Origin of the sequence: Olsenella uli (genome assembly GCF_901212675.1) — a bacterium.
Classification (GTDB): domain Bacteria; phylum Actinomycetota; class Coriobacteriia; order Coriobacteriales; family Atopobiaceae; genus Parolsenella; species Parolsenella uli_B.
The window spans coordinates 54,646-102,868 of record NZ_CAAKOQ010000042.1 but is presented as its reverse complement, the minus strand read 5'-3'; the positions used below and the strand labels follow the sequence as shown (position 1 = coordinate 102,868).

45 protein-coding genes are annotated in these 48,223 nt (G+C 67.2%); 17 read left to right on the top strand and 28 right to left on the bottom strand.

What is annotated here, in order from left to right:
• Positions 1 to 103 precede the first annotated feature (103 nt).
• Positions 104 to 247 carry a hypothetical protein gene (locus EFAMC1_RS06990; RefSeq protein WP_187324602.1) on the top strand — a complete coding sequence of 48 codons (144 nt, stop codon included), beginning with the start codon at positions 104 to 106 and terminating at the stop codon, positions 245 to 247.
• Between the two features lie 156 nt (positions 248 to 403).
• Here the strand turns inward: EFAMC1_RS06990 and bsh are convergent, their stop codons facing one another.
• Positions 404 to 1,354 carry a choloylglycine hydrolase gene (gene bsh / locus EFAMC1_RS06985; protein WP_154053584.1) on the bottom strand — a complete coding sequence of 317 codons (951 nt, stop codon included), beginning with the start codon at positions 1,352 to 1,354 and terminating at the stop codon, positions 404 to 406.
• Between the two features lie 311 nt (positions 1,355 to 1,665).
• Between bsh and EFAMC1_RS06980 the strand changes: the two genes are divergently transcribed.
• Positions 1,666 to 2,286, top strand: coding sequence for a hypothetical protein (locus EFAMC1_RS06980; protein ID WP_154053583.1), 621 nt, complete (start codon positions 1,666 to 1,668; stop codon positions 2,284 to 2,286).
• 663 nt (positions 2,287 to 2,949) lie between these two features.
• Here EFAMC1_RS06980 and EFAMC1_RS06975 read toward each other — a convergent pair.
• On the bottom strand, positions 2,950 to 3,291 hold the full coding sequence (locus EFAMC1_RS06975) for an arsenate reductase family protein (protein ID WP_154053582.1): 342 nt from the start codon (positions 3,289 to 3,291) through the stop codon (positions 2,950 to 2,952).
• Positions 3,292 to 3,390: 99 nt separating this feature from the next.
• Between EFAMC1_RS06975 and EFAMC1_RS06970 the strand changes: the two genes are divergently transcribed.
• Positions 3,391 to 5,004: a peptide chain release factor 3 gene (locus EFAMC1_RS06970; protein ID WP_154053581.1), complete on the top strand. Its 1,614-nt coding sequence runs from the start codon at positions 3,391 to 3,393 to the stop codon at positions 5,002 to 5,004.
• 56 nt (positions 5,005 to 5,060) lie between these two features.
• Here the strand turns inward: EFAMC1_RS06970 and EFAMC1_RS06965 are convergent, their stop codons facing one another.
• Genes EFAMC1_RS06965 through budA form a run of 3 tightly spaced genes read right to left on the bottom strand, consistent with a single transcriptional unit; the run spans position 5,061 to position 6,807 of the window.
• On the bottom strand, positions 5,061 to 5,354 hold the full coding sequence (locus tag EFAMC1_RS06965) for a hypothetical protein (RefSeq protein ID WP_154053580.1): 294 nt from the start codon (positions 5,352 to 5,354) through the stop codon (positions 5,061 to 5,063).
• A gap of 23 nt (positions 5,355 to 5,377) precedes the next feature.
• Positions 5,378 to 5,986 (bottom strand): beta-class carbonic anhydrase, encoded by a 609-nt coding sequence (locus EFAMC1_RS06960; protein WP_154053579.1) that lies wholly within the window; start codon positions 5,984 to 5,986, stop codon positions 5,378 to 5,380.
• A gap of 35 nt (positions 5,987 to 6,021) precedes the next feature.
• A complete protein-coding gene (budA, locus tag EFAMC1_RS06955) occupies positions 6,022 to 6,807 on the bottom strand; it encodes an acetolactate decarboxylase (protein ID WP_154053578.1) in 786 nt (261 codons plus the stop codon).
• 196 nt (positions 6,808 to 7,003) lie between these two features.
• Between budA and EFAMC1_RS06950 the strand changes: the two genes are divergently transcribed.
• The 3 genes from EFAMC1_RS06950 (at position 7,004) to EFAMC1_RS06940 (ending at position 9,277) form a co-directional block, all read left to right on the top strand.
• Complete coding sequence (locus tag EFAMC1_RS06950; RefSeq protein ID WP_261981815.1) at positions 7,004 to 7,678, top strand: class I SAM-dependent methyltransferase; 675 nt, start codon at positions 7,004 to 7,006, stop codon at positions 7,676 to 7,678.
• Between the two features lie 318 nt (positions 7,679 to 7,996).
• A complete protein-coding gene (locus tag EFAMC1_RS06945; RefSeq protein WP_154053577.1) occupies positions 7,997 to 8,701 on the top strand; it encodes a hypothetical protein in 705 nt (234 codons plus the stop codon).
• 159 nt (positions 8,702 to 8,860) lie between these two features.
• Positions 8,861 to 9,277 carry a peptide deformylase gene (locus tag EFAMC1_RS06940; RefSeq protein WP_154053576.1) on the top strand — a complete coding sequence of 139 codons (417 nt, stop codon included), beginning with the start codon at positions 8,861 to 8,863 and terminating at the stop codon, positions 9,275 to 9,277.
• 117 nt (positions 9,278 to 9,394) lie between these two features.
• Here the strand turns inward: EFAMC1_RS06940 and EFAMC1_RS06935 are convergent, their stop codons facing one another.
• On the bottom strand, positions 9,395 to 10,306 hold the full coding sequence (locus tag EFAMC1_RS06935) for a hypothetical protein (protein WP_154053575.1): 912 nt from the start codon (positions 10,304 to 10,306) through the stop codon (positions 9,395 to 9,397).
• Between the two features lie 254 nt (positions 10,307 to 10,560).
• Between EFAMC1_RS06935 and EFAMC1_RS06930 the strand changes: the two genes are divergently transcribed.
• From EFAMC1_RS06930 to EFAMC1_RS06920, 3 genes are all read left to right on the top strand, one after another.
• Positions 10,561 to 12,246, top strand: a complete 1,686-nt coding sequence (locus EFAMC1_RS06930; protein ID WP_154053574.1) for an aminotransferase class I/II-fold pyridoxal phosphate-dependent enzyme — start codon at positions 10,561 to 10,563, stop codon at positions 12,244 to 12,246.
• 230 nt (positions 12,247 to 12,476) lie between these two features.
• A complete protein-coding gene (locus EFAMC1_RS06925) occupies positions 12,477 to 13,583 on the top strand; it encodes a hypothetical protein (protein WP_154053573.1) in 1,107 nt (368 codons plus the stop codon).
• A gap of 366 nt (positions 13,584 to 13,949) precedes the next feature.
• The gene (locus EFAMC1_RS06920; RefSeq protein ID WP_154053572.1) at positions 13,950 to 14,948 is read left to right on the top strand and encodes a cation diffusion facilitator family transporter; all 999 of its coding nucleotides are present in this window, start codon (positions 13,950 to 13,952) and stop codon (positions 14,946 to 14,948) included.
• 84 nt (positions 14,949 to 15,032) lie between these two features.
• Here EFAMC1_RS06920 and yihA read toward each other — a convergent pair whose 3' ends face one another.
• The 4 genes from yihA to EFAMC1_RS11225 form a co-directional block, all read right to left on the bottom strand.
• On the bottom strand, positions 15,033 to 15,626 hold the full coding sequence (gene yihA, locus EFAMC1_RS06915) for a ribosome biogenesis GTP-binding protein YihA/YsxC (protein WP_154053571.1): 594 nt from the start codon (positions 15,624 to 15,626) through the stop codon (positions 15,033 to 15,035).
• A 283-nt stretch (positions 15,627 to 15,909) separates the two neighbouring features.
• Positions 15,910 to 18,657 (bottom strand): DEAD/DEAH box helicase, encoded by a 2,748-nt coding sequence (locus tag EFAMC1_RS06910; RefSeq protein ID WP_154053570.1) that lies wholly within the window; start codon positions 18,655 to 18,657, stop codon positions 15,910 to 15,912.
• Between the two features lie 271 nt (positions 18,658 to 18,928).
• Positions 18,929 to 21,541: an excinuclease ABC subunit UvrA gene (locus EFAMC1_RS06905; RefSeq protein WP_187324595.1), complete on the bottom strand. Its 2,613-nt coding sequence runs from the start codon at positions 21,539 to 21,541 to the stop codon at positions 18,929 to 18,931.
• A gap of 33 nt (positions 21,542 to 21,574) precedes the next feature.
• On the bottom strand, positions 21,575 to 22,192 hold the full coding sequence (locus EFAMC1_RS11225; RefSeq protein ID WP_261981813.1) for a Fic family protein: 618 nt from the start codon (positions 22,190 to 22,192) through the stop codon (positions 21,575 to 21,577).
• Between the two features lie 534 nt (positions 22,193 to 22,726).
• Here EFAMC1_RS11225 and EFAMC1_RS06895 point away from each other — a divergent pair.
• Complete coding sequence (locus EFAMC1_RS06895; RefSeq protein ID WP_154053569.1) at positions 22,727 to 24,364, top strand: beta-glucuronidase; 1,638 nt, start codon at positions 22,727 to 22,729, stop codon at positions 24,362 to 24,364.
• Positions 24,365 to 24,454: 90 nt separating this feature from the next.
• Here EFAMC1_RS06895 and EFAMC1_RS06890 read toward each other — a convergent pair whose 3' ends face one another.
• Positions 24,455 to 24,733 carry a hypothetical protein gene (locus tag EFAMC1_RS06890; protein ID WP_154053568.1) on the bottom strand — a complete coding sequence of 93 codons (279 nt, stop codon included), beginning with the start codon at positions 24,731 to 24,733 and terminating at the stop codon, positions 24,455 to 24,457.
• Positions 24,734 to 24,750: 17 nt separating this feature from the next.
• Here EFAMC1_RS06890 and EFAMC1_RS06885 point away from each other — a divergent pair, with 17 nt between their 5' ends.
• The gene (locus EFAMC1_RS06885) at positions 24,751 to 25,032 is read left to right on the top strand and encodes a type II toxin-antitoxin system Phd/YefM family antitoxin (RefSeq protein ID WP_154053567.1); all 282 of its coding nucleotides are present in this window, start codon (positions 24,751 to 24,753) and stop codon (positions 25,030 to 25,032) included.
• A gap of 1 nt (position 25,033) precedes the next feature.
• A complete protein-coding gene (locus tag EFAMC1_RS06880; RefSeq protein WP_261981823.1) occupies positions 25,034 to 25,441 on the top strand; it encodes a type II toxin-antitoxin system VapC family toxin in 408 nt (135 codons plus the stop codon).
• 84 nt (positions 25,442 to 25,525) lie between these two features.
• Here the strand turns inward: EFAMC1_RS06880 and EFAMC1_RS06875 are convergent, their stop codons facing one another.
• The 3 genes from EFAMC1_RS06875 to EFAMC1_RS06865 form a co-directional block, all read right to left on the bottom strand.
• Positions 25,526 to 26,893: an MFS transporter gene (locus EFAMC1_RS06875; protein ID WP_261981812.1), complete on the bottom strand. Its 1,368-nt coding sequence runs from the start codon at positions 26,891 to 26,893 to the stop codon at positions 25,526 to 25,528.
• A gap of 118 nt (positions 26,894 to 27,011) precedes the next feature.
• On the bottom strand, positions 27,012 to 27,665 hold the full coding sequence (locus tag EFAMC1_RS06870) for an amino acid ABC transporter permease (protein ID WP_154053565.1): 654 nt from the start codon (positions 27,663 to 27,665) through the stop codon (positions 27,012 to 27,014).
• An 87-nt stretch (positions 27,666 to 27,752) separates the two neighbouring features.
• Complete coding sequence (locus EFAMC1_RS06865; RefSeq protein ID WP_154053564.1) at positions 27,753 to 28,667, bottom strand: substrate-binding periplasmic protein; 915 nt, start codon at positions 28,665 to 28,667, stop codon at positions 27,753 to 27,755.
• Between the two features lie 404 nt (positions 28,668 to 29,071).
• On the opposite strand from EFAMC1_RS06865, the gene EFAMC1_RS06860 reads away from it, so the two are divergent.
• Positions 29,072 to 30,202 carry a 5-methyltetrahydropteroyltriglutamate--homocysteine S-methyltransferase gene (locus tag EFAMC1_RS06860; protein ID WP_154053563.1) on the top strand — a complete coding sequence of 377 codons (1,131 nt, stop codon included), beginning with the start codon at positions 29,072 to 29,074 and terminating at the stop codon, positions 30,200 to 30,202.
• Positions 30,203 to 30,354: 152 nt separating this feature from the next.
• Here the strand turns inward: EFAMC1_RS06860 and EFAMC1_RS06855 are convergent, their stop codons facing one another.
• The 3 genes from EFAMC1_RS06855 to EFAMC1_RS06845 are packed head-to-tail and all read right to left on the bottom strand — an operon-like array spanning position 30,355 to position 31,740.
• On the bottom strand, positions 30,355 to 31,032 hold the full coding sequence (locus EFAMC1_RS06855) for an MATE family efflux transporter (RefSeq protein ID WP_154053562.1): 678 nt from the start codon (positions 31,030 to 31,032) through the stop codon (positions 30,355 to 30,357).
• A 15-nt stretch (positions 31,033 to 31,047) separates the two neighbouring features.
• Positions 31,048 to 31,386, bottom strand: a complete 339-nt coding sequence (locus tag EFAMC1_RS06850) for a hypothetical protein (protein WP_154053561.1) — start codon at positions 31,384 to 31,386, stop codon at positions 31,048 to 31,050.
• 60 nt (positions 31,387 to 31,446) lie between these two features.
• Positions 31,447 to 31,740, bottom strand: coding sequence for an AEC family transporter (locus tag EFAMC1_RS06845; RefSeq protein ID WP_154053560.1), 294 nt, complete (start codon positions 31,738 to 31,740; stop codon positions 31,447 to 31,449).
• A gap of 471 nt (positions 31,741 to 32,211) precedes the next feature.
• Between EFAMC1_RS06845 and EFAMC1_RS06840 the strand changes: the two genes are divergently transcribed.
• The gene (locus tag EFAMC1_RS06840; protein ID WP_154053640.1) at positions 32,212 to 32,925 is read left to right on the top strand and encodes a glutamine amidotransferase-related protein; all 714 of its coding nucleotides are present in this window, start codon (positions 32,212 to 32,214) and stop codon (positions 32,923 to 32,925) included.
• A gap of 188 nt (positions 32,926 to 33,113) precedes the next feature.
• Here the strand turns inward: EFAMC1_RS06840 and EFAMC1_RS06835 are convergent, their stop codons facing one another.
• Both EFAMC1_RS06835 and EFAMC1_RS06830 read right to left on the bottom strand, forming a co-directional pair.
• A complete protein-coding gene (locus EFAMC1_RS06835) occupies positions 33,114 to 33,296 on the bottom strand; it encodes an Arc family DNA binding domain-containing protein (protein ID WP_154053559.1) in 183 nt (60 codons plus the stop codon).
• 75 nt (positions 33,297 to 33,371) lie between these two features.
• Positions 33,372 to 34,394, bottom strand: a complete 1,023-nt coding sequence (locus EFAMC1_RS06830) for an SPFH domain-containing protein (RefSeq protein ID WP_154053558.1) — start codon at positions 34,392 to 34,394, stop codon at positions 33,372 to 33,374.
• 325 nt (positions 34,395 to 34,719) lie between these two features.
• Here EFAMC1_RS06830 and EFAMC1_RS06825 point away from each other — a divergent pair, with 325 nt between their 5' ends.
• Together EFAMC1_RS06825 and EFAMC1_RS06820 are read left to right on the top strand one after the other, a co-directional pair.
• Positions 34,720 to 35,082, top strand: a complete 363-nt coding sequence (locus EFAMC1_RS06825; protein ID WP_154053557.1) for a LysR family transcriptional regulator substrate-binding protein — start codon at positions 34,720 to 34,722, stop codon at positions 35,080 to 35,082.
• Positions 35,083 to 35,209: 127 nt separating this feature from the next.
• Complete coding sequence (locus EFAMC1_RS06820) at positions 35,210 to 35,902, top strand: phosphatase PAP2 family protein (RefSeq protein ID WP_154053556.1); 693 nt, start codon at positions 35,210 to 35,212, stop codon at positions 35,900 to 35,902.
• Positions 35,903 to 35,980: 78 nt separating this feature from the next.
• Here EFAMC1_RS06820 and EFAMC1_RS06815 read toward each other — a convergent pair whose 3' ends face one another.
• The 7 genes from EFAMC1_RS06815 to EFAMC1_RS06785 form a co-directional block, all read right to left on the bottom strand.
• Positions 35,981 to 36,727 carry a helix-turn-helix domain-containing protein gene (locus tag EFAMC1_RS06815; protein WP_187324594.1) on the bottom strand — a complete coding sequence of 249 codons (747 nt, stop codon included), beginning with the start codon at positions 36,725 to 36,727 and terminating at the stop codon, positions 35,981 to 35,983.
• A gap of 80 nt (positions 36,728 to 36,807) precedes the next feature.
• Positions 36,808 to 37,434, bottom strand: coding sequence for a hypothetical protein (locus EFAMC1_RS06810; protein WP_154053554.1), 627 nt, complete (start codon positions 37,432 to 37,434; stop codon positions 36,808 to 36,810).
• Positions 37,435 to 37,729: 295 nt separating this feature from the next.
• Complete coding sequence (locus tag EFAMC1_RS06805; protein WP_154053553.1) at positions 37,730 to 38,530, bottom strand: ABC transporter ATP-binding protein; 801 nt, start codon at positions 38,528 to 38,530, stop codon at positions 37,730 to 37,732.
• Positions 38,530 to 39,444 (bottom strand): ABC transporter permease, encoded by a 915-nt coding sequence (locus tag EFAMC1_RS06800; RefSeq protein WP_154053552.1) that lies wholly within the window; start codon positions 39,442 to 39,444, stop codon positions 38,530 to 38,532. Before EFAMC1_RS06800 ends, EFAMC1_RS06805 begins: the two co-directional genes overlap by 1 nt.
• An 80-nt stretch (positions 39,445 to 39,524) precedes the next feature.
• Complete coding sequence (locus tag EFAMC1_RS06795; protein WP_154053551.1) at positions 39,525 to 40,499, bottom strand: ABC transporter substrate-binding protein; 975 nt, start codon at positions 40,497 to 40,499, stop codon at positions 39,525 to 39,527.
• A gap of 337 nt (positions 40,500 to 40,836) precedes the next feature.
• On the bottom strand, positions 40,837 to 41,865 hold the full coding sequence (locus tag EFAMC1_RS06790) for an asparaginase (protein ID WP_154053550.1): 1,029 nt from the start codon (positions 41,863 to 41,865) through the stop codon (positions 40,837 to 40,839).
• Positions 41,862 to 42,692 (bottom strand): HD domain-containing protein, encoded by an 831-nt coding sequence (locus tag EFAMC1_RS06785; protein ID WP_154053549.1) that lies wholly within the window; start codon positions 42,690 to 42,692, stop codon positions 41,862 to 41,864. The genes EFAMC1_RS06790 and EFAMC1_RS06785 overlap by 4 nt, the downstream gene beginning before the upstream one ends.
• A gap of 120 nt (positions 42,693 to 42,812) precedes the next feature.
• Between EFAMC1_RS06785 and EFAMC1_RS06780 the strand changes: the two genes are divergently transcribed.
• On the top strand, positions 42,813 to 43,562 hold the full coding sequence (locus EFAMC1_RS06780; protein ID WP_154053548.1) for a spermidine synthase: 750 nt from the start codon (positions 42,813 to 42,815) through the stop codon (positions 43,560 to 43,562).
• Positions 43,563 to 43,789: 227 nt separating this feature from the next.
• Here EFAMC1_RS06780 and EFAMC1_RS06775 read toward each other — a convergent pair whose 3' ends face one another.
• A complete protein-coding gene (locus tag EFAMC1_RS06775) occupies positions 43,790 to 46,150 on the bottom strand; it encodes a DEAD/DEAH box helicase (protein ID WP_154053547.1) in 2,361 nt (786 codons plus the stop codon).
• Positions 46,151 to 46,738: 588 nt separating this feature from the next.
• Entirely contained in the window at positions 46,739 to 48,151 is a 1,413-nt protein-coding gene (locus EFAMC1_RS06770; RefSeq protein ID WP_154053546.1) for an ATP-binding protein, read from the bottom strand.
• Positions 48,152 to 48,223: the final 72 nt, after the last annotated feature.

The following is a 48,223-nucleotide window of genomic DNA, read 5'->3' as shown; positions in this document are numbered from 1 at the left end:
GAGGCCGTGCCCGTCTGGGCGATATAGGAATCAGGCGACCGCACCTTCGCCCTGATTTGCCGCCATCGCAAGGCGGGACGACGAGGGAGAGATGGCTTGCCTCATGAGCGAGGCGCTTCAGCACGCCAAAGACCCGAATGGTGTGACGTCGATGAAGGGGGTTGGTAGGTTCCTCGTGTCGGTGCCGAAGGTCACGCCGGGCTTTTTCGTCTGGCTATTCCGTGCCGTGTTCACGTGGGTGATGTGAGAAGAGGCGGGCAATTGCCCGCCTCTTCTTCTCACTTTTTATCTTCCTAATCGTCGATGAGCCAACAGTCGGTTCCGTCCGTGAGCAGCGTCCTGGCTGTCCGGGATGTCTCCGCGATGCGTTCGATCCCGCCCTTTCGATCGTCGGCCTCGGACTTTACGCCACGAAGAGCTTAGTCGCGTCGCCCGTGTCGCAGTCGGCGAGCGCGACGCTTCTGATGGAGGGGTCATCGTCGGTCGAGTAGTAGTACGTCTTCGTGCGCGCAGAGAAGCATCCCGTGTAGAGCGTGCGCTCGAAGGCGCCATCGGCCATCGCTGCCGAGCCCTCGACCATCGCCACGTTGCTAAGCGTATGGAACGCGCGCAGGACGTTTTCCCGCTCGGTCGACTTCTGCGGGTAGTTCGCGTTCAAAAATGCCGCTTTCACGAAGCGCGAAGGGGAGTAGGAATCGCCCGGGATGCCTCGCGCGCCCGCGCCCGCACCGAAGGGGGCAAGCTCGGCGCGGCCCCACCTCGCGGCAGTGGGGAAATCGCCCGTCGCGGTGATATAGGTGCGCAGGTTCGTCATATGCCAGGCGAACTCGGGCTGGTTTGCCAGCGTATCGACCGGGTTGTCCATCACATGCAGTCCGTCGGCCATCTGCTCGATCACGATCGAGCGCGCGCCATCGCCGACAATCCAGTGCAGCATCGACACGCCGAGCCGGTCGTCTACCGGCTTCGCGACGATGTTCGCGTCGGCGAGGGCTGCCTCCACCTCGTCAACCGTCGAGAAGTTGGCCGCGACCCACACGGGGAACTCGTAGGCGGCGATGTTCGTCTTCCCGTCAACGGGGCCATTGGAGTATTCGGCGAATCCGGGGAAATTCAGGCCGGCAACGCCCAAGCCCGCGTCGTTTCCGCAATCGAAATAAAGCGGATAGTTGTCGAGGGCCACCGCCATGCCGATCACAGCGTGCTCCGCCCTCGCATCGGCGAGGAAGGAATAGGGGAGCGGGAAACCCTTCGGAGTCACCACCACGCGCTCGCCGTAGCGCGTGCTCCAATCGAGGTTGCGCGCCAGATACATGTTGCCCTCATCGTCGCTGAACCTGATTCCCGTGCACATATCGCGTCCTTCCGTCGTATTCGTCCGTTCGCGCCCGCCCGTATCAAGCGAGCCTCTCTCCTATACCATCGTGCGCCCGCGTCATTCGAAAGGCAACCGGGGGCTCCCCATCGTTGCCGTTCGGTCACCAAAACGCCGCGCGGTCAACAAATTGCGGGGGGGGGTGAATTGGCGTTCTGAGTGCAACGTGCCGCGCCCGAGACGGGGGCACGGCACAATCCCGAGCGGTACGATGCGGATTGCCCAGACCCACGTCGTGCGGAGGGGACGTGTGCCGCTACGCGCATCTTGGCGCCGCAGGGCGCGACGGTATGGCGGAGCCCTACCACGAGGGGGCGGGCGCCGGCGAGATTGTCCGCAGGGCCGGCTGCGACAAGCCCGCGGCCGGCCGCGAGCCCTCCCGCAACGGGCGGCGGGGCGGGAGATGCGGCGCCGCGACGGCCCAGAGGCGGGCTGACGCCCTCCGGGAGGTCGACGTGGCGCAGTCGAGCTACTCCGCCGTGAGGTGGGGTGAAAAGTGCGGGCTGCTGCCGCTGTTCTCGTCGGTCCTCAACCTCGACGTGCCGCAGGGAAGCCCCCTGGCCCGCCGAACGCAGGTGACCTTTGCCGACCTCGCGGGCCGGAGGATCCGCGTGCTGCGGCATGGCAACGACGCGATGGACCGCCTGCGCGATGCCCTCGAGCTCGAGGCTCACGCGAAGGTCATCGACGTCGACAGCTTCGACTATGCCCTCTTCAATGAGGCGGAGGAGCAGGGCGGCACTGTGGTGACGAGTGGCAGTTGGGCGGGGCTGCATCCGGGCTTCGTCACGGTTCCCATCGCCTGCGAACATCGCGTGCCGTGCTTTCTGGTGTACCAGGCGCATCCCGCGCCGCAGGTGGGGCGCTTCGTGAGCGCCCCGATACCCAGGGCTACCAGGGCTCCTCGATGATGCCCGCCGCGTGTCCGCGAGGCAAAGCGGGCGCCAGCGGCCTTGGCCGGGCGCGCGTCTTCGATGGTGTTGCGGCTTGGGGTGGGGGCGCTTCTGTTAGACGGTTGCTAACGCAGGACTTACTGTCCGCGGGTGCGTGCGCATGGCGGTGTGGCGGGGGTTGGCGATCCGATTTTGCGTTCCGCGCCACGAAAACGCGGTTTGTGGGAAACGGGGTGGCCCGACGGCTGTCTCATAGCCGGCCAATTGCCAATGAATGTGCGTGGTCCAACCTGGTCGGTGTGGGCCGCAGCTTTTGCTTCTGACAAAACCACAGGTAACCTGCCGTCTAGGCACGCGCGTCAGGAAACGATGGCTTTCGGCTTGTTAGTGTTTGCTGATAAACCGCCTGATGACGGCGGGGGTGTTTCCCACAAACCGCGTTTTCGTGGCATGAATCGCGAAATCTCATCGCGAGGGCCACGGGTGCCCATGCGTGGGACGGAAATCAGGGACAGGGCAGGCCCTCGTGGGCACGACGCGGAACGACCGGGCGCCCGGTATGGACGGCACGGGCGGCATTTCCCTGCCGGCTGAAGCCTCCTGGCGACTTATATGGTCCCGGTGTGTGAGCGAAGTCCGACGGGATGACGGTAGTCATTGCTCCGCGGACCCAACCCCTATCTACTCCCAGCCCTCCCACACCTCGGGCCTGTAGCCCACGGTGGCGGCACGGCCGTTGCGGACGATGGGCTCGGCCAGGATCTGCTGGTTCTCGAGGAGCGTGTCGAAGCGCTGTGACTCCGCGAGGTGCTGGACGAGCGCCACGGTGTCCTCGTCCTTCGCCTTGGGATTCACGAGGGCGTCGATGTCGCCCGTCGCCTGCGTCACGCTGCGCAGCTCGCCCTTGCTCATCTCCTTCTCCTTGAGGTCGATGAACTGGAACTTGATGCGACGCTCCTTGAACCAGCGCTGGGCCTTCTTAGTGTCGAAGCTCTTCTTCGTGCCGAAGATCTGGATGTTCATAGGGTTTCCCAATCGGACGGATTCGCGAGTATCCTTATAGAGTTTGACTGTAACGCGACGGCCGCGCCAAGGGACCGTCGCTCTCAAGAAAGGCCCCACATGCTGTCCCTGCCCGAGGAAATCCGTCGTCATCGCACGTTTGCCATCATCTCGCACCCGGACGCGGGCAAGACCACGCTGACCGAGAAGCTGCTACTCTACAGCGGCACCATCCAGTCTGCCGGCTCGGTCAAGGGCAAGAGCAGCTCCAAGCATGCCGTCTCCGACTGGATGGACATCGAGAAGCAGCGCGGCATCTCCGTCACGTCCTCGGTGCTGCAGTTCGAGTACGACGGCAAGTGCGTCAACATTCTCGACACCCCGGGCCACCAGGACTTCTCCGAGGACACCTACCGCACGCTCATGGCCGCCGACGCGGCGGTCATGGTCATCGACGGCGCCAAGGGCGTCGAGGCCCAGACCAAGAAGCTCTTCAAGGTCTGCACGCTGCGCCACATCCCCATCTTCACCTTCGTGAACAAACTCGACCACGACGCGCGCGACCCCTTTGACCTCATGGAAGAAATCGAGAACGTGCTGGGCATCGGCACATACCCCATGAACTGGCCCATCGGAAGCGGCCGCAGCTTCAAGGGCGTGTTCGACCGCGCGAGCCGCCACGTGCTTGCGTTCCAGGGCGACGGCCACGCAAACGCGGCCAAGAAGGTGGCCGAGGTTGAGGCCGAGCTCGGCGCGCCCGAGATGAACGATCTCATCGGCGAGGAGAACCACCAGACCCTCATGGACGACATCGAGCTGCTCGATGGCGCCGCCGACGAGTTTGACGCCGAGGCCGTGGCCACGGGCAAGTTGTCGCCGGTGTTCTTTGGCTCGGCGCTCACCAACTTTGGCGTGGAGCCGTTCCTCAAGGACTTCCTGCGCCTGGCCCCAAGCCCCTCGCCCCACAAGGATGCCGAGACGGGCGAGGAGGTCGAGGCGACCGACCCGGATTTCTCGGGCTTCGTGTTCAAGATTCAGGCCAACATGGACAAGAACCACCGCGACCGCATCGCCTTCCTGCGCATCTGCTCGGGCGAGTTCGTGCGCGGCATGGACGCGTTCCACGTGCAGGGCGGCAAGAAGATCAAGCTGGCCACCGGCACGTCGATGATGGCCGACGACCGCTCGACCGTCGACGAGGCCGTGGCCGGCGACATCGTGGGCCTGTTCGACCCGGGCATCTTCTCCATCGGTGACACGCTCTGCGCGGGCAGGCGCCACGTGCGCTACGCCGGCATCCCCACGTTTGCGCCGGAGCGCTTTGCGCGCATCACGCAGATGGACACGCTACGCCGCAAGCAGTTCGTGAAGGGCATGGAGGAGCTGGCCCAGGAGGGTGCCATCCAGATCTTCCGCGAGGTTGGCACGGGCATGGAGAGCGTCATCGTGGGTGTGGTGGGCGTGCTGCAGTTCGAGGTGCTCGAGCAGCGCCTCAAGAGCGAGTATAAGGTCGAGGTCGACCGTCACGCCCTGCCCTTCGAGATCATCCGCTGGGTCGAAAACGACCCCGAGGAGCTCGACCTGGCCACGCTCGACCTTACGCGAGACACCTGCAAGGTGGAGGATATGCGCGGGCACCGGCTGCTGCTCTTCACGCGGCCGTGGAGCCTGGAGTGGGCCGAGGAGCACAACCCCGACCTCAAGCTCTCGGAGTTTGGCAACGTGACGCTGTAGGCGCCGTGGAGGCGTGTGCCGGCTGCCTGGTGGGAGGGCCTGCCGGGTGGCCACTGCTAGCGGCTGGGGCGCTTGTGCGTGAGGTGCCACCCGCCGCAGTAGGGGCATTTGTAGAGGTAGAGCGCGGGAGAGCCGTGGCGCTCACAGGTGGCTATCGTGGCCCTGGCGTCGGCGCGGGTGGCGTAGCGCTGCTTTGACTCGCACGCCTTGGCGCGCAGGGCCTGCTCGTGGCGCTCGTCGTCGGCGGCCTTGCGGGCCGACTCCTGCGCGAACAGGTCTCCCATGTCGCCGAGCTGGGAGCGAAACGCCTCCCGCTCGCGCCTGCGCGCCGATTGCTTCCTGCTGCCCATGGCCTGTCCCCGTCCCGCGTCGGCTAATGCTCGGGCGCGGGGCCCGCCGCGGGGCCTGCCGCTGGGGTCACGGCCGTGAGCTCGCCGGTCTCGATGTCGATGGTGAAGCCCCAGACGCGGACGCTCTCTGGCATAAGTGGGTGCTTCCGGATCTTGCTCACGCTTGCGCGCACCTCGTCCTCGAGGCTGGAGAAGCCGTCGAGGAAGCGTGCGGCCCGCGAATCCTGCCCGGTCGCGGCCTCGATGCGCTCGCGGGGGACGCCGGCGCGCTCGAGCTCGCCCAGCATGTGGGTGGCCTCCATGTCGCAGGTGCCGCAGTTGGTATGGCCCACCACCATGATGTCGGTGACGCCCAGCTCGGCCACGGCCACGAGCAGCGACCGCATGACCTCGCCGTAGGGCTCCACGATGGTGGCACCTGCAACCTTGATGATCTTGGCGTCGCCGTTCTGGAGCCCCAGGGCGTCGGGCAGAAGGCGCGTGAGCCGCGTGTCCATGCAGGTCACCACGGCAAGCTGCTTGGCCGGGCGCCCCGGGGCGGCGTGGTCGCGCCAGTCCCCGCGCGCCACGAAGGCCCTGTTGTGCTCGAGGACGCCCTCGATGACGGGCGGGTAGGGTTGCTGCTGGGTCATGGGGCCTCCTCGGGCGGGCGTGCGATGCTTGGAGTCTACCCCTCCACCGAGGCGGTGGCGCTGGCGAGGTCCTCGCCCAGGTCGAGCTTGTCGAACTCGCGGTTCACCGGCAGGTCCATCTCGAAGCGCGCATAGCTCTCGAGCTTGCCGGATGCCGTGCCCACGGCCAGCTCGAGCAGGTGCCCGCCGCGCTTCTTGTCGTCGGAAAGGAAGTGGATGTGCCAGCCGGGCAGGTTGATGCCCTCGAGGTAGGCCGGCACCCACACGCCGATGACCCAACCGCTCTCGTTCTCGTAGCTGTGCTCGTGCTGGCTGCTGGCCACCTCGGAGAGGGTGGGATAGGGCTTGGTGAGCTTCTTCTCGCAGCTGCGGACGCGCAGGCTGGGGAAGGTGCCGTGCATGGCCATCATCACCCAGGCGTTGTCGTTGTCGTCGGAGGCCTTGCGGGCGTCGTCGAGCGCGTCCTTGACCCGGGCGATCGTGGTCGCGCCGGAGATCTCGAACTGCGCGGCGCGGTTGGTGAAGTTGGCCACCGTGGCAAACGCCAGGCGGGCGTCGTCGGAGTACTCGCAGGTGGTGCCGTCGGCGTGCGCGTCGTAGGCATGGCCGTCGCAGACGATGGCCTCGCCGTCGAGTCCCTCGTAGGTGCCGATGCCCCAGCTTCCGTGGCGCTTGAGCTCGCCCACCGTGACCACGCCGTCAAAGTTGCCCAGCATGAGCGCGTTGAGCGTGCTCACCTGGTAGAAGACAGGCTTCTGCGCATACCCGTCTGCTGCCGTCGCGCCCTCCGTGCCGTTCTCCGTCGTTATCGTCTCTGCCATGATTGCCCCCTTGTTGTCTCCCCTGCGTGGGACGGTGTACCCCTTTGCGCGACGAGGGGCGATGCCGCCCGCGGGTTTTTACGAAACCGTCGCAATGGGGGCGACGGGCTGCGTGCCTGGCTTGGGCTATGCTTTCGGCGACGGGTGGGCCGGGCTGCGGTCGCAGGGCCTGACGATGAATCTGGGCGGAGGATGCATGCGGGAGAGTCGCGAGGAGGGGGCGGGGGCCATGCCGGTCCCGGAGCTGCGCGAGACGGACGAGGGGCTTGCGCTCGTGGCGGACGGCATGGAGCTTCGCGGCGACTTTTCGCGCATGCTGCCGCGCCTGCGTGCGGACCGCCTGGGCAGGGAGCTTCTCGTGCGGGCAGCGCGGGTCAAGGGGGCCGACGCCCCGACCGTCTTTGACGCCACGGCAGGTCTGGGCGAGGACTCGCTGCTCCTGGCGGCGGCCGGCTTTGAGGTGACGCTCTGCGAGCACGATGCCACGATTGCGGCGTTGCTTAGGGACGCGATGGCGCGCGCGGCGGAGATTCCCAAGCTTGCGGGTGCCGTCGGGCGCATGCGGGTGCTCGAGGCCGACAGCTTGGAGGTGCTGCCGAGCCTGGCGCAGGTGCCCGACGTGGTCTACCTCGACCCGATGTTTCCCGCCCGCACCAAGAGCGCCGCGGTGAAGAAGAAGTTTCAGCTCCTGCACCGGCTCGAGCCGCCGTGCGAAGACGCCGAGGCGCTGCTGAGGGCGGCGGTGGGGGCGGGGCCGCGCAAGGTGGTCATCAAGCGCCCGGTCAAGGGGCCCCTGCTCGCTGGCATCAAGCCCAGCTACTCGCTTGCCGGCAAGGCCGTTCGCTACGACGTGATCGTGCCGGTTCGGTAGGGGCTATTGGCGGGACGCTCGCTTGTGGCGAGGCTGCTGCCCGATGCTGGCTTGGTGGGGCGTCTGGGTGGGCGCCATGGCGCGCCCGCGGATGAATAACCAACAATTCTGCGAGGGCTTCCTCTTACCTCGCGTACCTGTGGTGATATGAGTTTTGAACATTCGCCGAGCCGTCGGGCGGCATAGTCTCCCCGATTCTTGTCGGCGGCTTGTCGGGTCTGTGTCGGCGGGTGCCGGGGTTTCTTCCCTTTCTTGCCCGGACCGCTTCTGGCTCCCCCTATGCTCGACCTCCCAATGGTCCGAGGAAGGGGTGGGGAGATGGTTGCCGACAAGATCTGGGAGGACCTCTATGCCGTCTACCGGCGATGGGAGGATCGGAGTGCCGAGTACTTCGACCGCTCTCGCGAGACGTTCGAGGACGCCGTGAGGCCCGCTGCCTACTACGAGAAGTCGGCAAGCTCGCCTCTCGTGGTCCAGGCCAACATGGCCTACACGGAGTGGTTCCTCTTCGAGTTTGACCTGGCGGGCGGTAGGACCCCGCTCGAACTGTTCATCGGGGCCCCTCCGCAGGGGACCGCCTCCGCTTGCGTGGAGAGGCTGGCCCAGATTGCCGAGACCCAGAGGTTTTCGCGCTTTGCCATTCGCGACAAGAGTCCCGAGACGAGCGAGCTGCGTGTCGTGGATCTGCGCACGGCCGAGGAGCACGCGGTTGTCAACAGGATTGCCTGCGAGAGGTCCACGTGGAGGGGCGGCACGCTTGCGCAGCGCATCGCGCGGGTGGGCGGCAGTTGGTACTTTGTGGGCCAAACGCTGCTGTACGACCGCGCGAGCTACGAGCCATGCTCTGGTGAGGGTCCTGGGGAGCTCGAGGGCACCGTGACACTCGCCTGCAGGCCCGGGGGCTTTGGCTTCATCCACCGAGAGCCAAGCGGCAGCTACTTTCTTGACGTGCTGCGAGACGTCATCGGCATCGACGGGCCCTATCGCGACACGCTTCGTGTGGTGAGGGAGGGCGAGCCATGATGTGGTCAAGGGCCAGCTCGTGGCCAACGCCGCCTGTGGACAGGATATGGTCGCCGCCGCTCGTGGTGCCAATCCCGTATCATCGTGGCTCGTTAGATGCCGACGAGTCCCTCGTGTGGGAGGCCGTCGGCAGGTGCGAGTCGAGCGAAGGGTGCTGCCGTGATCAAGGACATCGTTAAGGACGAAGAGTTTCTGAGCCAGCCGGCGGAGGCGGCCACTGCCGAGGATGCCGGAGTCGTGCAGGACCTGTTCGACACGCTGGGTTCGCTCGACGACTGCGCCTGCCTTGCGGCAAACCAGATTGGCGTGAACAAGGCCATCATCGCATTCGAGGGCTCCAAGGGCATGCAGGTCATGCTCAACCCCAAGATCGTGGCGTCGATGGCCCCCTACACCGCCAGCGAGGGCTGCCTGTCGCTCGACCGTGCCACGGAGGTCCGCCGCTTTCAGATGATCCGCGTGAAGTTCGACGCCCTCGTGAACGGCAAGCTCGAGTCCAGGGCCCGCAAGTACTCCGGCTGGGTTGCCGAGGCCGTGCAGCACGGCATCGACCACTGCTCCGGCAAGCTGGTGTAGGGGCGCGGCCTGCGGCGGCATGCTGACGTAGGCGCGGCCCGTGGACGCGGTCCGCGGAGGCGGTGGCCACACACGTGATGGCGGGCCGTGGGCGGCGGGCCCACGCTCGCGCGGACGCTAGTCTAGGAACCCGAACACGAGGCCGAGCGTGATGTAGGCGGCCACCCAGACGATGAACGCGGCGAAGCAGTACGCGAACAGGCGCAGGTGCGAGATCGAGGCGCTCTGGGCAATCTCCGCCATGGCGTCGGCGCGGGGGTTGCCCGTGGCGCTCGCCCCCTGGTGCTTGCGACGGCGCTTGGCGCTCTTGCTCTTGCTGGCGTTCCCCTCGAGGTTAAGCGCCTCGTCCCAGGTGAAGCTGAACGTGAGCCGGGCGTCCCTGCACACGCGCGTGCGCAGGGCAGCGACCTGCTCGGGCAGGTACGCGTCCGTCTGGCTCGCCTTGAGCTCTATTCCCTCGGGAACGGTGCGGGGAACGAGGGGGCGGATGTGGCGCAGCGCCGAGGTCGACACGCCGTAGCCGGCCGCGCCCACCGCGACGGAGATGATGAAGCCGAGGCCGAGCGCGATTTCGACCGCGAGGCAGACCGCGTTGATGGCGTCGCCCACGATTGCCTCGGGGTAGGAGGTCAGGATGCGCGACCTCACGAAGGGAACCGCCACGGGCAGCGCCACGAGCACCCAGATCACGACGACGCCGAACCGCCAGGCGCGCAGGCGGTGAACCCAGGAGAGCAGGGTGACGTCATCGTCGAGGTCCGCGAGGGTGGAGCGCCAGATGAGGCGGGCGTAGAGGCACAGGTAGGGGATGACGAGCGCCCCGCCGACGCCGGCGACGAGCATGCCCTGCGCTGACACCTCACCCAGCGAAACGAACCCCGCCATGTACATGGCCCCGCCCGCGAGGGCGAGCGTAGCGATGACAAGGAACACCTTGAAGCCCAGGCTCCAGGTGGGACGGCGCGTGTCGGGTCCCTGCGTCTCGTGGCTACCTGCCTCGGCGTCTTCTGTCGTGATGGGACTGTCCATGAGCGCTCTCCCTCCACCCGGTGTGGAGGACAGTGTATCCCTTGGCAAACCCGTTCCCTGTGTCGTTTTCCGCGACACTTTCCACGGATTGGTCGAATCGGTTGAAATTGAACCTTTGAACCTGTTCTTACCGATTCGTCCGTATGGTTCAATATCACGCGTGTTAGAATGTCGATAAATTGAACTTTTGAAGCCCGAAACTCCAAGTAAGTTCAATTTACCAGTAGAAATTGAACCTGTGGATTGAGGTGGGTATGGAAAACGAGTTCGCCTCCCGGCTCAGGGCCGCGATGGAGGTCCGCGGCCTCAAGCAGTCCGACCTCGTCCACGCCGCCGCAGAGGTGGGCGGTCACCTTGGCAAAAGCCAGGTGAGCCAGTACGTGAGCGGCAAGACCGTGCCAAGGCCGGCCCCGGCCGCGCTGCTCGCGCGAATCCTCGACGTTCCCGAGGCGTGGCTCCGCGAGGGTGCGGGAGACTTTGAGCTGGCAGGCGCCGGCGAGGAATCGGCGATCGCCAGCAACGGGTCGGCGGGTGCCAGTGGCTGTGATTCGGAAGGTACCGGCAATCCCGACGAGCCGACGGGGCCCAGCCATGAGCCGGCAGCCGCCAGCCGACAGCCGGAGCCCAGCGGCGAGCGAGCTACTGCGCGGCCTGAGGCCGCGGCCCCGGGCGCGGTGCCCGCGGCCAAGTTCGATCATACCTCCACCCAAGGGAGCGTCCCCATGCGTCAGTTCAAGAAGTCCTCGAAGCTCGATAACGTGCTCTACGACGTCCGCGGCCCGGTGGTCGACGAGGCCGCCCGCATGGAGGCCAAGGGCCAGCGCATCCTCAAGCTCAACATCGGCAACCCGGCGCCCTTTGGCTTCCGCGCGCCCGACGAGGTGGTGCAGGACATGCGCTACCAGCTGCCCGAGTGCGAGGGCTACTCCGACTCGCGCGGCCTGTTCTCGGCGCGCAAGGCCATCATGCAGTACGCGCAGATCAAGGGCCTGCCCAACGTGCAGATGGAGGACATCTACACCGGCAACGGCGTCTCCGAGCTCATCAACCTGTGCCTGCAGGCGCTGCTTGACAACGGCGACGAGATCCTCATCCCCAGCCCCGACTACCCGCTCTGGACCGCGTGCGCCACGCTCGCCGGCGGCACTCCCGTGCACTACCTCTGCGACGAGCAGGCCGAGTGGTACCCCGACATGGACGACATCCGCGCCAAGGTGACGCCGCGCACGAAGGCCATCGTCATCATCAACCCCAACAACCCCACGGGCGCCCTCTACCCGCGCGAGGTGCTGCAGGAGATCGTCGACATCGCCCGCGAGAACCAGCTCATGATCTTCTCGGACGAGATCTACGACCGCCTCGTCATGGACGGCCTGGAGCACGTCTCCATCGCGAGCCTGGCGCCTGACCTTCCGTGCGTCACCCTCTCGGGCCTCTCCAAGAGCCACATGATCGCGGGATACCGCATCGGCTGGATGGTGCTCTCGGGCAACAAGCGCTGCATGCGCGACTTCATGCTGGGCGTGAACATGCTCTCCAACATGCGCCTGTGCTCCAACGTGCCGGCGCAGTCCATCGTGCAGACGGCCCTCTGGGGTCACCAGAGCGTGAACGACTACATCGTGCCGGGCGGCCGCATCTACGAGCAGCGCGACTGCGCGTACAAGGGTCTCAACGAGATTGACGGCATCACGGCGGTGAAGCCCAAGGCGGCGTTCTACATCTTTCCGAAGCTCGACGTGAAGAAGTTCAACATCACCGACGACGAGCAGTTTGCGCTCGACCTGCTGCATGACAAGCACGTGCTCATCGTGCCGGGCAAGGGTTTCAACTGGGGTGAGCCCGACCACTTCCGCGTGGTCTACCTGCCGCGTCGTCGCATCCTGCGTGAGTGCATGGAGGACATCGCGGACTTCCTCAGCACGTATCGGCAGAACTAGGGCCGAGGCTGTGACAAGGGGCGGCGCGAGGCGAGGCCGATAGTTGCGCCGCTTTTGCGGTGACGGGAATTTGCGGGCTGTGGGGCGGCTTTCAGCCCTTACACTGAACCGCTGGTGCCGGGTGCCCGGAAGGGCCGAGACGAATGACACGGATGATCTGAGTTGGAGAATCCGGCACGGTGGCGCGGAAGTGCCCATGTTGGCGCCGGGAGGCGCAAGAAGGAGACGCAATGTCTGAGTTCGAGAACGACGAGACGATTGACGAGACGAGCATCCAGGACGAGGAGATCGCCGAGGAGACGTCCGTTGACGACGACGTGACCGCCGAGGACGAGCAGGACGCCGAGGCTGACGACGAGGCCACGAGCGATTCCGATTCCGATGACGCCGAGGAGGAGCAGGGCGTCAACGAGAAGCTCGTCGCGAAGGTGAAGCGCGCCGAGAACCTGCTGTTCCGTCGCCGCGTCTCCCTCGAGCGCGCCGCCGAGGAGAACCAGGGCAAGGCGAGCACGCTCGTGCGCGCCCTCAAGCTCCTGCAGCTCAAGCCCAAGATGCAGCAGAAGGAGATGGCCGACCTGCTGGGCATGCGCCTGCGCGAGCTTGACGCCGTGCTGGCCGATGCCGAGAAGAAGGACCTCGTGGGCCGCATCGAGCCCGAGGAGCCCGACATGCGCAAGGTCGTCGTCTTCGCCGAGGACGACGCCATCGAGCGCGCCGAGGCTGCCGAGCGCAAGGGCGAGGACCTCGTCCCCGGCCTCTCCGAGGAGGACGCCGAGCAGCTCCTGTCCCTGCTTGACAAGGTGATCGACCCGCTCGTGGCCCTGGGCCTCGATGAGCCGCGCGAGGACCGTGGCCGTGGCGGCTTTGGCGGTCGCGGCGGCGACCGTGGTGGCGACCGCGGCGGCTTCCGTGGCGGTCGCGACAGCCGTGGCGGCTTCGGTGGCCGTGGCGGCCACGACGACCGTGGCGGCCGTGGCGGTCGCGGCGGGGACCGTGGTGGCGACCGCGGCGGCTTCCGCGGCAACCGTGACGACCGCGGTGGCCGTGGCGGCTTTGGCGGCCGTGACGATCGCGGCGGCCGCAGCTTTGACCGCGGTGGCGACCGCGGTGGCTTCCGCGGCAATCGTGACGATCGCGGCGGCCGCAGCTTCGACCGCAACAACGACCGTCGTGACGACCGCGACAGCCGTGGCGGCTTTGGCGGCAACCGCGGTGGCTTCGGTGGGAACCGCGGCGGCTTTGGCGGCAACCGTGGCAGCTTTGGCGCCCGCGACAACCGCGACAGCCGTGGCGGCTATGGCCGCAGCAACGGCGGCTACCGTGGCGGCAACCGCTAGGAAGCGCATCTGCGCCGGAGTGCGACCCGTTCGTGTCCGGCTCGCGTGACGAGGAGGGCCCCGAAGCCGTCAATCCGGCTTCGGGGCCCTCCTTGTGCTACAAGCTGCGGCGACGATACGCGTGCCGGTCGGCTGCGGTCTGAGGTCGGGTCATGTGCCAGGCTATCCGGGACGGTCCCGCCCATCCGCTCAGCCCAACTTCTTCCCGTACTCGTAGAAGCCCTTGCCGGCGGCAACGCCCGTCTCGTCCTTGTCGACCTTCTCCTTGAGCAGGGCCACGCTCCTCTAATGATGCCCGGTTTGGGGAACACTCTTGCGTGGCATCGGCGAGCGGCAGGCATGGGAGATGCGGGAGGGAATCGCGACATGACGGACTGGCTCTCGAGGCTGTTCGTGAAGGACTACGGGCGCGTCAACGACCCCAAGGTGCGCGTGGGCTACGGCATCCTCGCCGGCATGGTGGGCATCGTGCTCAACGTGGCGCTCTGCCTGGCCAAGGGCATCGTGGGCCTGGCCTCGGGCTCGGTCTCCATCGTGGCGGACGCCGTGAACAACCTCTCCGACGCCTCGAGCAACGTGGTGAGCCTCATCGGCTTCAAGCTCGCGAGCCGTCCGGCCGACCCGGGCCATCCCTACGGCCACGGGCGCTACGAGTACCTGGCGGCGCTCGTCATATCGGTGCTGGTCACGTCGGTGGGCATTGAGCTGGCCCGCAGTGGCTTCGAGCGCATCCTCAGGCCCGAGCCGATCGAGTGCAGCTGGGCACTCATCGCGGTGATGCTGCTCTCCGCGGCGGCGAAGGTGTGGATGATGAGCTTCAACAAGACGCTGGGGCACCGCATCGACTCGGAGGCCCTCACGGCCACGGGCGTCGACTCGAGAAACGACGCGCTCACGACGATCGCGGTGCTTGCCTGCACGCTGGTCTCGCGGGTCACCCACCTGGAGCTCGATGGCTGGGTGGGCCTTGCGGTGGGCCTCTTCGTGCTGGTGAGCGGGCTTCAGCTCATCCGCGAGGCGCTGGACACGCTGCTTGGCAAGGCGCCGTCGGACGAGCTCGTGAGCCACATCCGCAACGAGATCCTGAGCCGGCCGGGCGTGCTGGGCATGCACGGGATCATGGTCCACGACTACGGTCCGGGCCGCAAGTTCGCGAGCGCGCACGTGGTGATGCCCGCCGAGGAGGACCCGCTCGAGGCGCATGCGGTGCTCGAGGGCATCGAGCAGCAGTTCCTTCGCGAGGACGGCATCGTCATGACGCTGCACTGGGACCCGGTGCGGACGAAGGACGGCTACGCGGGCGTCTTCGAGGGTGCCGGCATCCCCGACGGCATCAACGAGTCCGCCCACGGGGAGGACGGGTAGCGACCGGGCCCGGCGGTTTGGGCGTTAGGGGGCGGGGCCTGCGTGGCGCTGGCTTCCCACGCGCCGCCGGGGCCCCGTACCGCCCTACCCGCGCAGCGCCTGCTCGATCGTGGTCTTGAGCTCGTTCATGCCGATGCCGCTCGTGGCCGAGGTGACCACGACGGGCACGTTGCTCGGCAGGGTGAACTGGCGGGCGAGCGCCTGGGCCTGCTGGGCGGCCCTGCTCTTGCTGAGCTTGTCGGCCTTGGTGAAGGCGACGCAGAACGGAAGCTCGAGCTTGAGCAGGTAATCGACCATTTCCTCGTCGAGGTCCATCATGTCGTGGCGGATGTCGACGAGCGCCACGACGAGTCGGATGTTGCGCCCGCCCTCGAAGTAGCCGCCCATGAGCTCGTTCCAGCGGTCCTGGTCGTGGCCGCCCACGCGCGCGAATCCGTAGCCTGGCAGGTCGACGAAGTCCACGCCCTCCACCGCGAAGAAGTTGATGGTGGTGGTCTTGCCCGGCTTGGAGGAGACCTTCACGAGGCTCTTGCGGTTGAACAGCTTGTTCATGATGGATGACTTGCCCACGTTAGAGCGGCCTACGAAGGCGATCTCGGGGCGGCCGGGCTTGGGCAGCTGGGCCGACGTGCCGGCGGCGTGCGTGATCTTCACGAGGTTGTAGTTGAGCTTGGCCATGGACGGCTCCGTTTCCTTGGGCTCTCGTGGCGTTCCAGTCTACTCGACGCCGTGTGCGGGCGGGAGGGAGCGGGGCGGCGGGCCCGCGGAATCTCCGTGGCAGGGTCGGCTGCGCCCGCAAGGGCGGGCGACGCGGGTGGACTCGCGCAATCTCCGTGGTGACGCGGTGCGGCGCCCAAATAGTATCGAAAACGGACTTTTTTTCTTTTGCAAGGCAGGCCGACTACCTGCGGTAACATAAGAAAAATGCAGGTAGTCTACCTGTGCAAAAGTCATCCGTTATCTAGAGTTTTTGCCCGTCCTGCTCCATAAGCTCCTCTATCGAGCCTGCGCGGTAGTTCTTGAAGACGACCTCGCCCTGCTCCTGCGTGGCGTCGAGGTTCAGGTCGGCCTTGATTTGGAAGTCATTGTCGCCGTCGGCGTCGTGGAGGATCTGCGTGACGTGCCAGACGTGGTCGGACTTCTCGTCGGACTCGTCCACCTGGAAGTATGCCGTGCTGCGGGCGTCCGCGTCGAGCAGCAGCTCGTCGTGGGCGTCGTGGAACTCGTCCAGGACGGCTCGCCAGCGCCGCTCGCCAAAGCCCCAGAGCTGGTCGAGGCCACCGAGCGTCGGCAGCTCCTCGGCCTTGAAGAGGCGCACGCGGCGCCACAGGGCGTTGCGCACGAGCACCGTGAGGCCGTGGCGGTCCTTGACCACGGCGTCCGCCACCTCGGGCGGCAGGGCATCGGGTACCTCGCCCGCGGCCTCCCAGGCGTCCACGAGGCTGGAGTCGGTGGTGCGCACGATGAAGCCAAGCCACGCCACGATGTCATCGAGGCTCTCGGAGCGCTTCTCGGTGGGCACGGTGCGGTCGAGCACGCGCCAGGCGTCCGAGAGGTAGCGCAGCAGCGTTCCCTCCGAGCGCGCGAGCTTGTAGTGCTGGATGTAGGTCTTGAAGTCCGCGGCCGTCTCGAGTATGTCGCGCAGGATCGATTTGGGGCGCAGGCAGTAGTCGCGCGCCCACGGTACCTTCTCGCAGTAGGTCTCGAAGGCGGCGTTGAGCTCGTCCTCGAGCGGCTTGGGGTAGGTGATTTCGGCGAGCTTGTCCATGCGCTCGTCGTACTCGAGCCCCTCGGCCTTCATCTCGGCGAGGGCCCTCCCGCGCGCCTCGCGCTCCTGGGCACGAAGCACCTGGTAGGGGTCCTCGAGCGTGGCCTCCACCATGGAGATGAGGTCGAGGTCGTAGGTGTCGCTCTCGGGGTCGAGCAGCTCGAGCGCCGCGAGCAGGAAGGGCGAGAGCGGCTGGTCGAGCGCGAAGTCCTCGGGGAGGTCGACCGTGAGGCTGTAGACGGCCGGGCTCGCGAGCGGCGAGGCCGCGGCGGCGGGCAGGGCCTCGAGCAGCTGCGGGCTTGCCGCGTCGACGGCGTCGGCGAGCTCGGTGCGCTCGATGACACCGGCGTCGATGAGGGTGGCGAAGATCTCGTCGGCACGGGACACGAGCTGGGCCTTCTCGGTGTCGGTCTGAAGCGAGTCGGCGATGAGGCGCATGATGCGGCCGTGGGCGTCGGCCCCCTGCTCGCATTCGGCGAGCACCATCGAGTTGGTGATGCGCAGGCGCGGCACGAGGGTCTCGGGCGGGGCGGCGATGAGGCGCTCGAAGGTCTCCTTGCCCCAGTTGACGAAGCCCTCGGGCGGGCGCTTCTTCTTGACCTTGCGCTGCTTCTTGATATCGCCGCCGGCCTTGAGCAGGGCCTTGGCGTTCTCGATCTCGTACTCGGGGGCCTCGGCGATGACGCGGCCCTCGGTGTCGAAGCCGGCGCGTCCCGCGCGGCCCGCGATCTGGTGGAACTCTCGCGAGCGAAGGCGGCGCATGCGGTGCCCGTCGTACTTGGTGAGGGCCGTGAGCAGCACCGTGTGGATGGGCACGTTGATGCCCACGCCCAGCGTGTCGGTGCCGCAGATGACGGGCAGAAGGCCCTGCTGCGCGAGCTTCTCCACGAGCAGGCGATAGCGCGGGAGCATCCCCGCGTGGTGCACGCCCACGCCGCAGCCGAGCAGGCGCTGGAGCGTCTTGCCAAAGGCCGTGGTGAAGCGCGTGCCCTTGCAGGCCTCCTTCACGGCGTCGCGCTGCTCCTTGGTGGCCACGCCGTAGCTCGCGAGCGACTGCGCGGTGTTGAGCGCCGCGTCCTGGGCGAAGTGCACGATGTAGATGGGGGCGTCGCCGTCGCGCAGGGCCAGCTCGACGGTGGCCTCGAGCGAGGTGTCCACGTACTGGTAGGAGAGGGGCACCGGGCGCTCGGCCTGGGTGACCTCGTTGACCGTGCGGCCGGTCTGGCGCCCGAGCGCCGCGCTGATGGCGCTCGTGTCGCCCAAGGTGGCGCTCATGAGCAGGAACTGCGTGTTGGGCAGGGTCAGGAGTGGCACCTGCCAGGCCCAGCCGCGGTCGGCCTCGCCAAAGAAGTGGAACTCGTCCATGGCGACGGCGGCCATGTCGCTCGCGGCCCCCTCGCGCAGGGCCTGGTTGGCGAGGATCTCCTCCGTGCAGCAGATGACGGGGGCGTCCGTGTTGATGTGGGTGTCGCCGGTGATCATGCCAACGTTGTCACGGCCGAGCACCTCCACCAGGTCGAAGAACTTCTCGGAGACGAGGGCCTTGATGGGTGCGGTGTAGTAGGCGCGCCTGTGCTGGCAGATGGTCATGTAGGCGAGGCCCAGCGCGACCATCGACTTGCCCGAGCCCGTGGGCGTGCCCAAGATCACGTGGTCGCCGGCGGCCAGGTCGAGCAGCGCCTCCTCCTGGTGGGGCCAGAGCTCCATGCCGCGCCCGGCGCACCAATCGAGGTAGCGATCGAGCGCCTCGTCGGGGGTGAGCGGGGCCTCGGGCTCGTAGTCGGGCCATTGCTTGGGGTCGAACCAGAGGTCTGGCACCAGCTCGCCAAGCGAGCCGGGAGCGGCGGGACTGGTGGCGGGGGCGTCCTCGGAAGTGGCGCCGGTGGGGTGTTCTTGCACGGTGTGCGTCCTCTTAGCTGCGGTGACGGTGTTGGCATCCATCTTACCGTGCCCGACGCGCCGCCGCTAATGCCGCGACGCCGCTAACACCGTAGCGCCGCTACGCCGTGCGGCCGTCGTCCATGCCGTAGCCCTTGGGCATGGCCGAGAACGGGGTGAGGCCCCTGGCCATGATGGCCTTGAGGCCGCCATGCTCGGAAAACAGCTGCTCCTGCGCCTCGTGCGAGCGAGTGCAGGTAGTCCGAGTCGCCGGCGCCAGCGGCCTTGACCTGCTCGCGCAGCTTGTTGAAATGGGTTGGGATGCGTGCGGGCCTCAGAGGTAGCGGCCCGTGACGCTCTCGGGGCAGGCGGCGATCTCTGCGGGCGTGCCGGTGGCGACGATGCGGCCGCCGCGCTCGCCGCCGCCGGGGCCGAGGTCGATGACGTAGTCGGCGTTGCGGATGACGTCGAGGTCGTGCTCGATTACCACCACCGTGGCGCCGTGGGCCACGAGCGTGTCGAACACGCCGAGCAGTGTGGCCACGTCGAGCGGGTGCAGGCCGATGGTGGGCTCGTCGAACACGAAGACCGTGTCGTCCTGCGCGCGCCCCATCTCGCTTGCGAGCTTGAGGCGCTGCGCCTCGCCGCCGGAGAGCGCCGGCGTGGCCTCGCCCAGCGTGAGGTAGCCAAGCCCCAGGTCGGAGAGGGTCTGCAGGCGAGCCTGCGCACGGCGCAGCCTCACCGTGGCCTCGAGGGCCTCGTCCACGCTCATGGCCATGAGCTGCGGCAGCGAGAGCTCGCTGCCGTCCGCCGCCGCGCGCGTCACGGAGCTTGCCGCCTTCGCGTAGCGCGTGCCGCCGCAGTCCGGGCAGGGGATGTCGACGTCGGGCAGGAACTGCACGTCGAGCGAGATCTGGCCCGTGCCGTCGCAGGTGGGGCAACGCAGGCGTCCCGTGTTGTACGAGAAGTCTCCCGCCTTGTAGCCGGCCTCCTTTGCCGCCGCCGTGCGCGCGTAGGCGCGGCGCAGCTCGTCGTGCACGTCCGCGTAGGTGGCTACGGTGCTTCTAACGTTGATGCCGATGGGCGAGGAGTCGATGAGCTCTGCGCGGCGGACGCCGTCGGTCTCTACCGCGTGCACGTGGGCGGGCAGGGGAGTCCCGGCGGCCTTGGCGTTCACGGCGGGCACGAGGCTCTCGAGCACGAGCGTGGTCTTGCCCGAGCCCGAGACGCCCGTCACGGCCACGAGCCGCCCGCGCGGGATGTCGACCACGAGCGGCTTGACGGTATGGATGGCCCCCGTCTCGAGGTGAATGCACCCCGTCACATTCTCTTCCGTATGATTTGTCACATTTCCGGCCCGCTCGGCCTGCCCCGCCGCGGGTGCATCGCCGCACGGCTCGACGCCGCCGCGCACCACCCGTTCGCGTCCGGCCAGGAAGGGCCCGATGCGGCTTGCCGGGTCATGCTCGACGCCGTCCACGGTTCCCTGGGGGATGACGTGCCCGCCCTTGGCGCCGGCGACCGGGCCCATCTCCACGAGCCAGTCGGCCTCGGCGAGGATGCGCGTGTCGTGGTCGACCATCACCACGGAGTTGCCGTCGGCGATGAGGTCGCGCATGATGCCCACGAGGCCGTCGATGTTGGCGGGGTGCAGGCCGATGCTGGGCTCGTCGAGCACGTAGAGCACGCCCGTCGTGCGGTTGCGGACGCTTCGGGCCAGCTGCACGCGCTGGCGCTCGCCGGTCGAGAGCGTGGCGCCCGCCCGGTCGAGCGAGAGGTAGCCAAGACCCAGCTCGAGCAGCCTGCGCGCCGTGTCGGCAAAGCTCTCGCAGATGCGCTCGGCCATGGGGCGCATCTCGGCGGGCAGAGTCTCGGGCACGCCCGCCACCCAGGCACGCAGGTCGTCGAGGGTCATCTCGCACGCCTGGGCCAGGTTGATGCCGCGCACGAGCGGCCCACGCGCGGCGGCCGAGAGACGCGTGCCGCCGCAGTCCGGGCACGGCCCCTCCTTGAGAAACCTTGCGACGCGCTTGAGGCCCTTCTCGTCCTTGACCTTGGAGAGCGCGTTCTCTACCGAGTAGACGGCGTTGAAGTAGGTGAAGTCGAGCTCGGCGAAGCCGTCGCCCTTCTTGGGCTTGTAGAGGATGTGACGCTTCTCGGCGGGGCCGTGGAAGACGATGTCGCGCTCGGCGGGCGTGAGCTGGTTGAACGGCACGTCGGTGCGCACGCCCATCTCGCGGCAGACTTGCTTCATGAGGTCCCACATGAGGCTGCCCCACGGCTTCACGGCCCCGTCATCGATGGAAATGGTCTCGTCGGGGACGAGCGTGGACTCGTCCACCGTGCGCACGATGCCGGTGCCGCCGCAGGTAGGGCAGGCCCCGGCACTGTTGAACGCGAGGCTCTCGGCGCCAGGGCCGTGGAACGTGGCGCCGCAGTGCGGGCACGTGATGGGCTGGTCGGCCGCGACGGCAAGCGTGGGCGGCACGTGGGTGCCGCACGTTGGGCACTGGTGGCTGCCGCAGCGGCTGAACAGCAGGCGCAGGCTGTTGAGCAGCTCTGACATGGTGCCAAAGGTGGAGCGGACGCCGGGGACGGCCGGGCGCTGGTGCAGGGCGAGCGCCGCCGGCACGTAGAGCACCTCGTCCACCTGCGCACGCCCCGCCTGGGTGAGCCGGCGGCGCGTGTAGGTGGAGAGCGCCTCAAGGTAGCGCCGCGAGCCCTCTGCGTAGAGCACGCCCAGCGCCAGCGAGCTCTTGCCCGACCCCGACACGCCGGCGATGCCCACGAGCCTGCCGAGCGGGATGTCCACGTCGACGTTCTTGAGGTTGTGGACCCGCGCCCCACGTACCTCGATGTTTGTGGGAGTTGTCGGACTATTGGCTATCGCATGCGTGGGCGTTTCAGGCCTGCGGCTTGCCTTGGGCCCGTCGGGCTTCGTCACCATGGCTGTTCCTTCCGACGTCTGGTGCGCCTCACATCATAGGAGCCCCACGACGTGACGCCCGGCATCGGTGAGCCGGTACGTTGCCGGCGTCGCCTTTGTCCGGCACAGGAAGCCGGCCTCCACGAGCTCGTCGAATGCCTTGCGGGCCGTGGGACGGGAGACGCCGAGGTGACTTGCGACATCGGTGGCCCGCGTCTCGTGGAAGGCGTCGAAGAGCTCCATCTGCGCGGCGTAGTGGAGCACGGAGCGGGGCCTATCTCTAACGGCTTGGCAATTCTCGAGACTGGCGCGGATGACTTGCAGCGCCTGCTGCTTCTCCGAGAGGTTTGCGATGAGGTCGTCCTGCGCCTCGCCGATGAGGCGGAGCATGGTCAGGACGAACGGCGTTGCCTCCGCGGCGTTGAGCTTGCGTTCCACGATGTCGAATGCCCGCTGGTACTCGGCCTTGTTCTCCGCAATGGTGCGCGAGAGCGAGAGAACCGTCGGCTGGGAGAGGGGCTCGCTGAGGTGGAGGGCCAGGAGATAGCGTCCCGTCCGTCCGTTGCCGTCGTAGAACGGATGAATGTGCTCGAAGAGGAAATGGCAGAGAAGTGCACTGCACGTCTCGGGGATGTCCTCGGACCGAGAGAGGGCGAGCCACTGCGTGAGCATCTCCTCGATCCTGGACTCGGGCGAGACGCCCTCGTGGACCGTCTGGCCGCGAGGGCCCGTGATGACAACCTGCCCGCTGCGGAAGAGCGTCTCTCAGTGCTGTGGACTCCCTCGATCTCGTTGCTGTAGACGACCTCGTCCATGATGAGGGACCGGATACATGCGCCAAGCGCGATGGGAGGGAGAGAGCGCCACAGGGCCGACACCTTGCGCTCGCGCCGCAGGATGCGCTCGTTGGCGAGGGACAGCTCGCGCGGCACGGCGAGGAACAGCTCGCCCGTATCAAGCCGGATGCCCGTGCGGAACGAGGACTCGCTCGTGAGCCGCTCCTGGAGAAGCCGTTCCCGGGAGGCGAAGCGATCTGAGCTTGGGTCGGCGTAAAGCGCCTTCTCGAGCGTCTGGTAGCCCATTGGACCCTCCTCGTGAGGTGACGCGTGGCGGTTTTCTGCGCTCCCGAGCCCCCGAATTTGGCTAGCTGCAGCCGGCGCGGGTAGAAGCTGGTCAAAAGGCGGGCCAGGAGTCGGGGGCGGAGACGTGCGCAAGTTTGTGGTGGGAACGAGGAAGCTGGGAGTCGCGCATCCTCGCGACAGGCGGGTCATCTCGTACGACATTGAGATGACCGAGGTTACGGGCGGTACGTTCTGGAAGCCCTTCACGCCGGCGCAGGTTGCCGGCACGGAGCCGTATCCCCAGATGCGCCTGCCCGAGGGCGTTCCGTCCGAGCTCGACATGTCATCGCTGCTTGGTGACACGAAGCACCTCATGGCCCGGCGCGGGCCCATCGACCTGGGAAATGAACGGCTGCGCATGCTCGCGCGCGCCATCGGCCCGTCGTGGGTCCGCGTGAGCGGCTCGTGGGCCACGGGCACCTACTACGACTTTGACGGCCACACCGGCGGCACGGCACCCGCTCCATACCGAGCCGTGCTGACGCTTGCGCAGTGGCGGGGCGTGCTCGACTTCGTCCGCGCGGTCGGCGGCAAGCTGCTTGTGTCGTTTGCCGTGCTGCCGGGGCTTGGCAACGAGGAGTGCCGCGCGCTTGGGGGCACGGGCGCGTGGGACCCGGCGCAGGTGCGGATGCTGCTTGACACAGCGGGCGAGCTGGGTACGCCCGTCTCGGCGGTGGAGTTCTGCAACGAGCCGAACATATCGTTCATGGGATCTGCGGGCGCGGACGGCAGGCCCTACGTCCCGGACGGCTATGCCCAGGACCAGGACGCGTTCTATCGCATGATGCGGCGGGAGTACCCGGGCGTCCTGCTCGTGGGGCCGTGCGGGGCGATGGACCCGGTGACGCCCGAGCTCGCCGGCCTGCCGCTTGTGCGCGCGCTGGGCGACTCGTTCGTGACGAGCGGCCGGCTGCTCGAGGCGTGCCACGAGGCGCCCGACGTATTCAGCTACCACATCTACGGAGGGGTCTCCGAGCGCGGTGCCGCGTTTGGCCACCACTGGGACGCCGACGAGGCGGCGAGCGACGCGGCGCTTGACGTGGCTGATGAGGCCCGCCGCTACTACGAGCCGCTGCGCGACCGCACCTGCCCAGACGCGCCCCTCTGGGTCACGGAGTCGGGGGACGCCAACTGCGGCGGCAACACGTGGGGATCGACCTTTCTCGACGTGTTTCGCCAGGCCGACGAGCTCGCGAGGTTTGCCGCGGCGGCGCCCGGTGGCGTGCTCTTCCACAACACGCTCGCGTCATCGGACTATGGCCTTCTGGACGAGGGCGACCTCATGCCGCGTCCCAACTGGTGGCTGCTCTGGCTTTGGCGAAGGCTCGTGGGCAACGGCGCCTATGACCAGGACAGTCTCGTGCTCTCACGCGTTTCGGGGGAGGGCCAGGCGCACGTCTACGCGTTTGCCCGTGCGGGGCATATCCTGGGGGCGACGCTCGTTGTCATCAATAGCTCGCAGGTAGACGAGCTGTGCCTTGTGCTTCCCGTGGCAAGCGAGCGGTACACCCTGAGCTCGTCGGAGGCCCCGGCGTTCGGGTTCGTCTCGACGGGCCAGCTTCGCGGCCGCCATGTCCTGCTCAACGGGAGACCGCTCGAGCTGGGTTCGGGCGACGAACTTCCGAGCCTGTGCTCGTTTGCCGTTCGGCAGCCGCGTGGCAAGGTGACGCTCCAGCCGGGCACGGTGAGCTTCCTCACGCTCCGCACGCTGCGGCTTAGCTGAGGCCACCGATGTGCCCCAGGGTGTTGCGTGCGCGTCCCGCGCGTGCTCCCCGTGCGCCCGAGCGGTTATGAGGTGAGTGGCGCTGGCCCGCTACTTGCCGAGGCCCGAGATGCGCTCGCGGACGTGGGCGTCGGAGCCGGTGCGCTCGGCCTCGTCGAGCATGGCGACGGCGTAGTCGGCGTAGGAGATGGATGAGACGCCGGCCTCGTTGGTCGCGAGCTCGTCGCCGGCCAGCAGGTACTCGCCCGCGCGCGGGCCGTCGGCCGCGAACTCGGCTGCGTGCGGACAGGTCGCGATGGGATCGGGTTGCGCCCGGGGCGAGAGTTGCCGATCTTGAATATGGCCACAACAAGTAGTATGTAGCCACATAGTGAGAGGGGAACCAGATGGGCATGACGACGGTGGGAGTGCGTGAGGCCAAGAACCGCTTCAGCGAGCTGACGTCGCAGGTGAACGCGAGCGGCTCGAGCGTGATGGTGCTCAAGAACGGCAAGCCGTGGGTGACGATCGTGCCAGCGGACGAGACGGCGCGCAGGCGGGCCGAGCGGCTGGCAAGGTTCCGTGCCCTCACCTCGCGCATCGATGGTTCGGAGAACGAACCCGTGTGGGATGCCGGGGTGTCCGACCGCGAGCTTCTGGGCGAGGAGAGGATGAGGCGATTTGGCTAGGGTGCTGCTCGACACCAACGTCATCCTCGACTACCTCAGCGCCTCGCGACCGGAGCACGCGGCCGCGACGAACCTCCTCGAGGCCCTGTTCGAGGAGGGCTTTGAGGTGCTGGTCCCGGCGGGGTCGCTCAAGGACGCCTACTACATTCTCTGCCGCAAGTACCGCGACGAGGCCATCGTCCGCGAGCGGCTCCGGGGCTTCTCCGCGATTGTGGAGCTGGGTGAGCTCACGCGGGAGGTCGTCGACCTCGCGTTCTCGTCGGACGAGCCCGACTTCGAGGACGGCATCGTGCGGGCCACAGCTGAGCTGGGAGGCGCGGAGGCCATCATCACGCGAGACGTCCAGGCCTTTGCGCGCTCGGTCGTCCCGGCGATGACGGCGCGGGAGTTCTGCGAGGGCCTGGGGTGACGAGGCGACCGGCGGTGTGATGCGGTTGTCTGGCGCGAGCGGCTGGCGTGAGGCCGAGCCACGCCGCGGGCGCCTGCCCCGTAGCTAGTGCGCGCCCAGGTCCCTGGAGCGAAATGCGTAGGCGAACATCGCCACCACGAGCAGGAACGAGGTGGCGAAGGCGGCCGTGAGGCCATCGGCAAAGGTGGGCAGCGCCGTGGCAAAAACGCCGAAAACGGCCACGCCGAGGGCACCGCCCACCTGGCGCATCGTGTTGAAGACGGCGCTTGCGATGCCGCCCTGGTTGGCACTGGCACTTCTCAGCACCAGCGCGGAGAGGGCCGGCGTGCCGATGGCGCCGCCAAAGCCCACGATGATGGTGCCGGCCGCCACATGGGCCAGCGTGAGCGCCTGCGAGCCCGCTATGAGCACGGCAAACCCCACCAGCATGCAGCCAAATCCCACGAGCAGGGCGAAGCGGAAGCCCTTGCCGCCGATGAGGCGGTCGCTCCAGAGGTTGCCGAGGACGCCGGTGAACGCGCAGGGCACGAAGGCCATGCCGCTTATGAAGGGCGTGAGCCCCAGGTGCTGCTGGAGCGCGAGCGTGCTCATGAAGACGAGGCCGTTCCAGTTGAGGATCATCGAGAAGCCGCCGAGCATCGCCATGCGCATGGCACGCGAACCAAACAGGTCGAGCGGCATCATGGGGTAGGGTACACGCGACTGCGACCAGATGAACGCCACGATGGCGACGATGCCCACGACGAGCAGGGAAAGCGGAAGGCCGACGAGGCTCTCGGAGCCGCTCTGGATGATGCCGCCCACGAAGCAGCCGAGGCCGACGATGGCAAGCACCTGCCCCACGAAGTCGAACGGCGCGCGCATGGTGGGCGAGGGCTTGAGCCTGGGCACGAGCGCAAGGATGGCCAGGCAGAACGGGATGTTGATGAGGAAGGTGAGGCTCCAGTGGATGGGCACGAGGATGCCGCCGAGGATGGGGCCCACCGCCGTGGAGACCGAGCCGCCGATGCCCCAGAACGCGAGCGCCTTGGAGCGGCTGGGGCCGTCCGGGTAGCCCTCCTTGATGAGTGCCAGGCTCGAGGGCATGACGAGTGCCGCGCCGGTGCCCAGAAGCGCGCGTCCCGCCACGAGCACGGCGATGGTGCCCGCAAATCCGCAGACGAGCGAGGCGGCGCAGAAGAGGGCCATGCCGATGCCGAAGATGCGCTTGGAGCCGTGGCGGTCCGAGAGGTTGCCGGCAAGCAGCAGGAGCGTCGCGAACGGCAACGTGTAGCCGTCGACCACCCATTGCTGCGCCGCCATGCCGCCGCCCAGCTCGGCCTCGATGGTGGGGAGCGCCACGTTGGTGATGAAGGTGTCCATGCAGACGATGAACATCGCCACCGAGGCGAGCAGCCCCGGGATGGCGCTGTGGTGCTCGCGGGAAGTTGCGCTTTGGCTGGTTGCTGGCATGAGAAGGCCCTTTCCTCTTTGTCCGGCAGAAGAGGATAGTGCAGCCGTCACATTTCCTTCCGGATGATTTGTCACATTGCGCGCAATGTGACAAATCATCCGGAAGGAAATGTGACAGCTAGCGTCGAAGTGCCCGCTCCCAGAGGCGGCCGAGGGCGGAGAGCGCCATCACGATGACGTAGTAGATGATGGCCGCCACGAAGAATGGCTCGAACGCGCGGTAGGTGAAGGCCTGGATGCTCTCCGCCGCGCGCATGAGGTCCATGAGACCAATGACGGAGACGAGGGCCGAGCTCTTGAGCACGGTGATGATCTCGTTGACCAGCGCGGGCACCACGGAGCGAAGCGCCTGCGGGATGATGATGTGCGCCATCGTGGGCACGTAGGGCACGCTCAGGGCCTTGGCCGCGTCGTACTGGCCCCGGTCGACGCCCTCGATGCCGCCGCGCACCGCCTCCGAGATGGTTGCCGAGCCATTGAGCCCCAGCGTGAGGATGCCGGCGGCAAGCATCGAGATTTTGTAGCCCGTGAGCTGCGGCGTTGCGAAGTAGGCCATGAACAGCAGCACGATGAGGGGCACACCGCGGAAGATCGAGGTGTAGAAGTCCAGCACGAGGCGCAGTGGCCGGCACGGGAGCACCTTGAGCACGGCGATGACCGCGCCCAGCACGAAGGCGAGCACGAGCGACGCCCCCGTTACCTGGAAGGTCACGACAAGCCCGCTTGCGAACATGGTCATGTACGGCGCTATGAGCTGGAAGTTCAGCGACATGGGTACCTCGATTCGAGAACGGGCCGGCCAGGGGCATGCCCCAGCCGGCCCGCGCGTGTGACAAGCGAGTACGCCTGGACGTCTCCGCTACTCGGCCTCGGCGGCCTCGGTGGCCTTGTCGCCCCAGACGAAGCTCTCGTTCGTCCACTTGGCGATGAACTTGTCCATCGTGCCGTCGGCGATCATCTCGCCCACGCAGTCGTTGAACGCGGGGATGAACGTGGCGCCCTTCTTGGCCATGATGCGGTAGACGCTCACGTACTGGTCCGTGTCGGCGGAGGGCAGCAGCCCCAGCACGGTCTCGGGGTTAGCCTGCTGCATGGCGAGGCCCTCGGCGCCGTCGCAGATGTAGACGTCGGCGCGGCCGGCGAGCACCTCCTGCAGGCACTGGTCGCCGCCGTCGAAGGTCGTGAGCTCGTTGTCGGGCAGGGCGGAGGTGACGAACTTGTTCTGCACGGTGCCCGTGGTGCAGGTGAGCTTCTTGCCCTTGAGCGCGTCGAGGCTCTCGAGCTTGTCGCCGCCCTTAGAGAGGGCGCCGACGAGCGGCTGGTAGTAGCCGCGCGTGAAGTCGAACGTCTGCTTGCGCTCGTCGTTGGAGCTCATCGGCATGGTGAACGAGGTGTCGCTGCCCTGCACGGAGGCCAGCGTGGCGGCGAAGTCCTGGGCCTCGAACTCGTAGTCGAAGCCGAGGCGCTTGGCCATCTCGTCCATGACGTCGATGTCGAGGCCCACGAGCTTCTGCGAGCCGTCGTTCTGCGGCTGCATGGAGCGGAACGGGGCAAAGGCGTCGTCGCCCACGAAGGTGAGCTTGGTGCCGGCGAGGCTGTCGCCCGACGTGGCGGCCGAGGTGCTGGCTGCGGTCGTGGGGGCCTGCTGCGTGCTGCCACAGCCGGCGAGGGCGAGCGGGGTGGCGATGGCACCAACGCCCATAAGGGCGAGGAAGCTGCGGCGCGTGAGGCCGCGGGTGGCGTGCGTGTCAGCGGTGTGCTGGGGCTGGTTCATGAGCGAGGCCTTTCTTGGGTCTGGGAGCTCACGGGGAACTCGACGTTCAGAGCGCTCCCCATTCTAGCCTCGCGGGACCGTAATCCCAATAGCCTGGTAGGAATGTATGGTTTTGCGGGCATCCTGCTTGCGAGATGTGGCGCTACCAGGCCTTGCGAACTGCGCGGTGCTTGGGCCCGCTTGCGAGACGTGTGGTTTTGCCGCCGACCACTTACGCGGCGGCGCGTGGCCTGCCGGGCCCCTATGCGGCGCGGGCTTCTGCGCGGGGCATGCAGGGCCATAGAAGCAGCCTATGGTGTGGCATGCGCAGATGGTATTTCCCGTGGCCTCCGATTCCGTATAGGGTTGATGGCGTCAAACGAGCACGCACGGCGATTGCGCCGACAACCCCACGGGAGACATCCATGAGCACTCTTCACACCCCCTTCCGCTACGACTACGTGGGCAGCTTCCTGCGCCCCGACGTCCTCAAGCGGGCCCGCGCCGACCGCGAGGCCGGCCTCATCTCCGCCGAGCAGCTGCGCACCGTCGAGGACATCGCCATCCGCGACCTCGTGGCCAAGCAGAAGGCCGCCGGCTACCACGTCATCACCGACGGCGAGTTCCGCCGCAGCTACTGGCACCTCGACTTCATGTGGGGGCTCAACGGCGTGAGCCACAGCGTGGCGCGCGAGGGCTACCAGTTCCACGGCGAGGAGACCACGGCCGACACCGCTGTCGTGACCGGACCCATCTCCGGCGAGAACCACCCGTTCGTGGAGGACTACAAGTTCGTGAAGCAGTTCGAGGAGGAGGGCGTCGTCGCCAAGCAGACGCTTCCCTCGCCTGCGCAGACCCTCTCCGAGCTCAAGCTCAATCGCGTCGACGGTCAGCTCGAGAGCCTGCGCGCCGTCTACGGCGACGACGAGGAGAAGCTCGTCTCCGACCTCGCTGCGGCCTATCGCACGGTGTTTCTCGAGCTCTACGCCGCCGGCTGCCGCAATGTCCAGCTCGACGACTGCACCTGGGGCATCTACTGCGACAAGGATTTCTCCAAGAAGCTGGGAATCGACACCATCACGCTCAAGAAGATCTCCGACGAGGGCGTGCACATCAACAACCTTGCGCTCGTTGGCCTGCCGGCAGACCTCAACGTCACCACGCACGTGTGCCGCGGCAACTACCACTCCACCTACGCGTTCTCCGGCGGCTACGACCCGGTTGCCCCGTACCTGTTTGCCCAGGAGGACGTCTCGGCGTTCTACCTGGAGTTTGACGATGCCCGCTCCGGTAGCTTCGCGCCTCTGGCCTACGTGCCCGAGGGCAAGAGGGTCGTGCTTGGCCTCGTGACCACCAAGAGCCCGCGCCTCGAGGACAAGGACGAGGTCAAGGCCCGCATCGCCGAGGCCGCCAAGTACGTGCCGCTCGAGAACCTCTACCTCTCGCCGCAGTGCGGCTTCGCGAGCTGCGAGATTGGCAACAAGCTCACCGAGAGGGAGCAGTGGGCCAAGCTTGCCCTCGTCAAGGAGATTGCCGAGGAGGTCTGGGGCGAGTAAGGGCCCTTTCCTCTTGGTCGAACCTGGCTGTGCCTCTGGCGGGCGGTCCCGATGCGTCGGGGCCGCTCGCCTTTTGTGTGCGGTGATGATGGCGTTGCCAAGCGCGTTGATGGCGCGCTGCAGGATGAGCGAGCCCATGGCATAGATGCAGCTCATGAACGCCATCGAGAGACCTGCGTGACCATGTCGAAGTAGGGGCGCCGGTCGAGGGCGAAGTTCTCGCGCTGGGGCAGGAGGTCTCGGTGGTGGCGCCAGATGTAGCGGGCGCAGAGCAGAGTCGCGAGCGCCTGGCCAAGCACGTTGGTGAGCGTCGACACCTGGATGCCAAAGCCCATTCCGGAAATGAGCACGAGGTCAAGGCCAAGGGTCACGAGACCCGACGCAAGCAGGAACCAGAGCGGGGCCGCGCTGTTGACGATGGCGCGGAGGAATCCGGCCAGCGCGTTGTAGAAGAGCGTCGTGAAGAGCCCGTCGCAGACGATGACGATGTTGGAGTAGGCCTGGTCGAAGATTTCGGGCGGGGTGTTGAGGAACTCCATCGCGAGGCGCAGCGCCACGAGCGATGCGGCGGTGAGGATGATGGCACCGATGACGTTGAGCACGAGTATCGCGGCGACCGAGCTGCGCAGGCGCTCGCGGTCGTGCGAGCCGAAACACTGGGCGACGACGATGCCGCGGCTGCCGTTGGGGCCCCAGGAGAAGTTGATGATGAGCGAGTAAGACGAGTTCGTGGCGTCGATGGCCGCGATGGCGGAGTCACCCAGGCTATAGCCGGTGACCATCATGTCGCCGATGTTGTACGCCTGCTGCAGCGGGGTGCTGAGGAACAGCGGTGCGGGTGCGTCTCAAAGTGCCTTGGTGCAGAACGAATGGTGCAGAACGAACACGTCCCCAATTGTCCAATTGTCCCTGAGCTCGGCCTGCGCCACGAGCGCGCCCACCACGAGCATGGCAAGTGGCGAGGTAATCTCGCCGATGCTCGCGAGCACGCTCCGGGCTTCCGCAGGCGGCTGCCAGCCGGTGAAGAACACCGCGATGGCGATGAGGCAGGCGTAGACCACGGGCGCCTTGAGTATGTCGAGCGGGGACTTCTTCTGGTCGTCCTTTCCGCTGGCAGACAGGATGGCAAAGCCAATCGTGAAGTTGAACACCGTGGTGACCATGTCAAAGATGCTCGCCCCCATGGCGCTGCGCTGGCCCAGGATGGCGAACGCGATGGGGATGCCGGGGAACGACGTGTTGGTTCAGGTGCCGGCAAAGAGGTAGGGGCCGTGCTGCTCCCTGGGCGTGCGCAGGAGGTGGTTGCAGAGCCAGCAGGTTCCGAGCAGCGCAAGCCACAGCACCGTGGCGAGGGCGAAGCTCCAGGGCACCTCGGTCGAGGCGGCGGAGGGGTCGAGCTCCGTTGCGGAGGAAACCACGAGGCAGGGCATGGCGATGTCAATGACGAGGTTGGAGATGTGCTCGATGGTGTGGTCGTCGAGGTAGTCGAGCTCGCCGGCAACGTAGCCCACGGCCACGATCACGAGCATGCCACCCATCTGCCCATGGCCTCAAAGGGAGAAACCATCCGCCGCAGTCTCCTTTGCGAGCCGTTTCTGGGCGGACCTCGTGCATTGCCAAACTCGGGCATTGAAGCGCGCGGAGGGGGCGAGATGGTTGAACGCCGGTAAAGAATAGGGTCCCTGAGCTGGGTGTATCGGTTTCAGGGATTACGGGCGTGGACAAGGGCTCCGGCCTGTCGTTCCAACGAGAACGAGAGAAGCGTCCGCATCGTGTAACAAATGGGTGAACGCATGGTCGGTAGCACGGGATCCGGGATGGCTGCGGGCCCCAGATTGCCGGCAGTGGGCGCCGGGCTGCCGGCTGTGCGGCTCCCCAGGGGCCGGCCTCTCGGCACTCCGTTGGCCGTCGACAGGCGTGGGTGTACGGAGCGTTTCCATTTTGTTTGGCGGCCTTGCACGGGATTACCATGGCCAAAACCATGACGAGAGGGGTTGGCTGTGGGCGGCATGCGCGTGCACTTTGTGATTCACGAGTCGTTTGAGGCGCCGGGTGCGTACGAGGAGTGGGCCCGGGCGCGCGGTCATGAGGTCACGTATACGCGCCTGTATGCGGGGGACGTGCTGCCGGCGAGCCCCGAGGGCATCGACCAGCTCATTGTGATGGGCGGACCTCAGTCTCCAGCCACCACTAAGGCCGAATGCCCATACTTTGACGCCGCGGCCGAGGAGCGGCTCATCCGTGTCTGCGCCGATACGGGCATGCGCGTGGTGGGCGTGTGCTTGGGCTCTCAGCTCATGGGTGATGCGTTTGGCGGCTCTTTTGGCCATAGCCCGGAGCGTGAGATTGGTCTGTTTCCCATCGGGCTCACGGCCGAAGGTCTTGCAGACCCGCTGCTCGTGAGCCTGGGCGAGGGCCTGCCGGTGGGTCACTGGCATGGCGACATGCCGGGGCTTGCGCCTGGTGCCGAGGTGCTGGCGACGAGCGCAGGCTGTCCGCGGCAGTTAGTGCGCTATGCCGAGGGTGTCTACGGATTCCAATGCCATCTCGAGTTCACGAGCGAGTCCATCAAGGGTATCGTTGCGGCTTCGACTGACGAGCTTGCACGGTATGCCGATTGTCCCTACGTGGAGTCTGCGGAAGCCCTGCTCGCCCATGACTATCGTCCCATGAACGAAGCCCTGTTTGGCTTCCTCGACCGCCTGGCGGCAACGGCTCGCTGACTTGATGCGACTGGCAACAGCCGTCCGTTAACCCGGCACAACCGAGATGGCAGCGGGGAAATCCGGGCGGGCGCTAGGTGACGGCAACGGTTCGCTTGCCTGGCGCAGCCGAGATGGTGGCTCGCGGTCTGCCTGCAGCCTGCAAAATAACGCCGGGCGGCCATGAGGCCGTCCGGCGCATGAGAGCCTTATGCATCGGCATCGCGTGAGGGCTTCTTGTCTTTATCGGGCAACCGACCGGCCCTGCGCAGGGCATCCCGCAGCATCCATTCCACCTGACCGTTGGCGCTGCGCATCTCGTCGGCCGCCCACTGCTGAACGGCCTCCCAGATCTCGGGGTCTATGCGGAGGGGATATTGCTTGCGCGCCATGGTGCCACCGTTCGTGAGTGCGCCGGTGCCAGCCCGCGCCGCGAGGCGGGGTCGGTGCCGGTCGAGTATTCCTGCCTAGTACAGCGATCCGGTGTTGACCACGGGCTGCGCCTCGGACTCGCCGCAGAGCACCACCATGAGGTTGGACGCCATGGCCGCCTTGCGCTCGTCGTCCAGGTCGAGCACGCCGTCCTCGGAGAGCTTGGTCACCGCCATGTCCACCATGGAGACGGCGCCCTCGACGATCTTCTTGCGAGCGGCGATGACGGCCTCTGCCTGCTGGCGGCGCAGCATCGCCGGCGCAATCTCGGGTGCGTAGGCGAGGTGAGTGAGGCGCGCGTCATCCACGGCTACGCCCGCAGGGGCAAGACGGCGGTCGAGCTCGGCCTTGAGGGTTTCGGAGACCTCCTCGATGTCGGAGCGCAGCGTGATTGACTGGCTGGAGGCGTCGTCGTCCTCCATGTGGTCGTAGGCGTAGACGCTTGCCACGTGGCGCAGCGCCGTCTCGGCCTGCATGGACACGTAGCTGGGGTAATGGTCCACGTCAAAGAGGGCACGGGCAGTGTCGGCCACGTGCCAGACCACGACGCTCGCAATCTCGATGGGGTTGCCCATCTTGTCGTTGACCTTGAGCTTGTCGCCGTTGAGCGTACGGGCGCGCACGGACACGGTGGTGGAGAGGCCCTTGCCGGCCTTGGCTTTGCTCGTGAGCAGGATGTCGAGCGGGGCGTCGGCGCTCGAGAGCGAGCGGCTGTAGAAGGGGTTTGCCCAGAAGAAGCCGCTCTTGCGCACCGTGCCCTTGTAGGTGCCGAACAGGATGCAGACGCGCGCCTGGCCGGGCTGCACGGTGAAGAAGCCAGCAACGGGGATGCACCAGAGGCAGAGCAGGACGATGGAGGTGGCGAGTGCGACGCCGGCGCTGGCGGGGACAGAGGCCTCGGGGTAGGAGGCGACGTTTATGCTGGTGATGACGACTGCCGCCACGAGGATAACGAGCAGGGCTGCCATAACGAACAGCATGCCCCAACCGGTCTTGGCCTCAAGGGGCTTTTCGGAACTGTGCGGCGTTGGGTTCGTCTGAGGTGTGCGAGCGCTCATGAGAGTTCCTTTCGACCATGCCGGCGCGCTGGCGCCTGTATGCGCCCAGTTGGAGGCGGGGAGGGTCGGGCCCCGAGCCGTCGCTGCTGCGATGCTGAGACCATTGTGATATCACATTGAGACCACGTCAAGAGCTTGTCTGTTAGGTGTTTGGGTTGTTTGCAGGGACTCGAGCAGGGACGTGGGAAAGATGTTTGCACATTTGTTGTCTAGCCCGACCCCTATCGAGTAAAGGGTAATCGAGGTGAGATAGGTGGCCTTTCTACCAGCGGATATTTTGATTCTAATTTGTTTGTTCTTGAGGTCTGGGAGCTAGACAACAAATATGCGGCATAGCTTAATCGTCGTGCCGGCGGGCGACCCGCTGGCAGGCCGCGAGCTCATCGGCCTCGAAGACCTTCCCGGCTTGCCGCTCATCATCCCGGAGAGCTATCGCGAGATTGGCCTTCTGAGCGACGAGAGGCTCACGAGCGAAGGCGGCAGGCTCGACTTCGTGACCACCTTTGGTCTCACGTTCAACGCGACGCGCCTCGTGGCGACGGGCATGGGCTATGCCGTCTGCCTTGCGGGGCTTGCGGACGTGTCGGCAGACTCGGGGCTCGCGTTCGTGCCGCTCGACGTCAGGCTCGACCTGCCGAGCTACCTCGTGTGGAAGCCGTTCCAGTTGAGGACGCGGGCCTGTGAGTGAAGACGTGGGCCTGTGAGGCGTTTCTCGAGCGCATGCGCGAGGCGTACGACGCGTAGTGCCGGGTTATTGGCCGGGCGATGCGGGCTGTTGCATACTGGAGCGCGTATTGTGGCTATGGAGGTGGCTTATGGACGAGAGGGATGCGCGCGCGGAACGTCCCGCGCTGCTTGCGAGGCTGTGGGGCCTCGTGCGGAACAACCTTCGCCTCGTGCTCGTGGTGGTGTGCGGCGCGGTGTTCCTGGCGCTGCTCGAGGACGTGCTCGACGGCGAGCTCATGAAGCTCGACCGCGCGGCGTACTGGCTGGTGGTCCAGCACATGCGGGCCGACTGGCTCACGCCCATCATGGAGAGCTTCTCGGCCCTGGCCACACCGGTCACGCTGCTGGTCCTTTTGCTTGCGGTGGCGGCCTTCGCGCCGGGCAGGAGACCGGGGCTGTGCTGCGCGGCCAACCTCGGGCTGGTCGTCCTGCTCAACCAGGTGCTCAAGGTCATCATCCAGAGGCCGAGGCCCGAGGGGTTTCGCCTGGCGACGGCGGGCGGCTTCAGCTTCCCGTCGGGCCACTCGATGGTCGCGATGGCGTTCTTTGGCCTGCTCGTCTGGTTTGTCTGGCACTACGAGCGTGACCGCCGCATGAGGCTGGGGCTGTGCGCGGCGTTTCTCCTCGTTATCGTGATGGTGGGGCTCAGTCGCGTGTACCTGGGCGTCCACTACGCGTCCGACGTCGTTGCGGGCTTCTGCATGTCGGTCATGTGGCTGGCCGTCTACACGCGCGTCGCCGTGCCGCTCTTCCTCGAGGACGAGCGGAGCCCCCTCGGGTGAGGGAGCTCCGGTTGGTCGTGCCTGCAGTTTCATGGAACCTGCGGGTGTCTTGGGCGGGGTGTCTCCTCGGCTCTGGCGCTACTTGTTGGCGCGGGCGGCGACGGCCTCGGCCGATATCTGCCACGAGCGTCCCTTCTTGTAGGCCGGCAGCCGGCCGGACTCGATGAGCTTGTAGACCGTGGGCCTGCTCACGCCTAGCACCGCGATTGCCTGGTCGACGGTGAGCACGTCGCCCGACGCGGCGGCCGGCACGGGCTTGGGGGCGGGGGCGGACTCGGGCTCGGCCTTGGCCTTGGCGTCTCGGTCCTGGGGTTGCGCCTCGGGCTTTGGCTCGGGGGCCTCCTTCTTGGCGGCGGGCTGCTGCCCGGGCTCGGGTTGCGTCTCCTGCGGGCCCTCCTCGCCGCGCTGCCGGCGGCTGCGACGGTGGGGCTTGCGCGCGGGCTCGCTCGGCTGCTCGCTCTCCTGCGCGCTCGCCGCCGGCTCGGCGGGTTGCTCGGCAGGCTCCGGCTCGTGTTCCGGCTCCGGCTCGGGCTCGCGGTGGGCCTCGTCAAAGGCGCGCAGCACGCGCTCGCGCGTGTGGTCGTCAACCGCGCCGCGGGCGTCGGACGCGTCCATCGACTCGTAGATGGCCGCAAGGGCGGCGTCCAGCTCGTCGTCGACGGCGCCGCAGGTGAGTGCGAACTCATTGAGCTCCTCGCACGCCTTGAGCGGGTCGGTGGCAATCTGGCCGACGAGCTGCTCGGGAATCGTGGCCCCCTCGCGCTCGATTGCGGCCACGAACATGGTGACGAGGCGGCAGAGCGCCTCGGTCGTCTCGTTTCTCATGGGGTGTGTGCCTTCCGGTTGCGTGGGTATGGCTCTTTGCTGGGAAGATGTTTTTGAGGATAGCATTCCCGGCAGCCCGCTCATAGGAACGGTGCCTGCCCGATGAGCCAGCTCCGTTCGGGCTTTGATGAGGCCGGATGGGTCGCGGCATAGGCGAGAAGCTCGTCGGCGCCCGTGATGGGGCCGTGGAGCGTGGTCCTCGAGAGGAGTCGCGAGATCACCGAGGTGGCGTCGGGCCTTGGGCGGTCGCTCAGGTGGATGACGCGCCCGTCGGTCACGACTTGGCCCCGGTAGGGGATGAGCGTGAGGACGGCGAGGCTGGGGATTGCCCGTATCTGCGAGCTGATGCGGCGGACGAGCGATTCCACGACGAAGAGCCGCTCCGCGTTCATGGCGGTGGCGTAGTCACCCTCCGCGTCGACGAAGACGAAGGCGTCCGTGACGGGGTGGCGCCATCCCCGCGCGATCTCGAGGTCCTGCTCGGAGAGACCGGCGGGGTTCTCTCGTACGAAAGACGAGACCAGCTCGGGATGCGTCCAGAGCGCGTCGAGCACGAGGCTCGCCTCGTCGAGCTCGCAGGGGTCGGTGGCGTCGAGCCTCACCGTCTCGAGCGGGCTCGTGCCCAGCGTGTCGTTCGCATAGTCAAGCAGTGGGTTCATGACGCGATAGAACGGCTGCGCAAAGAGCCTTCTCGCCTGAGCTGACATGGGGCCTCCCGTCCTCGTTGGTGGGGGCAAGCCTAGCGGAGTCGTGCCCGACAGCGCTCCGACAAGGACCCGACACAAACCCAACACGCGAGGATGGCGGGGGTGCGACAGCACTGCGGACTCCGCGAGCGGCAGGGTTTCGTCGGTGATCGGCGTCATCGTCCCAAAAGGGCGTCCGGATGCGCACAAAATGGTTGGGAGCGATGGTCGTGAGGCCTGCAAAAAGGCCGCCCGACGCGCGCCCAGTGCGGGGCCTTGCGTCGGGCGGCCGAAAAACCAGGGCGCGAAGGGCGTCCTAGCTCAGCAGCATGCGGTCGTTGGCCAGCTCGCTGCCCGAGGCCTTCTCGAACTTCGCCAGCAGGTCGGGCACGGTGAGTGCCTTCTTCTCCTCACCCGCGACGTCGAAGATGACGTTGCCGGCGTTCATCATGATGAGGCGGTTGCCAAGGCGAATCGCGTCGTTCATGTTGTGCGTCACCATGAGGGTCGTGAGCTGGCGCTCGGTGACGATCTTCTCGGTGAGCTCGAGCACCTTCTTGGCCGTCTTGGGGTCGAGGGCCGCCGTGTGCTCGTCGAGCAGCAGCAGCTTGGGGTCGGTGAGCGTGGCCATGAGCAGGGTGAGGGCCTGGCGCTGGCCGCCCGAGAGCAGGCCCACTTTGGCGCTCATGCGCGTGTCGAGGCCCAGGTCGAGGGTCTTGAGCAGTGCCGGGTACTCCGCGCGCTCCTCCTTGGTGACGCCCCAGCGAAGCCCGCGCCGCTTGCCGCGACGCCTAGCGAGGGCCAGGTTCTCCTCGATCTGCATGTCGGCCGCGGTGCCGCGCATCGGGTCCTGGAAGACGCGTCCGAGGTACTTGGCGCGCTGTGGCTCGGTGAGCAGCGAGATGTCCTTGCCGTCGAGCTCGATGGTGCCCGAGTCGAGCGGGTAGACGCCCGCGATCATGTTGAGCAGCGTCGACTTGCCGGCGCCGTTGCCGCCGATGACGGTCACGAAGTCGCCCTCGTGAAGCGTCAGGTTCACGCCCGTGAGCGCGCGCTTCTCGGTGACGGTGCCCTTGTTGAAGGTCTTCTTGACGTTGGTGAGCTTGAGGGTGGCCATCACGCCTCGCCTCCCTTCGAGTAAGAGCGACGCCGCTGGACGCGCTCCCACACCACCGGCACGCACAGGGCCAGGGTCACGATGATGGCCGAGAGCAGCTTCATGTCGTTGGCGTCCATGCCCATCTGCAGCACGATGGCGCGGATGAGGAAGTAGACGACCGAGCCCACGACGGCCGAGATGAGGCGGCTCGAGAAGCTCGTGAGCTTGCCGGGGGTGAGCCGGCCCAGGACCTCGCCGATGACGATGGCCGCGAGGCCGATCACGATGGCGCCCGTGCCCATGTTGATGTCGGCGTACTTCTGCTGCTCGCAGATGAGGCCGCCGGAGAGGCCCACGAGCGCGTTGGAGAGCGTGAGGGCGATCATCTTGGTGGTGTTGGTGTTGACGCCGAGGGCGCGGATCATGTCCTCGTTGTCGCCGGTGGCGCGCAGGGCGCTGCCGATCTCGGTGCCAAAGAACCAGTAGAGCAGGGCCACGACCACCACGGCCACGACGAGGCCCACGATGATGGCGACGACGTTGTTGGGCAGGCCCGTCACGTCGCCGATGCCGCTGAAGACCGTGTCGCTCGTGAGCAGCGGCGTGTTGGACTTGCCCATGACGCGCAGGTTGATGGACCACAGGCTGATCTGCGTGAGGATGCCGGCGAGGATGGCCGGGATCTCGAAGATCGTGGTGAGAAATCCCGTGACCGCACCGCATGCCGCGCCCGCGAGCGTCGCCGCGAGGATGGCGACGGTGGGGTCGACCCCCGACACCACGAGCACGGCCGCGACCGCGCCGCCCGTGGCGAAGCTGCCGTCGACCGTGAGGTCGGGGATGTCGAGCAGCTTGAACGTGATGAAGACGCCGAGCACCATGATGCCCCAGAGGATGCCCTGGGAGATGGCGCCGAGCATTGCTGTTGCCATGTCGTTCCTTCCGTTCATGACGCGGCCCCGGCAGGAGGACTCTCCATGCCGGGGCGCGAGGGATGGTGCGCGGGGCTGCCCTACGAGTCGAGGACCGAGAGGTCGATGCCGAGGGCCTGGGCCATGTCGTCGTTCTTGACGACCTCGAGCTTGGAGGCGTCCTCCTGCTCGATGGCCATGTCCTCGGGCTTGTTCTCGCCCCTGAGGATCTTGACGGCCATCTCGCCGGCCATGTGGCCAAGCTCGGTGTAGTCGATCGAAAGGGTGCAGAGGCCGCCGGCCTCGCACATGCCCTTCTCGCCCGGGATGATGGGCAGCTTGTTCTCCTTGGCGATCTGGCCCACCTGCGCCATGCCTGCGGCGATGGTGTTGTCGGTGGGGGAGTAGACCGCGTCGACCTTGCCCACCATCGACTCCACGACGGACTGGATCTCGTTGGAGTTGGAGACGGTGTAGCGGTCGTGCGAGAGGCCCAGCTTGTCGAGGGCGGCCTCGGCCATCTCGATCTGGATCTCGGAGTTGGCCTCGTTGGAGGCGAAGAGCAGGCCCACCTTCTTGGCGTCGGGCAGGACCTTGTGCAGCATCGCGATCTGGTCGTCGACGGGGTTCATGTCCGAGGTGCCGGTGACGTTGGTGCCGGGCTTGTCGTTGTCCTTGACGAGCTTGGCGCCGGCGTAGTCGGTGATGGCGGTGCCCACGATGGGGATGTCACTCGTGGCGCCGGCCACGGCCTGGGCCGCCGGCGTGGCGATGACGAAGATGAGGTCCTTGCCGTCGCCCACGAACTTGGAGGCGATGGTGGCGCAGGCGCTCTGGTCGTTCTGGGCGTTTTGCTGGTCGGCCTCGTACTTGAGGCCGCTCTCGTCGAGCGCGGCGATGAAGCCCTTGTTGGCGGCGTCGAGCGCGGAGTGCTCGGTGAGCTGGAGGACGCCGACCTTGTAGGTCTTGTCGCCGGAGCCGCCGTTGCCGGAGTTGCCGCCACATGCGGCGAGCGCGAGCAGGGCCGCGGCGCCGGCGCTGCCGGCGACGAACGAGCGCCTCGAAATGGACTTCATAGGGTCTCCCTTTGTTCGGCGGTTGGACGCGCGTGGCCGACGGGCACGAGGGCCGCCCGCCGCGGGGTCTGAGAAAGCACCGCAGTCTGACGAATGCCTGAAGTCTAGACGCTTCCGAACTGGGCGGACGTGGCAAGGGCGCAGGTGGGGGCCGTGCGCCACAAACTTGTAACCTTGCGGGCCTGGTGGCCGTGTCGTGGGGCGGCTGCGGCGGCTCGTGCCCGTGGCGACGCGTGGCTACGGCGGCTCGCGCCCGTGGTGGCGTGACGGCGCATGGCTGCGACGGTACGCGGTGGTGGCGATGGCGCGGGGACGTGACGGCCTGGTGCCGCACGGGCTACTCCTCGGGCAGGCGGTCGCAGTTGACGGGCCGGTAGAAGAGCTCGCGGAGGTGGCTGGCGTCGTGGGCCTGGGCAAGCGCCCACATCGTTTTTGCCACGAGGGCCTCGGTGGTCATGTCCGCACCGCGCAGGATGCCCGGATGCTCGGCAAAGGCCTGGCCTACCTCGTAGACGCCCAGGTCGAGGCCCTCCTCGGGAACCTGGGTGGTGATGACGAGCGTGTGGCCCGAGTCAACCCAGCCAAAGATGGCGTCGCGCAGGGTGTCGGGCACGCCGCCGATGCCGAAGGTCTCCAGGATGATGGCCTCGTAGTCGTCGCACAGCAGGTCGAAGGTGGCGGGAAGGAGCCCGGGCGTGAGCTTGAGGACGATGACGTGCGTGCTGAGGCTGCCGTAGACGCGTGGGCCGTCTGGCAGCGCCGCGCCGGCGGGATGGTCGGCCGCGACCCTCGAGGGTGCCGGCGCCGTGCGGATGATGCGCCCGTTTCTGATGAGCGCGAGCTCGGGGTAGTTGACGCTCGTGAACGCGTTGAAGCTCATCGTGCGCTGCTTGCGGGCGCGTGTGCCCGCCACCACCTTGCCGCCAAACACCACCGACACGTCGCGCGACGCGGGGTCGGCCGCGTAGAGCACGCTCTGGTAGAGGTTGATGCGGGCGTCGGTGAAGGGGCTGGCCATCGGCTGCTGCGAGCCGGTGAGCACGATGGGCTTGGGGCTCTGCTGGACGAGATAGGAGAGGGCCGCCGCGGTGTAGGCCATCGTGTCGGTGCCGTGCAGGACCACGAAGCCGTCGTAGTCGTCGTAGCGCTCGACGATGGCGCCGGCGATGCGCAGCCAGTCCGCCGGGCACATGTTGGTGCTGTCGATGTTCATCGGCTGCGAGATGTCGATGTCGGCGAGCTCGGCCGCCTGCGGCACGTAGGCGGCAAGCTGCTCGCCCGTGAGCTGCGGGACCAGGCCCACCTCCGTCTCGGCGCTGGCGATGGTGCCGCCGGTGGCGACCATGAGGATGCGGGGCCTGCTCATCGCTCGGCGTCCTCCAGGTAGGTGCGCATCTCGGAGGCCATGCGGGCCAGCTCGGCTCGGGTCTCGGGCCTGTGGAACGGCTCGGTGATGCCAAAGGGCCGCTCGAGCAGCCTGAGCGCGTAGCCCTGCTCGCGCATGGCGCGGCAGCTCTCGGGATAGACGAGCTCGAAGGCGAAGCAGGCAAAGCTCACGAGGAAGTCTGCCGGCTGGGAGCGGTCGTCGCGGCGCATGCAGCGCCGCTCGTCGAACGCGCGCGTGGCCTCGGGCGATATGGTGCTGTCGAGCAGGGTCTCGGCCGAGCAGCCCAGGATGGTCTCGGGCGTGTCGGTCTCGACCGTGCGCAGGATGTCGACCTTGTCGGCGTCTCGCACGATGTTGGCGAAGGCGCGCGTGCGTCTGTCGAGCCCCTCCGGGATGGCGAGGTCGCTGTGGACGGCGATGACGGTGCGGATGAGCTCGTCCTCGCTCGCGTCGTCCAGGTAGTCGCGGACGTGGGGCAGCTGGGAGCTCGGGTCCGGGCGGCCGAGCGTCTTGCGCTCGCAGAAGAGCTCGCGGGCGCCAAGGCGCGCGTGGCTGGTCGAGTCCGCGTCGCGGAAGGTGTCCCAGCGCCGCACCTGCTCGAAGCGGCCCACGTCGTGGAGGAGGCCACAGAGCCAGGCGAGGTCGACGTCCTCGGGCGAGAGGCCCGCGCTTTTGGCGATGCGGTCGCAGAGGCCCGCGACCCGGTAGGTGTGCGCGACCTTGAGCGAGACGCGCGGGTTCTTCGAGTCGTATGGCGCGACGTAGGCGGCAAACGCCGCCCGGGCGCGATCTCGGTCGATCTTCACGGATGGTCCCCCTCTTGCGATACGCTGCTTCCGAGTATACGTCGGGTGGGATGGTGGTGCGTCATGGGTGCGTCTGGGCTGGTGCCAAGGATTATCAGGCTGCGGGACGGGTGGGGGCTGGTGCGTACCGTGCGCGCCCAGGACGGCTCGCGCGTGAGGGTCATGCAGGTCGGCGGCGTCTACCAGAGCGCCACGTACCTCGACGGGCGCAGGATGGAGCCGGTGTTCTCGTACTACCGGTCCTTTGACCACGCATTTTCCGTGCGTCCCGACACGAGGCGCGTGCTTATGGTGGGCGGTGGCGGCTACGCGTGGCCCAAGCACGCGCTGGCCTCGGGGCCAGCTGACGCCACGGTGGACGTGGTCGAGCTCGACGCGGCCGTGACGCGCGCGGCGCGCAGGTGGTTCTTCCTCGGTGAGGCGATGGCGGCGCACCCGGGGAGGCTTCGGCTCGTCGAGGGCGACGGGCGGACCTATCTCGAGGGGCGGGCGCTTCGGATGGCGGGTGCGGGGAGCGGCGGCGCCTCGCTTGCCTACGACGCCATCGTGCTCGACGCCTTCTGCGGGGCCGAACCGGTGCGCGCGCTTGCGACGCTCGAGGCGGCCCGTGCGGCCCGCGCCTGCCTTGTGCCCGATGGGCTGCTCATGGCCAACGTGGTGAGCGAGCGGGAGGGGGAGGACGTGGACTTCCTGCGTGATGTGGTCGCCACCTGGCGCGAGGCCTTTTCCCACGTCTTCGTGGTCGCGTGCGAGGACGAGCCCTTTGCCGTGGAGGACAACTACCTCGTGCTTGCCACGGACGGCGACTGGTCCGTTTCCGATGCCATTCCCTACGACGACGACTTCCTCGGCTCCGTGCTGCGGGACTGACCTGCGTCGCCCACGTCCCTGGCAAGAGCAGGGGCGGCTCGTCCATGAGGAACCGCTCCACCGTCAGGTTCTGGCTTCCCACGACAAGGGGATGAGCGTCGGGGAAACGCTTGCAGAACTCCGCCAGGCCTTCCGTCTTGCCCGCTTTGCCGCTCTTTACCTCGATTGCCGCGAGATGCCAACGCGAGCTGGGGGCTTGAGAAGACGCAGCCCTCGCAAGCCCCGCGCTACTCGATGGCGTCTGGCGAGAGGGGCCGTAGGGCTGCCGCGTCGCCCGGAAGGCCCGCCGGCCCCGCGAGCTGGGCCCACTCGAGCGCGCGCGTGCGCATGCCGGCCACGTCGAGCACGCCCTCGGCGAAGCCCTTGCGCACGAGCTCGGCGGGCAGCAGGTTGTCGTACTTCTCGAACACGGGCAGCTCGCCGGGGTAGAGGAGCTCGATGGGGTCGAAGTCGGCCATGGCCTCCCGGGCCACCACCGAGAAGAACTCCTGCGGACCCGCCTGCATCCGAAACTGGATGAAGTAGGGCCGTGACGAGTCGAGCCCCTTGAGGCCCAGCTGTCGCGCGCACTTGATCTTGAGCAGACGCTCCAGGGCCAGGAAGGCGTAGCTGCCCAGCCAGGGAAAGAGTGCCCAGGTGTCGTCCCCCAGGTTCACGAGCGGGTTCGTCACCATCTGGGCCGCCGTGGCGGCGCGGCGCGCAAGCACCAGTCTGCCGGCGGCGTTGTCCATGAGGTAGGGGTAGCCGCGCGTCTCGGAGAGGACGCGCCGCATGCGCTCGAGCACGTGGGTGTGGATGTCTCCGGGACACTCGCCAAAGTAGGCGGGCACGCGTCCCTTGACCTGCGTGGCATAGACGAGGTGGCGCTTGTGGTCCACCTCCTCCACGATCCAGGTGGCGCCGGCGATGGCGATCTTCTCGCCTGGCGGGGGCGGCTGCACCACGGTGCCCAGCTCGGTGGAGTCGCTGCGTACCGTGTACTCCTCGTTCTCCTGGAACACGGCGTAGAACTTGAAAGAGTTGGCGATGCGCTCGCCCGCCAGGCCCACGATGAGGCCGCCCGACTCCGTCTGCTCGATCTGATCCGTCTCGAGGAGGTGGTGCAGAAGGACGCGGAAGTCGTCCCCCGTGACGCGGTGGAAGACCGTGAGGTTGAGCACGCGCTGGGCAAGCCCTGCCGGCGAGAGCTCGCCCTCGCTGGCGAGCGTGGCGATGGTCTGGTGGTAGAGCAGACTGTAGGGTAGCCGGTCCAGGCGCGGCGGCTCCACCCAGTGCTCCTCCTGGTAGAGTTGCACGAGGGCGATGCCCTGGAGGAGCTTCCAGGGGATGGTCTCGGGAAGCAGCGCCCGGGCCTCGGGCTGCTCCTCGCGCATGACGAACCACATCTCGGGCGGCTGGCCCCGCCTGCCGGTGCGGCCCATGCGCTGCAGGAAGGCGCTCACGGTGAACGGGGCGTCTATCTGGAACGCCCGCTCGAGCCTGCCGATGTCGATGCCAAGCTCGAGCGTTGCCGTGGTGACGCAGGTGAGCTGGCGCTCGTCGTCGCGCATTGCGTCCTCGGCGCTCTCGCGCAGCGAGCTCGAGAGGTTGCCGTGGTGGATGAGGAAGCGGTCCGGCTCGTGGCGCACCTCGCAATAGCGACGAAGCTCCATGCAGACGGCCTCGGCGTCCTCGCGCGAGTTGGCGAAGACGAGGCACTTCTTGTCTCGCGTGTGCTCGAAGATGTAGCCAAGCCCCGGGTCTGCCTCCTTGGGCGCGGTGTCGGTCTTCTCGGCCAGCGGGGGCAGGGGTCGCTCGTGCGTCTCGATGACGGAGCCATCAGGCTGCTCGACCTGCTCGCGAAGGCTTGGCATGCCGGGTGCGGCGAGGGCGTCCGCCGCCTGCGGTCCCGTCTGGTAGAAGTGCTGCATGGAGAGGCGCCAGCTGCGCCGGGGCTCCTCAACGCGGGGAACGACCCAGCCGCGGCCGGTGCCCGCCGAGAGGAAGGCGCCCACGGCGTCCGGGTCCCCGATGGTGGCCGAAAGGCCGATGCGCCTGGGGCTGACCCCTGCCATGCGGCCGAGCCGCTCGATGAGGCAGATGGTCTGGCCACCGCGGTCGCCGCGCAGGAGCGAGTGCACCTCGTCGATGACGACGAAGCGCAGGTCGCCGAAGAGGCGCGAGATGGCCGAGTGCTTGTGCAGCAGGAGGGCCTCGAGCGACTCGGGCGTTATCTGCAGGATGCCGCTGGGATGTTTGAGCATCTTGGCCTTGTGCGAGGCCGAGACGTCGCCGTGCCAGTGCCACACGGGGATGTGGGCCTCCTCGCAGAGGTCTCCCAGGCGGAGGAACTGGTCGTTGATGAGGGCCTTGAGCGGTCCGATGTAGACGGCGCCGACGCTTGTGGGCGGGTCCTCGTCGAAGAGCGTGAGGATGGGGAAGAATGCCGCCTCGGTCTTGCCCGATGCCGTCGAGGCCGTAAGCAGCACGTTGTCGTCCGTGTCAAAGATGGCCTCGGCGGCGGCCACCTGGATGCCGCGCAGGCTCTCCCAGTCGTGTTCGTAGATGAAGTCCTGCACGAACGGCGCGTAGCGGTCGAATGTGCCCATGCCTGCTCGCCCCTCCTTCGTCTTGCGTCATTCCCCCTGCGGAGACGTGCCCTGTAGGAGGCCCCGACCCCTGGTGTCGGACCCTCTCCGCGAGTCTTTGTCTCGTAGAGGGCTGTGGCCCCTGCGAGCCGGACCTCTCTTCTGCGTGGCCTGCGGCTTGTGGTGGGCTTTGGCCTTTGTCCCCGCCTTGTGCCCGTGCGTCCTAAGCTCTAACTCCTTGTGGCCAGTATACGAACAAATGTTTCAATTTAGAAGAGGGAGAGGGCCTTTTTGCCTTGGGTTCCAATCTCCAGAACTTGTTCGATTTGTCTCCTTCTGTTGTCTGCTGGCTCGTTAAGCAAGGATGACGGAATCGGACGGGGGGGGGAGCCCAAGGGCGCTACCGCATCGATGGCACAGATAAACGCCCGCATCGACCCTGGCCTCAAGGCAGAGGGAGACGCTGGCCTTGAGGCCGCGGGATACACCACCACGCAGGCAATTCGCGCCTTCTGGAAGCTCGCGAACAGGTTGCGGGGAAACCCGAAAGGCTTGGCGGGCTCGGGTTGGCCATGGCTGGCCTCGTGGGTCGCAGGGCGTATGGGACGTCTAGAGCGTAAAGCCGGAGAGGTCGCGCTTGGAGGGGGCGCCGCCGGCCGGGTCGTGATGGGTGCCGGACAGCGTGCTGCCGCCGGCTGCGGGCGCAGCCGGAACCTCGCCGACCCCCTGCTCCCCGGAGAGCAGGGTCTCCATGCTCGCACCGGGATTCTGGCACAGGATGTCGAGCAGCTCCACGAAGTCGCGGATGACCTCGCGGGGCGTGAGGTGCGTGTCCGCCCCCACGCGGCCAAACCCGATCTGCAGGAACCGCACGAGGTCCTCCGTGGAGAGCGTGCGCTCGTAGCCAAAGTAGCCGGCGTGGATGTCGGCGAGCTTCTCGATGAGGACGAGCAGCTCCTCGTAGGTGAGGGGGTTGAGCCTGATGACGGGCGCCAGCATGTCGGTGAGCCCCTCCTGGGCAAAGCGCCCCTGCGTCAGGCGGCTGCGAAGCGCCTCGTAGGAGTAGATGCCCCGGCGCCGGTCCTCGATGGACTGGGGCGTGCCGCCCATGACGATGCCCAGGTGATGCGCCTTGCCCTGCAGGGTGTCGTTGTACATCGTGAGGATCTTCTCGTAGTTGTACTGGCGCGTGATGGCGTTTGGGATCTTGTAGAGGTTCACCAGCTCGTCGATGAGCACGAGCAGGCCCTGGTAGCCGGCGCCCTTGAGGAACTCCGCGAGCAGCTTGAGGTAGTCATACCAGTCGTCGTCGGTGATGCAGACGTTCACGCCCAGCTCCGCTCTGGCCTCGGTCTTGTTGCGGTACTCACCACGAAACCAGCGGATGACGGCGCCCTTGCGCTCGTCGTCCCCCTCTACGGTGGCGTGGTAGTACATGGCGAGGATTCGCGCGAAGTCGAACCCGTGGACGAGATCCTGCAGCTTGTTGACCTCGTCGTATATGCGCCGCTCGACGGCCTGGGAGAAGGCGGGGCCGTCGGGGGAGAGGGGTGCGCCCGAGGCGTCCGCGCCCTCGGTTGCCACCTGCGCCTGCACGCCGGAGATCCAGCGGTCGAGGATGAGCGGCAGCGCCCCGCCCTCGGGCCGGGTCTTGGTGGAGAGGTTGCGGATGAGCTCGCGGTACGTGGCGAGGCCCTCGCCGTGACGGCCCTGCAGGCGACGCTCGGGCGAGAGGTCCGCGTCGGCCACCACGAAGCCCTTGCCCATGGCGTGCGTGCGGATGGTCTGGAGCAGGAAGCTCTTGCCCGCGCCATAGCGACCCACGAGGAAGCGGAAGCTGGCACCCCCGTCCGCGATGAGGTCGAGGTCGTGCAGGAGGGCGGCAATCTCCGTCTCGCGGCCGACGGTGATGTAGGGCAGCCCGATGCGTGGCACGACGCCGCCCTTGAGCGAGTTGATGATGACGGCCGCGATGCGCTTGGGCACGCGGGGCTTGGCGGTCTGGCCCGTAGGTGAACTCATGATGGCAACCTCCCGTCGTCGAAGAGGCCCATCATACCATAAGAACGAACAATTGTTTGTAAGCATGCGAGC

Excerpts from the sequence above, each read along its gene's own strand:
- EFAMC1_RS06990 (WP_187324602.1), top strand. The coding sequence starts at position 104 with ATGAGCGAGGCGCTTCAGCACGCCAAAGACCCGAATGGTGTGACGTCG.
- bsh (WP_154053584.1), bottom strand. The coding sequence starts at position 1,354 with ATGTGCACGGGAATCAGGTTCAGCGACGATGAGGGCAACATGTATCTG.
- EFAMC1_RS06980 (WP_154053583.1), top strand. The coding sequence starts at position 1,666 with ATGGCGGAGCCCTACCACGAGGGGGCGGGCGCCGGCGAGATTGTCCGC.
- EFAMC1_RS06975 (WP_154053582.1), bottom strand. The coding sequence starts at position 3,291 with ATGAACATCCAGATCTTCGGCACGAAGAAGAGCTTCGACACTAAGAAG.
- EFAMC1_RS06970 (WP_154053581.1), top strand. The coding sequence starts at position 3,391 with ATGCTGTCCCTGCCCGAGGAAATCCGTCGTCATCGCACGTTTGCCATC.
- EFAMC1_RS06965 (WP_154053580.1), bottom strand. The coding sequence starts at position 5,354 with ATGGGCAGCAGGAAGCAATCGGCGCGCAGGCGCGAGCGGGAGGCGTTT.
- EFAMC1_RS06960 (WP_154053579.1), bottom strand. The coding sequence starts at position 5,986 with ATGACCCAGCAGCAACCCTACCCGCCCGTCATCGAGGGCGTCCTCGAG.
- budA (WP_154053578.1), bottom strand. The coding sequence starts at position 6,807 with ATGGCAGAGACGATAACGACGGAGAACGGCACGGAGGGCGCGACGGCA.
- EFAMC1_RS06950 (WP_261981815.1), top strand. The coding sequence starts at position 7,004 with ATGCGGGAGAGTCGCGAGGAGGGGGCGGGGGCCATGCCGGTCCCGGAG.
- EFAMC1_RS06945 (WP_154053577.1), top strand. The coding sequence starts at position 7,997 with ATGGTTGCCGACAAGATCTGGGAGGACCTCTATGCCGTCTACCGGCGA.
- EFAMC1_RS06935 (WP_154053575.1), bottom strand. The coding sequence starts at position 10,306 with ATGGACAGTCCCATCACGACAGAAGACGCCGAGGCAGGTAGCCACGAG.
- EFAMC1_RS06930 (WP_154053574.1), top strand. The coding sequence starts at position 10,561 with ATGGAAAACGAGTTCGCCTCCCGGCTCAGGGCCGCGATGGAGGTCCGC.
- EFAMC1_RS06925 (WP_154053573.1), top strand. The coding sequence starts at position 12,477 with ATGTCTGAGTTCGAGAACGACGAGACGATTGACGAGACGAGCATCCAG.
- EFAMC1_RS06920 (WP_154053572.1), top strand. The coding sequence starts at position 13,950 with ATGACGGACTGGCTCTCGAGGCTGTTCGTGAAGGACTACGGGCGCGTC.
- yihA (WP_154053571.1), bottom strand. The coding sequence starts at position 15,626 with ATGGCCAAGCTCAACTACAACCTCGTGAAGATCACGCACGCCGCCGGC.
- EFAMC1_RS06910 (WP_154053570.1), bottom strand. The coding sequence starts at position 18,657 with ATGGATGCCAACACCGTCACCGCAGCTAAGAGGACGCACACCGTGCAA.
- EFAMC1_RS06905 (WP_187324595.1), bottom strand. The coding sequence starts at position 21,541 with ATGGTGACGAAGCCCGACGGGCCCAAGGCAAGCCGCAGGCCTGAAACG.
- EFAMC1_RS11225 (WP_261981813.1), bottom strand. The coding sequence starts at position 22,192 with ATGCTCACGCAGTGGCTCGCCCTCTCTCGGTCCGAGGACATCCCCGAG.
- EFAMC1_RS06890 (WP_154053568.1), bottom strand. The coding sequence starts at position 24,733 with ATGTGGCTACATACTACTTGTTGTGGCCATATTCAAGATCGGCAACTC.
- EFAMC1_RS06885 (WP_154053567.1), top strand. The coding sequence starts at position 24,751 with ATGGGCATGACGACGGTGGGAGTGCGTGAGGCCAAGAACCGCTTCAGC.
- EFAMC1_RS06875 (WP_261981812.1), bottom strand. The coding sequence starts at position 26,893 with ATGCCAGCAACCAGCCAAAGCGCAACTTCCCGCGAGCACCACAGCGCC.
- EFAMC1_RS06870 (WP_154053565.1), bottom strand. The coding sequence starts at position 27,665 with ATGTCGCTGAACTTCCAGCTCATAGCGCCGTACATGACCATGTTCGCA.
- EFAMC1_RS06865 (WP_154053564.1), bottom strand. The coding sequence starts at position 28,667 with ATGAACCAGCCCCAGCACACCGCTGACACGCACGCCACCCGCGGCCTC.
- EFAMC1_RS06860 (WP_154053563.1), top strand. The coding sequence starts at position 29,072 with ATGAGCACTCTTCACACCCCCTTCCGCTACGACTACGTGGGCAGCTTC.
- EFAMC1_RS06850 (WP_154053561.1), bottom strand. The coding sequence starts at position 31,386 with ATGGGGGCGAGCATCTTTGACATGGTCACCACGGTGTTCAACTTCACG.
- EFAMC1_RS06845 (WP_154053560.1), bottom strand. The coding sequence starts at position 31,740 with ATGGGTGGCATGCTCGTGATCGTGGCCGTGGGCTACGTTGCCGGCGAG.
- EFAMC1_RS06840 (WP_154053640.1), top strand. The coding sequence starts at position 32,212 with ATGCGCGTGCACTTTGTGATTCACGAGTCGTTTGAGGCGCCGGGTGCG.
- EFAMC1_RS06835 (WP_154053559.1), bottom strand. The coding sequence starts at position 33,296 with ATGGCGCGCAAGCAATATCCCCTCCGCATAGACCCCGAGATCTGGGAG.
- EFAMC1_RS06830 (WP_154053558.1), bottom strand. The coding sequence starts at position 34,394 with ATGAGCGCTCGCACACCTCAGACGAACCCAACGCCGCACAGTTCCGAA.
- EFAMC1_RS06825 (WP_154053557.1), top strand. The coding sequence starts at position 34,720 with ATGCGGCATAGCTTAATCGTCGTGCCGGCGGGCGACCCGCTGGCAGGC.
- EFAMC1_RS06820 (WP_154053556.1), top strand. The coding sequence starts at position 35,210 with ATGGACGAGAGGGATGCGCGCGCGGAACGTCCCGCGCTGCTTGCGAGG.
- EFAMC1_RS06815 (WP_187324594.1), bottom strand. The coding sequence starts at position 36,727 with ATGAGAAACGAGACGACCGAGGCGCTCTGCCGCCTCGTCACCATGTTC.
- EFAMC1_RS06810 (WP_154053554.1), bottom strand. The coding sequence starts at position 37,434 with ATGTCAGCTCAGGCGAGAAGGCTCTTTGCGCAGCCGTTCTATCGCGTC.
- EFAMC1_RS06805 (WP_154053553.1), bottom strand. The coding sequence starts at position 38,530 with ATGGCCACCCTCAAGCTCACCAACGTCAAGAAGACCTTCAACAAGGGC.
- EFAMC1_RS06800 (WP_154053552.1), bottom strand. The coding sequence starts at position 39,444 with ATGGCAACAGCAATGCTCGGCGCCATCTCCCAGGGCATCCTCTGGGGC.
- EFAMC1_RS06795 (WP_154053551.1), bottom strand. The coding sequence starts at position 40,499 with ATGAAGTCCATTTCGAGGCGCTCGTTCGTCGCCGGCAGCGCCGGCGCC.
- EFAMC1_RS06790 (WP_154053550.1), bottom strand. The coding sequence starts at position 41,865 with ATGAGCAGGCCCCGCATCCTCATGGTCGCCACCGGCGGCACCATCGCC.
- EFAMC1_RS06775 (WP_154053547.1), bottom strand. The coding sequence starts at position 46,150 with ATGGGCACATTCGACCGCTACGCGCCGTTCGTGCAGGACTTCATCTAC.
- EFAMC1_RS06770 (WP_154053546.1), bottom strand. The coding sequence starts at position 48,151 with ATGAGTTCACCTACGGGCCAGACCGCCAAGCCCCGCGTGCCCAAGCGC.